General features: G+C 59.2%; 54 protein-coding genes and 1 tRNA gene (1 of these 55 only partly in view). 39 read left to right on the top strand and 16 right to left on the bottom strand.

What is annotated here, in order from left to right; translation table 11 throughout:
- The first annotated feature begins 25 nt into the window (after positions 1 to 25).
- From ACJ8J4_RS08725 to ACJ8J4_RS08715, 3 genes are all read left to right on the top strand, one after another.
- Positions 26 to 382 (top strand): ogr/Delta-like zinc finger family protein, encoded by a 357-nt coding sequence (locus tag ACJ8J4_RS08725; RefSeq protein ID WP_308333561.1) that lies wholly within the window; start codon positions 26 to 28, stop codon positions 380 to 382.
- Between the two features lie 520 nt (positions 383 to 902).
- The gene (locus tag ACJ8J4_RS08720) at positions 903 to 1457 is read left to right on the top strand and encodes an MltR family transcriptional regulator (protein ID WP_442516057.1); all 555 of its coding nucleotides are present in this window, start codon (positions 903 to 905) and stop codon (positions 1455 to 1457) included.
- Positions 1458 to 1469: 12 nt separating this feature from the next.
- On the top strand, positions 1470 to 3401 hold the full coding sequence (locus ACJ8J4_RS08715; protein WP_117287375.1) for an AAA family ATPase: 1932 nt from the start codon (positions 1470 to 1472) through the stop codon (positions 3399 to 3401).
- Here the strand turns inward: ACJ8J4_RS08715 and ACJ8J4_RS08710 are convergent.
- The 3 genes from ACJ8J4_RS08710 to ACJ8J4_RS08700 all read right to left on the bottom strand — a co-directional run bounded on the left by ACJ8J4_RS08710 (position 3398) and on the right by ACJ8J4_RS08700 (position 5884).
- Positions 3398 to 4588, bottom strand: coding sequence for a tyrosine-type recombinase/integrase (locus ACJ8J4_RS08710; protein WP_442516065.1), 1191 nt, complete (start codon positions 4586 to 4588; stop codon positions 3398 to 3400). The genes ACJ8J4_RS08715 and ACJ8J4_RS08710 overlap by 4 nt on opposite strands.
- Before the next feature lie 165 nt (positions 4589 to 4753).
- Positions 4754 to 4828: transfer RNA gene (locus ACJ8J4_RS08705), tRNA-Arg, on the bottom strand.
- Positions 4829 to 4957: 129 nt separating this feature from the next.
- The gene (locus ACJ8J4_RS08700) at positions 4958 to 5884 is read right to left on the bottom strand and encodes a formate/nitrite transporter family protein (protein WP_049294898.1); all 927 of its coding nucleotides are present in this window, start codon (positions 5882 to 5884) and stop codon (positions 4958 to 4960) included.
- 229 nt (positions 5885 to 6113) lie between these two features.
- On the opposite strand from ACJ8J4_RS08700, the gene ccmA reads away from it, so the two are divergent.
- The 10 genes from ccmA to mlaA all read left to right on the top strand — a co-directional run bounded on the left by ccmA (position 6114) and on the right by mlaA (position 13967).
- Positions 6114 to 6746, top strand: coding sequence for a cytochrome c biogenesis heme-transporting ATPase CcmA (ccmA, locus tag ACJ8J4_RS08695; RefSeq protein ID WP_015378626.1), 633 nt, complete (start codon positions 6114 to 6116; stop codon positions 6744 to 6746).
- Entirely contained in the window at positions 6746 to 7405 is a 660-nt protein-coding gene (gene ccmB, locus ACJ8J4_RS08690; RefSeq protein ID WP_025303731.1) for a heme exporter protein CcmB, read from the top strand. The genes ccmA and ccmB overlap by 1 nt, the downstream gene beginning before the upstream one ends.
- Positions 7406 to 7525: 120 nt before the next feature.
- The gene (locus tag ACJ8J4_RS08685; RefSeq protein ID WP_033653722.1) at positions 7526 to 8263 is read left to right on the top strand and encodes a heme ABC transporter permease; all 738 of its coding nucleotides are present in this window, start codon (positions 7526 to 7528) and stop codon (positions 8261 to 8263) included.
- A complete protein-coding gene (gene ccmD, locus ACJ8J4_RS08680; RefSeq protein WP_025303729.1) occupies positions 8260 to 8496 on the top strand; it encodes a heme exporter protein CcmD in 237 nt (78 codons plus the stop codon). Before ACJ8J4_RS08685 ends, ccmD begins: the two co-directional genes overlap by 4 nt.
- Positions 8493 to 8987 carry a cytochrome c maturation protein CcmE gene (gene ccmE, locus ACJ8J4_RS08675; RefSeq protein WP_004936264.1) on the top strand — a complete coding sequence of 165 codons (495 nt, stop codon included), beginning with the start codon at positions 8493 to 8495 and terminating at the stop codon, positions 8985 to 8987. The genes ccmD and ccmE overlap by 4 nt, the downstream gene beginning before the upstream one ends.
- Positions 8984 to 10954 carry a heme lyase CcmF/NrfE family subunit gene (locus ACJ8J4_RS08670; RefSeq protein WP_025303728.1) on the top strand — a complete coding sequence of 657 codons (1971 nt, stop codon included), beginning with the start codon at positions 8984 to 8986 and terminating at the stop codon, positions 10952 to 10954. Before ccmE ends, ACJ8J4_RS08670 begins: the two co-directional genes overlap by 4 nt.
- Positions 10951 to 11502, top strand: a complete 552-nt coding sequence (locus tag ACJ8J4_RS08665; protein ID WP_015378623.1) for a DsbE family thiol:disulfide interchange protein — start codon at positions 10951 to 10953, stop codon at positions 11500 to 11502. The genes ACJ8J4_RS08670 and ACJ8J4_RS08665 overlap by 4 nt, the downstream gene beginning before the upstream one ends.
- On the top strand, positions 11499 to 11966 hold the full coding sequence (locus ACJ8J4_RS08660) for a cytochrome c-type biogenesis protein (RefSeq protein WP_043140196.1): 468 nt from the start codon (positions 11499 to 11501) through the stop codon (positions 11964 to 11966). Before ACJ8J4_RS08665 ends, ACJ8J4_RS08660 begins: the two co-directional genes overlap by 4 nt.
- A complete protein-coding gene (gene ccmI, locus ACJ8J4_RS08655; protein WP_442516056.1) occupies positions 11966 to 13180 on the top strand; it encodes a c-type cytochrome biogenesis protein CcmI in 1215 nt (404 codons plus the stop codon). Before ACJ8J4_RS08660 ends, ccmI begins: the two co-directional genes overlap by 1 nt.
- 28 nt (positions 13181 to 13208) lie before the next feature.
- Positions 13209 to 13967 carry a phospholipid-binding lipoprotein MlaA gene (gene mlaA / locus ACJ8J4_RS08650; protein ID WP_025303725.1) on the top strand — a complete coding sequence of 253 codons (759 nt, stop codon included), beginning with the start codon at positions 13209 to 13211 and terminating at the stop codon, positions 13965 to 13967.
- A 116-nt stretch (positions 13968 to 14083) separates the two neighbouring features.
- Here mlaA and fadL read toward each other — a convergent pair whose 3' ends face one another.
- On the bottom strand, positions 14084 to 15424 hold the full coding sequence (gene fadL, locus ACJ8J4_RS08645; protein ID WP_038629776.1) for a long-chain fatty acid transporter FadL: 1341 nt from the start codon (positions 15422 to 15424) through the stop codon (positions 14084 to 14086).
- 405 nt (positions 15425 to 15829) lie between these two features.
- On the opposite strand from fadL, the gene ACJ8J4_RS08640 reads away from it, so the two are divergent.
- From ACJ8J4_RS08640 to sixA, 4 genes are all read left to right on the top strand, one after another.
- Positions 15830 to 16126, top strand: a complete 297-nt coding sequence (locus tag ACJ8J4_RS08640) for a YfcZ/YiiS family protein (RefSeq protein ID WP_072145088.1) — start codon at positions 15830 to 15832, stop codon at positions 16124 to 16126.
- Positions 16127 to 16321: 195 nt separating this feature from the next.
- A complete protein-coding gene (gene fadI / locus ACJ8J4_RS08635; RefSeq protein WP_025303722.1) occupies positions 16322 to 17632 on the top strand; it encodes an acetyl-CoA C-acyltransferase FadI in 1311 nt (436 codons plus the stop codon).
- Positions 17632 to 19797, top strand: coding sequence for a fatty acid oxidation complex subunit alpha FadJ (gene fadJ, locus ACJ8J4_RS08630; RefSeq protein WP_025303721.1), 2166 nt, complete (start codon positions 17632 to 17634; stop codon positions 19795 to 19797). Before fadI ends, fadJ begins: the two co-directional genes overlap by 1 nt.
- Before the next feature lie 388 nt (positions 19798 to 20185).
- The gene (gene sixA, locus ACJ8J4_RS08625; protein WP_004936230.1) at positions 20186 to 20668 is read left to right on the top strand and encodes a phosphohistidine phosphatase SixA; all 483 of its coding nucleotides are present in this window, start codon (positions 20186 to 20188) and stop codon (positions 20666 to 20668) included.
- A 69-nt stretch (positions 20669 to 20737) separates the two neighbouring features.
- Here sixA and smrB read toward each other — a convergent pair whose 3' ends face one another.
- Positions 20738 to 21268: an endonuclease SmrB gene (smrB, locus tag ACJ8J4_RS08620; RefSeq protein WP_025303720.1), complete on the bottom strand. Its 531-nt coding sequence runs from the start codon at positions 21266 to 21268 to the stop codon at positions 20738 to 20740.
- A gap of 170 nt (positions 21269 to 21438) precedes the next feature.
- Between smrB and prmB the strand changes: the two genes are divergently transcribed.
- From prmB to ACJ8J4_RS08590, 6 genes are all read left to right on the top strand, one after another.
- Positions 21439 to 22371, top strand: coding sequence for a 50S ribosomal protein L3 N(5)-glutamine methyltransferase (prmB, locus tag ACJ8J4_RS08615; RefSeq protein WP_025160157.1), 933 nt, complete (start codon positions 21439 to 21441; stop codon positions 22369 to 22371).
- A 65-nt stretch (positions 22372 to 22436) separates the two neighbouring features.
- Positions 22437 to 23522: a chorismate synthase gene (aroC, locus tag ACJ8J4_RS08610; protein ID WP_033643909.1), complete on the top strand. Its 1086-nt coding sequence runs from the start codon at positions 22437 to 22439 to the stop codon at positions 23520 to 23522.
- Positions 23523 to 23527: 5 nt separating this feature from the next.
- Positions 23528 to 24355 (top strand): penicillin-insensitive murein endopeptidase, encoded by an 828-nt coding sequence (gene mepA / locus ACJ8J4_RS08605; protein ID WP_049207359.1) that lies wholly within the window; start codon positions 23528 to 23530, stop codon positions 24353 to 24355.
- Positions 24356 to 24358: 3 nt separating this feature from the next.
- The gene (locus ACJ8J4_RS08600; protein WP_025303718.1) at positions 24359 to 25165 is read left to right on the top strand and encodes a sulfite exporter TauE/SafE family protein; all 807 of its coding nucleotides are present in this window, start codon (positions 24359 to 24361) and stop codon (positions 25163 to 25165) included.
- 80 nt (positions 25166 to 25245) lie between these two features.
- The gene (locus ACJ8J4_RS08595; protein WP_043140178.1) at positions 25246 to 25803 is read left to right on the top strand and encodes an elongation factor P hydroxylase; all 558 of its coding nucleotides are present in this window, start codon (positions 25246 to 25248) and stop codon (positions 25801 to 25803) included.
- Between the two features lie 32 nt (positions 25804 to 25835).
- Positions 25836 to 26117 carry a YfcL family protein gene (locus tag ACJ8J4_RS08590; RefSeq protein ID WP_016926855.1) on the top strand — a complete coding sequence of 94 codons (282 nt, stop codon included), beginning with the start codon at positions 25836 to 25838 and terminating at the stop codon, positions 26115 to 26117.
- A gap of 41 nt (positions 26118 to 26158) precedes the next feature.
- Here the strand turns inward: ACJ8J4_RS08590 and mnmC are convergent, their stop codons facing one another.
- Positions 26159 to 28180, bottom strand: a complete 2022-nt coding sequence (gene mnmC / locus ACJ8J4_RS08585; protein WP_164068443.1) for a bifunctional tRNA (5-methylaminomethyl-2-thiouridine)(34)-methyltransferase MnmD/FAD-dependent 5-carboxymethylaminomethyl-2-thiouridine(34) oxidoreductase MnmC — start codon at positions 28178 to 28180, stop codon at positions 26159 to 26161.
- Positions 28181 to 28350: 170 nt separating this feature from the next.
- Between mnmC and fabB the strand changes: the two genes are divergently transcribed.
- Positions 28351 to 29571: a beta-ketoacyl-ACP synthase I gene (gene fabB / locus ACJ8J4_RS08580; protein ID WP_016926857.1), complete on the top strand. Its 1221-nt coding sequence runs from the start codon at positions 28351 to 28353 to the stop codon at positions 29569 to 29571.
- 212 nt (positions 29572 to 29783) lie between these two features.
- Positions 29784 to 30005, top strand: coding sequence for a hypothetical protein (locus ACJ8J4_RS08575; protein ID WP_004936201.1), 222 nt, complete (start codon positions 29784 to 29786; stop codon positions 30003 to 30005).
- Positions 30006 to 30057: 52 nt separating this feature from the next.
- Here ACJ8J4_RS08575 and apbE read toward each other — a convergent pair whose 3' ends face one another.
- On the bottom strand, positions 30058 to 31089 hold the full coding sequence (apbE, locus tag ACJ8J4_RS08570) for an FAD:protein FMN transferase ApbE (protein ID WP_197824152.1): 1032 nt from the start codon (positions 31087 to 31089) through the stop codon (positions 30058 to 30060).
- Between the two features lie 154 nt (positions 31090 to 31243).
- Here apbE and ACJ8J4_RS08565 point away from each other — a divergent pair, with 154 nt between their 5' ends.
- Positions 31244 to 32356 carry an SLC13 family permease gene (locus tag ACJ8J4_RS08565; RefSeq protein WP_025303714.1) on the top strand — a complete coding sequence of 371 codons (1113 nt, stop codon included), beginning with the start codon at positions 31244 to 31246 and terminating at the stop codon, positions 32354 to 32356.
- On the opposite strand, the gene pepT is transcribed toward ACJ8J4_RS08565, so the two are convergent.
- Entirely contained in the window at positions 32353 to 33600 is a 1248-nt protein-coding gene (gene pepT, locus ACJ8J4_RS08560) for a peptidase T (protein ID WP_197837206.1), read from the bottom strand. The two genes, ACJ8J4_RS08565 and pepT, sit on opposite strands and share 4 nt — an antisense overlap.
- Before the next feature lie 217 nt (positions 33601 to 33817).
- Here pepT and ACJ8J4_RS08555 point away from each other — a divergent pair, with 217 nt between their 5' ends.
- The gene (locus ACJ8J4_RS08555; RefSeq protein ID WP_015378611.1) at positions 33818 to 34714 is read left to right on the top strand and encodes an endonuclease/exonuclease/phosphatase family protein; all 897 of its coding nucleotides are present in this window, start codon (positions 33818 to 33820) and stop codon (positions 34712 to 34714) included.
- Between the two features lie 27 nt (positions 34715 to 34741).
- On the opposite strand, the gene pdxR (ACJ8J4_RS08550) is transcribed toward ACJ8J4_RS08555, so the two are convergent.
- Positions 34742 to 36175 (bottom strand): MocR-like pyridoxine biosynthesis transcription factor PdxR, encoded by a 1434-nt coding sequence (gene pdxR, locus ACJ8J4_RS08550; RefSeq protein ID WP_442516055.1) that lies wholly within the window; start codon positions 36173 to 36175, stop codon positions 34742 to 34744.
- A 93-nt stretch (positions 36176 to 36268) separates the two neighbouring features.
- Between pdxR (ACJ8J4_RS08550) and ACJ8J4_RS08545 the strand changes: the two genes are divergently transcribed.
- Positions 36269 to 36724, top strand: a complete 456-nt coding sequence (locus ACJ8J4_RS08545) for a rhodanese-like domain-containing protein (RefSeq protein ID WP_043140156.1) — start codon at positions 36269 to 36271, stop codon at positions 36722 to 36724.
- Positions 36725 to 36728: 4 nt separating this feature from the next.
- Here the strand turns inward: ACJ8J4_RS08545 and flk are convergent, their stop codons facing one another.
- Positions 36729 to 37757 carry a flagella biosynthesis regulator Flk gene (flk, locus tag ACJ8J4_RS08540; RefSeq protein WP_049294895.1) on the bottom strand — a complete coding sequence of 343 codons (1029 nt, stop codon included), beginning with the start codon at positions 37755 to 37757 and terminating at the stop codon, positions 36729 to 36731.
- Positions 37758 to 37962: 205 nt separating this feature from the next.
- Between flk and ACJ8J4_RS08535 the strand changes: the two genes are divergently transcribed.
- The 4 genes from ACJ8J4_RS08535 to ACJ8J4_RS08520 are packed head-to-tail and all read left to right on the top strand — an operon-like array spanning position 37963 to position 41617.
- Entirely contained in the window at positions 37963 to 38325 is a 363-nt protein-coding gene (locus tag ACJ8J4_RS08535; RefSeq protein WP_033639760.1) for a hypothetical protein, read from the top strand.
- 49 nt (positions 38326 to 38374) lie between these two features.
- Positions 38375 to 40411, top strand: coding sequence for a protein-disulfide reductase DsbD family protein (locus ACJ8J4_RS08530; RefSeq protein WP_043140150.1), 2037 nt, complete (start codon positions 38375 to 38377; stop codon positions 40409 to 40411).
- Positions 40408 to 41124, top strand: coding sequence for a DsbA family protein (locus ACJ8J4_RS08525; protein ID WP_049294894.1), 717 nt, complete (start codon positions 40408 to 40410; stop codon positions 41122 to 41124). Before ACJ8J4_RS08530 ends, ACJ8J4_RS08525 begins: the two co-directional genes overlap by 4 nt.
- Positions 41117 to 41617 (top strand): protein disulfide oxidoreductase, encoded by a 501-nt coding sequence (locus ACJ8J4_RS08520; protein ID WP_089196121.1) that lies wholly within the window; start codon positions 41117 to 41119, stop codon positions 41615 to 41617. Before ACJ8J4_RS08525 ends, ACJ8J4_RS08520 begins: the two co-directional genes overlap by 8 nt.
- Here ACJ8J4_RS08520 and pdxR (ACJ8J4_RS08515) read toward each other — a convergent pair.
- The gene (gene pdxR, locus ACJ8J4_RS08515) at positions 41614 to 43080 is read right to left on the bottom strand and encodes a MocR-like pyridoxine biosynthesis transcription factor PdxR (RefSeq protein WP_049207342.1); all 1467 of its coding nucleotides are present in this window, start codon (positions 43078 to 43080) and stop codon (positions 41614 to 41616) included. The genes ACJ8J4_RS08520 and pdxR (ACJ8J4_RS08515) overlap by 4 nt on opposite strands.
- A gap of 172 nt (positions 43081 to 43252) precedes the next feature.
- Here pdxR (ACJ8J4_RS08515) and ACJ8J4_RS08510 point away from each other — a divergent pair, with 172 nt between their 5' ends.
- Positions 43253 to 44248: a DMT family transporter gene (locus tag ACJ8J4_RS08510; protein ID WP_089196120.1), complete on the top strand. Its 996-nt coding sequence runs from the start codon at positions 43253 to 43255 to the stop codon at positions 44246 to 44248.
- 156 nt (positions 44249 to 44404) lie between these two features.
- Positions 44405 to 45037: a CatB-related O-acetyltransferase gene (locus ACJ8J4_RS08505; protein ID WP_060447953.1), complete on the top strand. Its 633-nt coding sequence runs from the start codon at positions 44405 to 44407 to the stop codon at positions 45035 to 45037.
- A gap of 112 nt (positions 45038 to 45149) precedes the next feature.
- On the opposite strand, the gene ACJ8J4_RS08500 is transcribed toward ACJ8J4_RS08505, so the two are convergent.
- The 4 genes from ACJ8J4_RS08500 to ACJ8J4_RS08485 all read right to left on the bottom strand — a co-directional run bounded on the left by ACJ8J4_RS08500 (position 45150) and on the right by ACJ8J4_RS08485 (position 49422).
- On the bottom strand, positions 45150 to 45947 hold the full coding sequence (locus ACJ8J4_RS08500; RefSeq protein WP_197835698.1) for an MrpH family fimbial adhesin: 798 nt from the start codon (positions 45945 to 45947) through the stop codon (positions 45150 to 45152).
- A 518-nt stretch (positions 45948 to 46465) separates the two neighbouring features.
- Entirely contained in the window at positions 46466 to 47983 is a 1518-nt protein-coding gene (locus ACJ8J4_RS08495; RefSeq protein ID WP_016926872.1) for a tripartite tricarboxylate transporter permease, read from the bottom strand.
- A gap of 11 nt (positions 47984 to 47994) precedes the next feature.
- On the bottom strand, positions 47995 to 48426 hold the full coding sequence (locus tag ACJ8J4_RS08490; protein ID WP_025303701.1) for a tripartite tricarboxylate transporter TctB family protein: 432 nt from the start codon (positions 48424 to 48426) through the stop codon (positions 47995 to 47997).
- 15 nt (positions 48427 to 48441) lie between these two features.
- A complete protein-coding gene (locus ACJ8J4_RS08485; RefSeq protein WP_025303700.1) occupies positions 48442 to 49422 on the bottom strand; it encodes a Bug family tripartite tricarboxylate transporter substrate binding protein in 981 nt (326 codons plus the stop codon).
- A gap of 386 nt (positions 49423 to 49808) precedes the next feature.
- Here ACJ8J4_RS08485 and ACJ8J4_RS08480 point away from each other — a divergent pair, with 386 nt between their 5' ends.
- From ACJ8J4_RS08480 to ACJ8J4_RS08470, 3 genes are all read left to right on the top strand, one after another.
- Positions 49809 to 50027: a hypothetical protein gene (locus ACJ8J4_RS08480; RefSeq protein ID WP_230201402.1), complete on the top strand. Its 219-nt coding sequence runs from the start codon at positions 49809 to 49811 to the stop codon at positions 50025 to 50027.
- A 167-nt stretch (positions 50028 to 50194) separates the two neighbouring features.
- Positions 50195 to 50869, top strand: coding sequence for a transcriptional regulator TctD (gene tctD / locus ACJ8J4_RS08475; protein ID WP_025303698.1), 675 nt, complete (start codon positions 50195 to 50197; stop codon positions 50867 to 50869).
- Entirely contained in the window at positions 50856 to 52274 is a 1419-nt protein-coding gene (locus tag ACJ8J4_RS08470) for a sensor histidine kinase (protein ID WP_043140131.1), read from the top strand. Before tctD ends, ACJ8J4_RS08470 begins: the two co-directional genes overlap by 14 nt.
- Here ACJ8J4_RS08470 and ACJ8J4_RS08465 read toward each other — a convergent pair.
- Positions 52271 to 53203, bottom strand: coding sequence for a DMT family transporter (locus ACJ8J4_RS08465; protein ID WP_025303696.1), 933 nt, complete (start codon positions 53201 to 53203; stop codon positions 52271 to 52273). The genes ACJ8J4_RS08470 and ACJ8J4_RS08465 overlap by 4 nt on opposite strands.
- Before the next feature lie 117 nt (positions 53204 to 53320).
- On the opposite strand from ACJ8J4_RS08465, the gene ACJ8J4_RS08460 reads away from it, so the two are divergent.
- The gene (locus ACJ8J4_RS08460) at positions 53321 to 54094 is read left to right on the top strand and encodes an AraC family transcriptional regulator (RefSeq protein WP_025303695.1); all 774 of its coding nucleotides are present in this window, start codon (positions 53321 to 53323) and stop codon (positions 54092 to 54094) included.
- Positions 54095 to 54147: 53 nt separating this feature from the next.
- Positions 54148 to 55116: the 5' portion of a 4-phosphoerythronate dehydrogenase PdxB gene (pdxB, locus tag ACJ8J4_RS08455; protein ID WP_043140127.1), read on the top strand. The gene runs 153 nt beyond the window's last position; 969 of the gene's 1122 nt are visible here — the first part of the coding sequence; it begins with the start codon at positions 54148 to 54150; its stop codon lies beyond the right edge, outside the window.

Raw genomic sequence — 55116 nt, 5'->3', positions numbered from 1 at the left:
TGAAAGATTGAAGGAGTAAAAAGGAATGCGAACATTTACGGTGGTTTGCCCCGATTGCGAGTCGAAAGCCATTATTAGTAAGACGAATCGCAAGCATAAGATGCTTGCGGATGTGTATTGCACCTGTAGTAATCCGGAATGTGGTCACCGGTTTGTGGCTAATGTGACGTTTTCCCATACCCTGTGTCCTAGTGCATTGACGCACGGTCAGATGATCCAGAGTTTGCTTAAGGGGATTACTCCAGAACAACGAGCAGACACCATTGGGTGGCTCAAGGCGGCTCAGGATAAAGAAACACAAGAGGCAAAGGCCAGAGTACCCGATCCCATCAAACCTGTCGTTACGCGGCGCAAACACGCCGATTACGTCGCGAAGCAGTAATGTCATCATATGCCACGGCATAGGGGTTATATCGGCAGTTTAGATTACAGCTTTTTCAGTTGAATGGTTTACATCCACACCTCGCGAAGCCGCGCCCTGCGCGGCTTTTGCGTTTTTTGTCATTGTGCTGCGGGAGGTGATTTTAAAGACTTTATCTCACGTAAAACAAAAAAATCTAATTTAATCATATTGTTGTGATAGTGCGGGGGAGGTTAAATTGAGCGGTCTACTGAAAAATACTGAAATTCTTTTCAATCTTTTCAGTTGGCTATTGCTTACAAAAGCCCAGCAGCGGCGAGGGCTGGCGGGGGAATTTGAAGAAAAATAAAACTGAAAAATTTTTATGATCCAAAATGTGCAGGCGGGTGCGGTGTAGTGCCGTTTTCGCAAAAAAAAACAACCATGGTTTAATTATTAGCGTTATAACTAAATTGTCATGTGTTGACTTATAATTTCGATGGACTTATCAACACAATTATCATGTAATAAATCCAATTATAAAGCACATGAGATATCCAAATTGGCATATGAAATTGATTTGATGGATGAATCTGATCGTGGTGCCGTCATTGTTGGTGCCGACATGATTTCTAATGAGTTGACGGATTTATTATTGTTTATTTTTAAAAGGAATGGGGTTTCTAAGAAAATAATAAATGAGATTTTTTCTTTAAATGGCCCTCTTGCCAATTTATCTTCAAAGATTTCCATTTGTTATTCCTTTGGTGTGATTGATAGGGGTTTATATGACGATTTGAATAAAGTTAGAAGGTTTAGGAATAATCTCTCGCACTCTTCTGGAGTATTTGATTTTACATCAAATGATGTGACTGAATTATTGATGGAGATTGATGTTTTTTCTAAAACAGCAAAGTCATGCAATCACATTAAGCGTTACTCCTTTAATTCCAATGACAAGGATGATTCTCATGGTATTAGCCAGGGTGAAGCTTTGAAGTTCTGGGAGTCAAGATCTATGGGGTATGTAAGTTACAATAAAATGGTATTCGTTCTCGGTGTGCATAAGTTACTGCATGAAATTATAATGGCTAAGAAAAATGTAATTGATAATTAAATAGGGGGCTGTATGCTGATTGATGAAGTTATTTCTTTAAACTATAAAAGTTGCAATGTATGTGATTTAAGTGTGAGAAACGAAAGGCCAAATATCCTCATAGGTGAGAATGATTGTGGTAAAACCTCGATGCTTTTTAGTATGCGTTTTTTACTGGATAGCTCATCAACTATAAATTTCCCCAATTCTAAGTCAGAAAAAAATGATGTGTCGCATACAGTAAAAGATACTGCTTTTATTAATTCATTCTTGAATTCAAAGGGTATTCCTAACCTATTTGATGTGGGCGATGAGGGTAGCTATGTCGTTTTTGCAGGGAAGTTTATTGTAGAGGATTTCGATATAGATAATGAAAGAGATATATCCCCTCATTTGAAGTGGGTTATTGAATCGTCTAGACGTAGAGGTGGTTACTTCTGGAAAGTTAGAGTGTTCAACTCTAATACTGGTGAGTCTAACGTTTATTATGCAAGTGATTTTCCAGTTGATAGTGAGTTGGATAATATCTTTGGTATGACGCAAAATCAAATAAATGCTGCCATGTCCCGATTTAATAGTGGCAACGAAAATTTGATAAATGATAACGGGGAAGGGAGCTACTCAATATATGAAAAGGCGCGCTCAATAGTATCTACAGTTGAATCTAGTTATAGATGTGTGTGCTTTAAAGATGATTCTAACAGGAAAAAATGGAAATCTGATTTAAAAGTATTTCCTGAATATTCCTATCTGAGCTGGAATGAATCATTAGAGTTAATTACTAAGATAGCTTCAACTATACTTGATGAGTCGATAGATGTAGAAATAAATAGAGCGGAAAAATTCTCTAGATTATTAAAGAGTCGGGCTCAAAGTAAAATAGATGCACAACTACAATCATTAGGTATTCAAAATGAGGTTTCAAGTATAACTTCTATCAGTGCAGGTGTTTCTTTCGAGCTTCAGAAAAAACTTACTGATCTTTTTGTTCAGAAAGTGAACTCTCAAAGTGAAGTTCATATTGAAAACCAAGGAGAAGGAATCAAGCGACAAATATGGTTTGGTCTCCTAAAGCTTCAGGCTCAACTGTCAGTTAATAACCATAGCAATAAAAGATATATTTGGTGCTTTGATGAGCCGGAAACGCATTTACATCCAAAAGCTCAAAGGGAGTTTTTTGAAACAATAAAGACGCTTGCATCTGAAAACTTTCAAGTTTTAATAAGTACTCATAGCACAATATTTGTTGATTCTAGTAAGGTTGATGAAATAAATACATTCAAGCTATTATCTAGTTACACTCAAATTGGTCGTGCAAGTAATGTACAGAGTATATATGATGTTTTAGGTTTGAAAAATAGTGATTTCCTTTTCTTTAATAAATTCCTCATAGTTGAAGGAAATACTGAGGAGACTCTAATTCCTGAACTTTATAGAATGTATAAGATGCGGACACTTAAGGAAGATAATATTCAGTTGATAAATCTGAAAGGTTGCACAAATGCTAATTTGGCTGAGGAAATGCTAAATCAATTAATTAGTGGTTTCTCAAAAACAGATGATTTGGCTATTTATCTTTTTGATTCTGACACGAAAAGAGCTCCTACAGAAAAGGTTCATATCGTTGGAAAGCAAGACTTAGAAGATGAAATTCCGGTAGATGTATGGTTGTCGATAATTGAGGATGTATATCAAGATTCTATACAAGTGACAGAGAATGACATCCTAGCTATTATCGATGCAATACCAGATGTTATGGATGGTCAGGATTGCCCTGAAAACCAAAAAATGGCATCAAAGTTAAGGAGTCTAATATACAATAAGTTATCTGATGTTGGTCAGGCTGAAAAAATAAATGATTGGCCTAATAAGAGTCATGATTGGGGCAAGAAAATATCTGAATATATGACGATTGAAAGAATTCCGGCGCCGATTCTTAGGGCCTTTGATTCTCTACATATTTAAATTTTTGTTGGGGGGGAGCATCCCTCGCTAACGAAATTAGAATACCATTGAAGCATACCACGTCGGTTTTTGAAATATTGCGCATGGTTATAGGTTCCACGAATAGAGTTCTTATCAACATGCGCAAGCTGCATTTCAATCCAAACGCTTTCAAAGCCATGTTCGTGCAAAATGGTGCTCATCGTATGGCGGAAACCGTGCCCAGTAGCTCGGCCATGATAACCGAGCATCTTGATCACTTTGTTGATGCTGGCTTCACTCATTGGCTTACGTACATCGTTTCGGCCAGGGAACAGCAACGAATAGCGCCCTGTGAGTACTTTTAGTTTTTCCAGGATCTCTATAGCTTGGGTTGAAAGCGGCACCAGGTGGGGACGACGCTTCTTCATCCGTTCTTTTGGCACTTCCCACAATGCATTATCAAAATCGAATTCCGACCATTCGGCAGCGCGTAGTTCTATAGTGCGAACGCCGGTTAGAATTAGCAGTTGTGTAGCATATTTCGTTAGTTTACTACCCCGGTAGTTATTGAGTGCGCGCATAAACTCTGGCAATTCGCTTTCAGTTAAGAAAGGGTAATGACCGTTCTTGGGCTTATTCAGCGCGCTAGCTAGATCTGGTGCCGGATTATAGGTAGCTCGACCGGTTACTACAGCGTAACGGAAAACTTCACCACAGCGCCTTCTGATCTTACTTGTTAGCTCCAGTGCGCCACGCTTTTCTATCTTTTGCAAAACGGTAAGCAACTCCAAGGGGGCGACTTGATCGATTGGTCGGTTACCGATGTAAGGGAATACGTTGTTTTCAAAGCCGCGCATTACATAATCGGCGTAATCTGTTGACCAAGTTGGAAGTTTGGAAGTGTGCCATTCGCGCGCGATAGCTTCGAAAGTATTGCTGTTGGAGTGGGCGAGGGCAATTTTATTTGCTCTACGCGCATCGCTAGGGTTTATGCCATTGGCTAATTGATTTCGGGCCTCATCTCGCTTTTTTCGAGCTTCAGCAAGTGAAACGTCACCGTAGACACCAAAAGAGATCATCTTTGCCTTGCCGGCAAAACGGTAGCGGAAACGCCAACCCTTGCCGCCATTGGTATCAACGAGAAGTGACAGGCCGCTTCCATCATTCAATGTATAGGGTTTGTCCTGGGCTTTTGCACGGCGTATCTGTACATCTGTGAGTAGCATAATGTGTATAACCAAAACTTCGAACCTGGAGTTATACGCAGTATTATACACATTGATGCTTGGATTTCACTAAACAGTATTGGACGTTGTTAGACAATGTGTTGGGTGAACTGATTGTTATAAAAGGATTTTATAGAACTCTTTGGATATATTGAGACATATTAATGGTGTCCCCGACTGGAATCGAACCAGTAACTAGCCCTTAGGAGGGGCTTGTTATATCCGTTTAACTACGGGGACGCTGCGGACCGGCAACCGAAGCTGCCGGGGCATTATACCTTTTTTTACCCGCAGAATAAGCGCTTAGCGGCGCGTTTGCTCAATACCTCGCCAGTTCGCGCCGAAATTTCCTCGGCTAACCGACGGCGATCACGGTTTTTCCCCGTCGTGGCGCCGTTTTTCCTCTTGCAGGCGCGCCGCCTTATTTTTGGCGCTCAAATCGTTGCGGATTTGCGCGTGGCTGATCAGCGCAAAGATAAAGGTGCCGCCGATGATGTTGCCCGCCAGCGTCGGCAGGGCGAACGGATAAACGAATGCTTGCCAGCCAATCGCGCCGTTGAACACCAGATACAGGATCTCCACCGAGCCGACCACGATATGCGTCAAATCGCAAATCGCCACCAGGTAGGTCATCAACACGATCACCCAGATTTTCGCCGCGCCGGCGGCCGGGAACATCCATACCATGGTGGCGATGATCCAGCCGGCCAGGATGCCGTTGGCGAACATTTCTCCCGGCGTATGGCGCATCACCTCTTCGCCCAGGCTGATGAAGGCGCGGCGCGTTTCGGCGTCGAACAGCGGCATATGGGTAAACGCCAGCGCCGCCAGCGCGGTGCCGATCAGATTGCCGAGCAGCACCACGCCCCACAGGCGCAGCAGGATAAGCAGGTTGCGCGGCGTGGGTTTATGCATAATGGGCAGCACCGCCGTGACGGTGTTTTCGGTAAACAGCTGCTGGCGCGCCATGATGACAATGATAAAACCGAAGGTGTAGCCGAGGTTCTCAATGAAAAAGCGGCTGGGATCGTCCGGCAAGCGGGCGTGGAAAATGCCTTTCGCCGCCAGCGAGGCGCCCATCGACAGCCCGGCGGCGATCGCCGACCACAGCAGCGCCAGCCCGTCGCGCTCCAGCTCTTTTTCGCCTTCCATTCGGATCTGTTCATGCACCGCCGCCGCGCGTGACGGCAGATTCTCTTCCCTGACTTCGATTTCGCGTTTGCCCTGTTCCTGCTCTTCGCTCTCTACCTGCATTGTCTCATCCGGCTCGTGCTGCTGGCGTTGCTGGTCGTTCATGCTGTCGCTCCTGCTCAATAAGGGTGAGGTCACGTCATTAAGCGTAGTTGCCCGGCCAAAATGCGGCGAAATACATAAAAAGGTAACAAGAGTTAAAATCCGCCGATTTTTTCCACGCATTCTTGATCCTGCTCGCCATATTGGCCCCTCGGCGCGCCCGCCGCAGGCTGCGTGTGGGGAAAGGCTTATGCTATGATTCGCTATCCCAAAGAAAAATATGAGTTCCCTGATGCTGGAAGCCAAAAGTCTGAGTTGCGTGCGCGATGAGCGCATCCTGTTTAGCGAGCTAAGCTTTTCAGTTCAGCCGGGCGATATCATTCAGGTAGAAGGGCCGAACGGCGCGGGCAAGACCAGTTTGCTGCGCATCCTCGCCGGTTTGGCGCGGCCGGACGGCGGTGAGGTGTGCTGGCGCGGGCGCAACACGCTGCGCGATCGCGCGGCGTATCAGCAAGATTTGCTGTTTATCGGCCATCAACCTGGCATCAAAGCCGTATTGACACCCTTCGAAAATCTGCAGTTTTATCAGGCGGTGCGCGGCGCGGCCGAGCATCAGGCCATCTGGCGCGCGCTGGAGCAGGTCGGGTTGGTGGGGTACGAGGATCTGCCGGTGGCGCAGCTTTCGGCCGGGCAGCAGCGGCGGGTGGCGCTGGCGCGATTGTGGCTCAGCGCGGCGCCGCTGTGGATCCTCGATGAACCCTTGACGGCGATCGATAAACAGGGCGTGGCCGAGTTGATTAGCCTTTTTGAACAACATGCGCAGCGGGGCGGCATGGTATTGTTGACCACGCATCAGGATTTGGCCGGCGTCAGCCAAACGGTGGGCAAAATTCGTTTGGCGGAACACGACGCGGGGAGTTTGTGATGTTTTTGACTCTGGTGCGTCGCGAATTGAAGATCGCCTGCCGTAAAGGGTCGGAGATCGTCAACCCGCTGTGGTTTTTCCTGATTGTGATCACGCTGTTCCCGCTGGGGATTGGCCCTGAACCGCAGCTGCTGGCGCGCATTGCGCCGGGCATCGTGTGGGTGGCGGCGCTGCTGGCCTCGCTGCTGTCGCTGGAGCGGCTGTTTCGCGACGACTTTCTCGACGGATCGCTGGAGCAGCTGTTGCTGCTGCCGACGCCGCTGCCGATGACGGTGCTGGGCAAAGTGTGTGCTCACTGGGTCGTGACGGGATTGCCGCTGCTGATCCTGTCGCCGCTGGTGGCGCTGCTGTTGTCGCTCGATATGCAAACCTGGCTGGCGGTGGCGGGTACGCTGCTGCTCGGCACGCCGACGCTGAGCCTGATCGGCGCTATCGGCGTGGGGTTGACCGTCGGCTTGCGCAAAGGGGGCGTGCTGCTCAGCCTGCTGGTGCTGCCGCTGTATATCCCGGTGCTGATCTTCGCCACCGGCGCGATCGACGCCGCCTCGATGGGCATGCCGATCGACGGTTACCTGGCGATACTCGGTGCGATGCTGGCGGGCAGCGTGACATTGGCACCGTTTGCCACCGCAGCGGCGCTGCGAGTGAGCGTGCACTAGCTAACGTATTGAATGAACAGACGGGGCAAGGCCGACAAGAGCGTACCCTGCAGAAGATTTTCGCCGTTTCGATCGCTCGGGGCGGCCGACGCATAAAAATTACCGTGAGCACTGACGACAATGTGGAAATGGTTACATCAACTGGCGCGGCCTGAACGGCTGTATCACGTCTGCGGCCGCTTTGTCCCCTGGCTGGGGCTGGCGGCGGCGGCCTGCCTGCTGCTTGGCTGGGCATGGGGCTTTGGTTTCGCGCCGAAGGATTATCAGCAGGGCGACAGCTTCCGCATCATTTATATTCACGTGCCGGCGGCCATGTGGTCGATGGGCATCTATGCCTCGATGGCGGTGGCGGCGTTTATCGGCCTGGTGTGGCAGATGAAAATGTCCGATACCGTGGTGGCGGCGATGGCGCCGATCGGCGCGGTGTTCACCTTTATCGCGCTGGTGACCGGCTCCGCCTGGGGCAAGCCGATGTGGGGCACCTGGTGGGTGTGGGACGCGCGGCTGACCTCCGAGCTGGTGCTGCTGTTCCTTTATATGGGCGTCATCGCGCTGTATAACGCTTTCGAAGACCGCCGCCTGGCGGGCCGGGCCGCCGGCATTCTGGTGCTGGTGGGCGTGGTGAACATTCCGATCATCCATTTCTCCGTCGAATGGTGGAATACGCTGCATCAGGGCTCGACCAACATGCAGCAATCCATCGCGCCAAGTATGCGCACCCCGCTGCGTTGGGCGATCCTCGGCTACCTGCTGTTGTTCGTTACGTTGACGCTGATGCGTCTGCGCAATTTGATTCTGTTCCAGGAGCGCCAGCGCCCGTGGGTTGCCGGGCTGGTGAATAAGGAGCGTCAGTCATGAATGCCGCATTCGATTCCTGGCCGGCGTTTTTCGCCATGGGCGGTTATGCCTTCTATGTCTGGCTGGCGGTCGCCGTCACGCTGATTTCGCTGTTGGGGCTGGTGGCACACACCGTCTGGCAGCGGCGGCAGTTGCTCGCCGAGATCGGCCGCCGTCAGGCGCGCGAGCGGCGCATTCGCCATGCGCAACAATCAAAACAAAAATCCGCCGCACCGCGGGAGAAATCATTGTGAATCCACGTCGTAAAAGCCGCCTTTATCTGGCGATCGTTGTGCTGATCGGCATTGCGCTGACCGCAACCCTGATGCTGTACGCGCTGCGCTCCAACATCGATCTGTTCTATACCCCGGGTGAAATCCTGCAGGGCAAGGGCGAAAATCATGAGAAGCCCGAGGTCGGCCAGCGGCTGCGTATCGGCGGCATGGTGATGCCCGGCTCGGTGAAACGCGATCCCAATACGCTGCAGGTCAGCTTCAAGATTTACGACGCGCGCGGCGCGATCGGCGTGACCTACACTGGCATTCTGCCGGACCTGTTCCGCGAAGGGCAGGGCGTGGTGGCGCAGGGCGTGCTGGGCGAGGGCAACGTGGTCAATGCGCGCGAAGTGCTGGCCAAGCACGACGAGAAATACACGCCGCCAGAAGTGGCCGACGCGATGAAAGAGAATCACAAAGGGCCGGCGGAAGCGTATAACGCGCCGCAGGCGGAGGGTGCCAAGTCATGATGCCGGAACTGGGCAGTTTTCTGCTGTGCCTGGCGCTGGCGATCGCGCTGTTGCTGAGCATCTACCCGCAGTGGGGCGCGGCGCGGCAGGACAGCCGCATGATGGCGGTGGCCCGGCCGCTGACCTATGGCATGTTCGCGGCGATTGCGCTGGCGTTCCTGTGCCTGGTGCATGCCTTCGTGGTCAACGACTTTACCGTCGCCTACGTGGCCACCAACTCCAATACCCAACTGCCGGTGTATTACCGCATCGCCGCCACCTGGGGGGCGCACGAAGGTTCGCTGCTGCTGTGGGTACTGCTGCTGAGTTGCTGGTCGCTGGCGGTGGCGTTGTGCAGCCGGGCGATGCCGCAGGACGCGGTGGCGCGGGTGCTGTCGGTGATGGGCATGATCACCGCCGGTTTCCTGCTGTTCATCATCATGACCTCCAACCCGTTCACCCGCACGCTGCCGAACTTCCCGATCGACGGCAGCGATCTCAACCCGCTGCTGCAGGATATCGGCCTGATTTTCCACCCGCCGCTGCTGTACATGGGCTATGTCGGCTTCTCGGTCGCCTTCGCGTTCGCCATCGCCTCGTTGATGGCCGGCCGGCTCGACACCGCCTGGGCGCGCTGGTCACGCCCGTGGACTACCGCCGCCTGGGTGTTCCTCACGCTGGGCATCGTGCTCGGATCGGCCTGGGCCTACTATGAGTTGGGCTGGGGCGGTTGGTGGTTCTGGGATCCGGTGGAGAACGCCTCCTTTATGCCGTGGCTGGCCGGCACCGCGCTGATGCATTCGCTGGCGGTGACCGAGAAACGCGGCACGTTCAAAGCCTGGACGGTGCTGCTGGCGATCACCGCCTTCTCGCTGTGCCTGCTGGGCACCTTCCTGGTGCGCTCCGGCGTGCTGGTCTCGGTGCACTCCTTCGCCTCCGACCCGGCGCGCGGCATGTTTATTCTCGCCTATCTGGTGATCGTCATCGGCGGTTCGCTGCTGCTGTACGCGGTCAAGGGCGGCCAGGTGCGTAGCCGTGTACAGCACGAGACCTTCTCGCGCGAGACCTTCCTGCTGGGCAATAACGTGCTGCTGATCGCCGCCATGCTGGTGGTGCTGTTGGGCACGCTGCTGCCGCTGGTGCACAAACAGCTGGGGCTGGGCAGCATTTCGATCGGCGAGCCGTTCTTCAATACCATGTTCACCTGGCTGATGGCGCCGCTGGCGCTGCTGTTGGGCATTGGGCCGCTGGTGCGCTGGCGCCGCGATGAGCCGCGCAAGCTGTGGCGGCGCCTCGGCGTAGCGCTGCTGGCGACGTTGGTGCTGTCGATTCTGCTGCCGTGGTTGCTGCAGGACAGCATCGCCGGCATGACGGTGGTGGGCCTGATCATGGCACTGTGGGTGATCATCCTGACGCTGATGGAGCTGCATGAGCGCGCCACCCATCGTCACGGTTTCTGGCGCGGCCTGCGGCAGCTGTCCCGCAGCCACTGGGGCATGGTGCTCGGCCACCTCGGCGTGGCGGTGACGGTGATCGGCATCGCCTTCAGCCAGAACTACAGCGTGGAGCGTGACGTGCGGATGAAGGCCGGCGACAGCGTGGATATCCACAATTATCATTTCGTGTTCCGCGACGTGCACGACATCCGCGGCCCGAACTACAGCGGCGGCGTCGGTATCATCGACGTGACGCGCAACGGCAAGCCGGAGGCGACGCTGCATGCGGAGAAACGCTACTACAGCGTGGCGCGCAGCATGATGACCGAGGCGGCGATCGACGGCGGGTTCAGCCGCGATCTGTACGCGGCGCTGGGCGAGGAGCTGGAAGACGGCTCCTGGGCGGTGCGCCTGTATTACAAACCCTTCGTGCGCTGGATCTGGTTCGGCGGCGTCTTTATGGCGATCGGCGGCCTGCTGTGCATTCTCGACCCGCGTTATCGCATGAGCAAAAAGCTCAAGCGCGAAGGCAAGCTGGAGGCGCAATCATGAAGCGTAAGCTGCTGTTTATCCCGTTGGTGCTCTTCCTGCTGCTGGTGGCGGCCCTGATGGTGCAACTGACGCGCAACGCCGGCGGCGAAGATCCGACCATGCTGGAGTCGGCGCTGATCGGCAAACCGGTGCCGACCTTCAGGCTGGAATCGCTGGATCAGCCCGGCAAAACCTACGATCAGGCGGTGCTGCGCGACGGCAAGCCGATATTGCTCAACGTCTGGGCCACCTGGTGCCCGACCTGCCGCGCGGAGCACCAGTATCTCAATACGCTGGCGGCGCGCGGCGTGCGGGTGGTCGGCCTGAACTATAAAGACGATCGTGCCAAGGCGGTGACCTGGCTGAATTCCCTCGGCAATCCCTATGCGCTCAGCCTGTACGACGGCGACGGCATGCTGGGGTTGGATCTCGGGGTGTACGGCGCGCCTGAGACCTTCCTTATCGACGGCCAGGGGATCATTCGCTATCGCCACGCCGGCGACATGAACGAGCGCGTCTGGCAGCAGGAAGTGCTGCCGCTGTATAAAAAGTACGGGGGTGAGGCATGAGGCTGATTGTTCTGCTGTGTGCCGCACTGCTGAGCTGGAGCGCCGCCGCGGCGATCGATACCTATCGCTTCAACTCCGTCGAGCAAGAGCAGCAGTATCGCGAGTTGACCGAACAGCTGCGCTGCCCGAAATGTCAAAACAACAGCATTGCCGATTCCAACGCCATCATCGCCGCCGACATGCGCACCAAGGTGTACGAACTGATGATGCAGGGGCAAAACAAGCAGCAGATTATCGATTACATGGTGGCGCGTTATGGCAACTTCGTCACCTACGAGCCGCCGGTAACGCCGGCGACGCTGATCTTGTGGATCGGCCCGCTGCTGTTCGTATTGATCGGCGGGGCGGTGGTGATCCTGCGCACCCGTCGGCGGCCCGATGCGGCGGCGGATGATGAATTCTCCGAACGGGAACGGCAGCGCCTGGCGGCGCTGTTGCAAGAGACTGACAGGAAGAAACCCTAATGGCTTTTTGGCTGATTATTTGCGTGTTGTTGGCCGGCGCCGCCGCGTTGCTGGTGGTGCCGGCGATGCGCCACGGCAAGCAGAGCGCCGCCACGCACGATGCGTTGAACAAGGCGTTTTATCAGGATCGCCTCAGCGAGCTGGAGCAGGATGAGCAGCAGGGCGTGGTGGCCGAGCGCCCGGAGCTGGTCAAAGAGCTGCAACAGAACCTGTTGAACGACATCCCGGCCGAGCAGATGGTGCAGGCGAAGCCGATCAACCGCTGGGCGCTGGTGCCGGGCGTGGTGTTACTGCTGGCGGTGACCGTTGGCTTTTATCTGAAAACCGGCGGGTTGGCGCAGGTGCTGGACTGGCGTCTGGTGCAGGCGCAAATGCCGGAATTGCGCGAGCGCGTCGCCAACGAGCGCGCCAAACCGCTGAGCATGGAAGAGATTGCCCGTCTCGGACTGGGGCTGCGCACCGCGCTGCAGCAGGACGATCGCAATATCAACGACTGGATGATGCTGGGGCGCGTCGGCATGGCGTTGAACAATGCCACTACCGCCACGCAGGCCTTTGCTCATGCTTATCAATTGGATCCGAATAGTCTGGAAGTGCGGCTCGGCTATGCCGAGGTCTTGACGCGCTCCAACGATCCGGAGGATAACAAGCAGGCGACGCAGCTGTTGCGGCGCATGATCGCGGAAAACCACAGCGATCCGCGGGTGCTCAGCCTGCTGGCGTTCAATGCCTTCGAACAGGGCGATTTCAAACAGGCGATTGGCGCCTGGCAAGTGATGCTGCAGCTGCTGCCGGCCAACGATCCGCGCGCGGAAGTGATAAAGCGCAGTATTGCACAAGCAAAAGCCCAGGCCGGCGGAGAAACTGTTAAACTGAATGTGACCGTTGCGCTGTCACCGCAGGCGGCGAAAGCCATGCCGCCGCAGGGGACGCTGGTTATCTCGGTGACCGACGGCGTCAGCCCGGTGCCGGTCGCAGTAAAACAATTGCCGTTGAGCCGTTTTCCGCTGTCTTTCTCACTGGATGACAGCAACGCCATGATGCCCGAGCGTCTGCTCTCGGCGCAGCATCAGGTGCAGGTGCGTGTGCGCCTCTCACAGGACGGATTGGCCACGCCGCAACCGGGGGACTGGTTCGGCGAAAGCTCGCTGCAGACATTCAGCGGTAAAGAGCAGGTTAGCGTTCAGATAAACAAGCAGGTCCCTGAAAAATAAGACCGAACGTGTTTTTATGGAGAAAAATATGAACTTTCGCCTGACTGGGGTGGCATTCGCAGCGGCATTACTGGTGGGCTGTGCCAGCGCGCCAGACAATGAGCCGCAAGGGCGTTCTGATCCTCTGGAAGGATTTAACCGGACGATGTTCGACTTCAACTACAACGTCCTGGATCCTTATATCTTGCGTCCGGTCGCGGTGGCCTGGCGTGACTACGTGCCGATGCCGGCGCGTAACGGCATCAGCAACTTCACCTCCAACCTGGAAGAGCCGGCCAGCATGGTCAACGCCTTCCTGAAGGGCGATCCTTACCGCGGGATGATCCACTTCAACCGTTTCTTCCTGAACACCCTACTCGGGATGGGCGGCCTGATCGACGTGGCCGGCATGGCCAACCCGAAACTGGCGCGCGAAGAGCCGAATCGCTTCGGCAGCACGTTGGGGCATTACGATGTGGGTTACGGCCCGTACGTGATGTTGCCGGGCTATGGCAGCTTTACCCTGCGTGACGAAGGTGGCGACTTTGCGGATACGCTGTATCCGATGCTGAGCTACCTGACCTTCTGGATGTCGGCGGGCAAATGGGTGGTCGAGGGTATCGAAACCCGCGCTCAACTGCTGGATTCCGACGGTCTGCTGCGCAATTCCTCCGATCCTTACATCATGGTGCGCGAAGCTTACTTCCAGCGCCACGATTTCATCGCCAACGGCGGTTCGCTCAAGCCGGAAGAGAACCCGAACGCCAAGGCGATTCAGGGCGAACTGGACGAGATCGACTCGCAGTAATCCCGGGCATTATGCCAATGAAAACCCGCCGTCAGGCGGGTTTTTTTATGCCCGCGCGAGCGACAGGCAAAGAAAAAGCGCCCCAGGGGGCGCTTTGGCATCCATCTCAAGTGAGATTAGAAGCGGTAGTTGAAGTTGGCGCCGTACAGCCAGGCTTTACCCACCGAATTGAAGGTGTAAGGGCCTTCGTTGATGGTGACTTTCTGGCCGTGCATGTAGGACACGCCGACGTCGACCGAGGCGTCTTTGTTGAACGCATAGGTAGTACCGGCACTCAGCCAGAAACGGTCCTGATCGGGAATGGAGATCGAACGGTTTTGGGCGGGCACCGGGCTGTCATCGAAGGCGATACCGGTCCGGAAGGTCCAGTTGTCGTCGTAGAAGTAGGTGGTGCCCAGCGCGATACGGTAAGCGTCTTTGAAGCCTTCATGCTTCTCGAACAGCGTCTGACCGTTGTTGCCGGTGGCTCTCAGCTCCTGGAACTGGCTCCAGCTGGTATAGGCCAGGCTGTAGTGAATGGCCCACTGCGGCGCCACTTTGTTGTAGCCGGACAGCTCCCACATTTCCGGCAGATTCAGATCCAGAGAACCCGGGATGGTGCTGCCGCTGGTGCCCCAAGGCAAGCCTAAGCCCAGAGATTGAGTCAGAGGGTTGAATTGTGCTGGCAGGCTGCTCTTGTAATCGCCATCGAACTTGATTTTGACTTCAGAGCGATAGGTGAAGCCGTAACGGTTGTTTTCATCCACTTCGTACAGGATGCCGGCGTTCCAGCCGTAACCCCATTTATCGCCTTTCAGGTGAGAAATCTGGGTATCGCCAGGGATTTGAGCGATCATTCCGGCTTGCTGAGGCGTTAATCTACCGGTTTGCAGGCCTTGACCTGCAAGCAGTTTCGGCAATTCACCGGCGTAGCGTTCCAGTTTGGCTTTGGCGTACACCGCATCGAAGCCCAGGCCGAAGCTGAAGTGTTGATTCAGACGGTAGGCGCCGCTCAGGTTGAGGTTAACGGTAGTCAAATCGGTCTTACCGCCGTAGGCGCCGGCGGTATAACCGTCGTTGAATTCGGTCGCCAAACCGAAGTTGCTGGTGACCGAGCCGCCTACGGCGAACTGATCGTTAATCGGGTGAACATAATGCAGGTTCGGCACCCAGGCGACAGGGGCGATATTTTTGGAGTCCAGGCTGGCACCGGAAGGCGATTTGCCGGTGATGTCAACGTCCGGGTCGATGAAGACTGCGCCGATGGACAGCTCGGGACGGGTATACATCATCAGCAATGCCGGGTTGCGGCTTGCGGAGGCCGCCGTATCCGCCATGGCGCCTTCGCCAGAATACGAACGTCCTAAACCAGCTGATGAGAACTCATTCAGCTGGAATCCTGCGGCAGACACGTTTGAAGAAATAATTGCCACTGCAGCTGCGAGAGCTGATTTAGTCAATAGGTTTTTCTGGCTCATGACCAAAACCTCATTATGTGTTTATTATTTAAACTATTGTTACACGAAGTAACAAGGAGCGCGGGATTGTAGGGTCCGTTATCGTTCAGACAAATCAGACCAGTGGCTGAAGTATAGGTCTGACCTGTGAAAATGTTGCAAGTTTGTTTTTGAAATATTTCCAACCTGATATCAAAAAAGAGATCTGCTTAACAAAAAGCCAGCGGTAAATAACAAAATTCTTACCATTCCTTAGCAGACGCTCATTTTTATTTGTGATTTCCATCACTTAAAACACCCAGTAAAAGTAAGTGCTAGTGATTGCCGGCGTGGAAGCGTAAAATACCCGCAGAATTTTGTGGCTTTGTGCCGGTGAGTGAAACGGCAATTTGGGCTGATAACCGAGGCCCTTGAGGAGAACCAATCATGTCAGATGCAATTAATAAATGCAGCGCCCAGGAAACCGCCGCGTGTTGCTGCGTGGATGTCGGCACCGTGATGGATAACACCGATTGCACCGCGTCCTACAGCCAGGTGTTCAGTAATCAACAAGATGCGGAAGCGATGCTGGCCGCCCTGAGCGAAAAGGCGCGCGCGGTCGAATCCGATCCTTGTGACATCAGCAGTAGCATTAAACCGGTTGACGGTGGCGTGCAGTTGGAGGCCGATTTCACCTTCGCCTGCCAGGCGGAAACCCTGATCTTCCAGCTCGGCCTGCGTTAATCCCCGCTTTACCCCCGGCGCCGCCTGCTGCGCGCCGGGGATTTCCTTCCCCGTGCCGCCCCGATAGAAAGTGCGCCTGCTCGCAGTTTTGATCTCTGCCGGTTTGCCAAATGTAACCGTTTGGTTAACAATGACCTCATCAGGTCAGACCTCTTTCTGCCCATTGCGCTGACGTTATTTTCTTCAGGAGCATTTATGAGTAAGGCACTGCCGTTGGTGACCCGTCATGGTGACCGCATTGCGATTGTGAATGGACTGCGTACCCCCTTTGCCAAACAGGCAACTGCCTATCACGGCATTCCGGCGGTGGATTTAGGGAAAACGGCGGTGAGCGAGCTGTTGGCGCGTAGCGGCATCGATCCGCAGCTGATCGAACAGCTGGTGTTCGGCCAGGTGGTGCAAATGCCCGAGGCGCCGAACATCGCGCGTGAAATCGTGCTCGGTACCGGTATGAGCGTTCATACCGACGCTTACAGCGTGTCGCGTGCCTGCGCCACCAGCTTCCAGGCGATCGCCAACGTGGCGGAGAGCATCATGGCCGGCAGCATCAGCGTCGGTATCGCCGGCGGGGCGGACTCTTCTTCCGTCTTGCCGATCGGCGTCAGCAAGGCGTTGGCGCGCACGCTGGTGGACGTCAACAAGGCGCGCACGCTGTCGCAGCGTCTCAAACTGTTCAGCCGGCTGAAATTCCGCGATCTGATGCCGGTGCCGCCGGCGGTGGCGGAGTATTCCACCGGTCTGCGCATGGGCGATACCGCTGAGCAAATGGCGAAAAGCCACGGCATCACCCGCGAAGCGCAGGATGCGCTGGCGCACCGTTCCCACGAACTGGCGGCCAGGGCCTGGCGTGAGGGGTGGCTGCGCGATGAGGTGATGACGGCCTACGTGCCGCCTTACCGCGCGCAGCTTTCTGAAGACAACAATATCCGCAAAGACTCCAGCCTGGCTTCCTACGCCAAGCTGAAACCGGCGTTCGATCGCAAACACGGCAGCGTCACTGCGGCCAACAGCACGCCGTTGACCGACGGCGCGGCGGCGGTACTGATGATGAGCGAATCGCGCGCCAAAGAGCTGGGGCTGCAGCCGCTCGGCTATCTACGCAGTTTCGCCTTCGCCGCCATCGACGTGTGGGAAGACATGCTGCTGGGGCCTTCCTACGCTACGCCGCTGGCGCTGGATCGCGCCGGCATCGGTCTGGCCGATCTGACGCTCATCGACATGCATGAAGCCTTCGCTGCGCAAACGCTGGCCAACCTGAAGATGTTTGCCAGCGAAGCGTTCGCCCGCGAGAAGCTTGGCCGCAGCCAGGCGATCGGTGAGGTGGACATGGACAAATTCAACGTCTTGGGTGGTTCCATCGCCTATGGCCACCCATTCGCCGCCACCGGCGCGCGCATGATCACCCAGACGTTGCGCGAGCTGAAACGCCGCGGCGGCGGGCTGGGCCTGACCACCGCCTGCGCCGCCGGCGGGTTAGGGGCCGCGATGATCGTGGAGGTGGAATGATGAGTGCCGAAAACGCATTGCACGAACAGCGTGCCAAACCGTCGGCCTTTCAGCTGACGATTCGCCCCGACAACATCGGCGTGATCACCATCGACGTGCCGGGCGATAAGGTCAATACGCTCAAGGCTGAGTTCGTCGAACAGGTGAACGACGTGCTGATCCGGGCGCAGCAGCATACCGCGCTGGAAGGATTGGTGATCGTTTCCGGCAAGCCGGACTCGTTTATCGCCGGCGCCGACATCACCATGATTGCCGCCTGCACCAGCGCCAAAGAGGCGGAAACGCTGGCCAAGAAAGGGCAGAGCACGCTAGCGCAGATCGCCGCCTTCCCGGTGCCGGTGGTGGCCGCCATTCATGGCGCCTGCCTGGGCGGCGGCCTGGAATTGGCGCTGGCCTGCCACGGCCGCGTCTGTTCGTTGGATGACAAAACCGCGCTCGGTCTGCCGGAAGTGCAGCTGGGCCTGCTGCCGGGCTCCGGCGGCACTCAGCGCCTGCCGCGCTTGGTTGGCGCCGCCAAGGCGCTGGACATGATCCTGACCGGCAAGCACATTCGCGCCCGCCAGGCGCTGCGCATGGGGCTGGTGGACGACGCCGTGCCGCAGTCGATCCTGTTGCAGACCGCCATCGAGCGGGTGAAACAGGGCTGGAAGCATCAGCGCGAGCTGCCGTGGCAGGATCGCCTGCTCAATGGCCCGCTGGGCAGAAATCTGCTGTTCAGCATTGTGCGCAAAAAAACGTTGGCGAAAACCCACGGCAACTACCCGGCGGCGGAACGCATCATTCAGGTAGTGCGCACCGGGCTGGATCACGGCAGCGCCAGCGGCTATGAAGCCGAAGCGCGCGCCTTTGGCGAACTGGCGATGACGCCGCAGTCGGCGGCGCTGCGCAGCCTGTTCTTCGCCTCCACTGCGCTGAAAAAAGAGCGGGGCGGCAATGCCAAGCCGCATGCCCTGCATCGCGTCGGCATTCTCGGCGGCGGCCTGATGGGCGGCGGCATCGCCTGCGTCACCGCCACGCGCGGCGGTTTGCCGGTTCGTATCAAAGACATTAATGAAACCGGCATCAATCACGCGCTGAAATACAGCTGGGACGTGCTTGGCAAACGGGTACGCAGCAAGCGCATGCGCCCGGCGGAACGGCAAAAACAGATGATGCTGATCTCCGGCTCTACCGATTACACCGGCTTTGAGCAGGTGGATATCGTGGTCGAGGCGGTGTTTGAGGATCTGGCGCTAAAGCAGAAGATGGTGGCCGAGGTCGAAGCGAACTGTGCGCCGCATACCGTGTTTGCCTCCAATACTTCCTCGTTGCCTATCGGCCACATCGCCGAAAAAGCCCAGCGGCCGCAGCAGGTGATCGGTCTGCACTACTTTAGCCCGGTGGACAAAATGCCGCTGGTGGAAGTGATCCCGCACGCCGGCACCAGCGAAGAGACTATCGCGACCACCGTGGCGCTGGCGCACAAGCAGGGCAAGACCGCTATCGTGGTGGGCGACAGCGCGGGTTTTTATGTCAACCGCATCCTGGCGCCGTACATCAACGAAGCGGCCCGTTGCCTGCTGGAAGGCGAGCCGATGGAGTCGCTGGACAAGGCGCTGGTGGACTTCGGTTTCCCGGTCGGCCCGATCACCCTGTTGGACGAAGTGGGCATCGACGTCGGCACCAAGATCATTCCGGTGCTGGTCGAGGCGCTGGGGCCGCGCTTCGCCGCGCCGGCTGCGTTCGATGCGGTGCTGAAGGACGGGCGTAAAGGGCGCAAGAACGGCCGCGGCTTCTATCTTTACCCGAGCGAAGGGCAGCAGCGGCAGCGGCGTAAACGTGCGGATACCTCATTGTATACGTTGCTCGGCGTCACGCCGAAGGCGCACATGCTGCCGGCGACCGTCGCCCAGCGCTGCGTGATGATGATGCTGAACGAAGCGGCGCGCTGCCTGGATGAAGGCGTGATCCGCAGCGCGCGCGACGGCGACATCGGCGCGGTGTTCGGCATCGGCTTCCCGCCGTTCCTCGGCGGCCCGTTCCGCTATATGGACGAGCTCGGCGCCGAAAAAGTGGTGAAAACGTTGGAATACCTGCGCCAGCAGCACGGCGAGCACTTCGCGCCGTGCGAACGCTTGCAGCGCATGGCGCAGCAGGGCGAGCGTTTTTACCCGCTGGGGAGCTGAACGCAGGGCGGCCCGATTTGCACTATAGTTGCAACAGGGCCGCGTTGTGATCGCCATCACTCCTTGTAACAGCGTCAGCCGGTGAGGCTGTACAGCAAGGCGTAGGCAGCGGTAAGTTAGCTTGACCGTCATCAATAAATTTCATGGCGGTAAGGTTAAAATTTAACCCGTTGAATTGATTGTTCTGTGAGCAATCGAGGTTTGCCAGGGGAGGGTTGCTGTAAAAAACAGCATTTTCTTTAGGCAAACTTTCAGGCAAAATGCCCGGCCGCCATAAAGAGACGGCGCGTTATCGTTTTAAAGCTTTGGCTTTGGGTTGTAAAACTCGGCGGTACAGCACGCACGGCGTTTCTGTATAGCGTTACTTTGTCAACAACAGCGGTGCAATATGCAAGTTTTGATTATGCGTCACGGAGAGGCGGCGCTCGAGGCAGCCAGCGATGCGGTAAGGCCCCTTACCCTGTGCGGCCGCGACGAGTCCCGTCAGATGGCGGCCTGGTTGAACACCAAGTCTGTGGATATTGAACGCGTGCTGGTCAGCCCCTATCTGCGGGCCGAACAGACGCTGGCGACGGTGCGTGAAGCCTTGACGCTGCCGGAGGGCGAAGAAGTGCTGCCCGAGCTGACGCCGGGCGGCAACGCCGAACAGGTCGGCAGCTATCTGCAGGCGCTGGCGATGCAAGGGGTGAGCTCGGTGCTGATCGTGTCGCACCTGCCGCTGGTGGGCTACCTGGTGGCTGAACTGTGCCCGGGCGAGTGCCCGCCGATGTTCGCGACCTCGGCGATCGCTAACGTCGATCTGCCGGCGGACGGCAGCTACGGCAAATTTGAATGGCAGGTCAGCCCGTCGCAGGTGATGGCCAAAGTGTGAGCCGCGGATGCGGTGCGGAATAAACTCAGGGCGATGTCTGACATCGCCCTGAGTCGTTTCTGCGGGGGGCTATTCTGCCAGCTCCACCAACAGCAGGACGGCGGCGTTGCCGCCCCATTCCTTCGGCGCCTGATGGAACGCCAGCACGTCGGGATGCTGCGCAAGCCACAGCGGCGTTTGCTGTTTGAGAATGTGTTTGCCGTGCCCGTGCATCACGCAGGCGCAGTGCACGTGCTCGCGTTTGCAGGCGGCGATCAACGCCCCCAGCTCCTGCTTGGCCTGCAGCTGGGTCAGGCCGTGCAAATCGAGAAACAGCTCCGGCGAATAATCGCCGCGTCGCAGCTTCTTCAGCTCATACGGGCTGCTGCCGGGGCGCACGTAGCGCGTCGGGCCTTCCTCTTCCAGCTGCGGCTGATATTCATCTGAAAAATAATAGCTGGCATCGACCTGCTCCTGCAGCAGCCGCTGCGGCGCAACCTGTTTGACCTTGAGCTTCGGCGGGCGGTGGACGATAGTGTCCTGGCGCAGCTTTTTTGCGCCCGCCACCGACTCTCTGAAGAGCTGTTGTTCGTCTTTGCTCAGAGGGGGCTTGTTCTTCATGCTTCATTCACCGGAAATCGTTTATTTCGCTAGTTTACCTTGTGAATGAGCGCTGTCGACGCAAAACTCGGGCCAGAGTGAAAAGCGCGAGGGGCGCGCGTGATTTGTCGCGGGCTTCATGGCAAACTATGCGGCTAAATCATGAAACACAGCGCCTGCCGGAGGGCAAATTGGACAAAATTTTCGTCGACGAAGCAGTGAACGAACTGCACACCATTCAAGATATGCTGCGCTGGACGGTAAGCCGCTTCAACGCCGCCAATATCTATTATGGTCACGGAACCGACAATCCGTGGGACGAAGCGGTGCAATTGGTGCTGCCAAGCCTGTTCCTGCCGTTGGACATTCCTGAGGACATGCACACCGCCCGTCTGACCTCCAGCGAGCGCCATCGCATCGTTGAGCGCGTGATCCGCCGCGTCAACGAACGCATCCCGGTCGCTTACCTGACCAACAAGGCCTGGTTCTGCGGCATGGAATTCTACGTCGACGAACGCGTGTTGGTGCCGCGCTCGCCGATCGGTGAGCTGATCAACGATCGTTTCAGCGCGCTGATCCCGCACCCGCCACGCCATATTCTCGACATGTGCACCGGCAGCGGCTGCATCGCCATCGCCTGTGGCTACGCTTTCCCGGAAGCGGAAGTGGACGCGGTGGACATCTCCAGCGAAGTGCTGGCGGTGACCGAGCGCAATATTCAGGCGCACGGCGTCGAACATCAGGTGATCCCGATCCGTTCCGATCTGTTCCGCGACGTTCCCGCGATCCAGTACGATCTGATCGTCACCAACCCGCCGTACGTCGATGCGGAAGACATGTCCGATCTGCCGCAGGAGTTCCGCTTTGAGCCGGAACTGGGCCTGGCGGCGGGCAGCGACGGCCTGAAGCTGGTGCGCCGCATCCTGGCCTGCGCGCCGGACTACCTGACCGACGACGGCGTGCTGATTTGTGAAGTGGGCAACAGCATGGTACATCTGATGGAACAATATCCGGACATCCCGTTCACCTGGCTGGAATTCGAAAACGGCGGCGACGGCGTGTTCATGCTGACCAAACAGCAGCTGGTGGATTGCAAGGATCACTTCAGCCTCTATCGCAGCTAAACCGCATTTCCAGGGCCCGCATGGCGGGCCTCATAACGATAAAAGACTAACGGTAAGGAGCCGTGATGGCAGGAAACAGTATTGGGCAGATTTTCCGCGTCACCACCTTCGGTGAATCTCACGGGGTGGCGCTGGGTTGTATCGTCGATGGCGTACCGCCCGGCATTCCGCTCACCGAAGCCGATTTGCAACACGATCTGGATCGTCGTCGTCCGGGCACCTCGCGTTACACCACCCAGCGTCGCGAACCGGATCAGGTGCGCATTCTCTCCGGCGTATTCGAAGGCGTGACCACCGGTACCAGCATCGGTCTGATCATTGAAAACACCGATCAGCGCTCGCAAGACTACAGCGCCATCAAAGACGTGTTCCGTCCGGGGCATGCCGACTACACCTACGAACAGAAATACGGTCTGCGCGACTATCGCGGCGGTGGCCGCTCTTCGGCGCGCGAAACCGCCATGCGCGTTGCGGCGGGCGCCATCGCCAAGAAATACCTGCAGCAGAAGTTCGGCGTGCAGGTGCGCGGCTATCTGGCGCAGATCGGCGATGTGACCTGTGAGCTGAAAGACTGGGATCAGGTCGAACAGAACCCGTTCTTCTGCCCGGATCCGGACAAGCTGGAAGCGCTGGACGAACTGATGCGCGCGCTGAAAAAAGAGGGCGACTCCATCGGCGCCAAGGTCAGCGTGATTGCGGAGAACGTGCCGGTTGGCCTGGGCGAGCCGGTGTTTGATCGCCTCGACGCCGATCTGGCGCACGCGCTGATGAGCATCAACGCGGTGAAAGGCGTGGAGATCGGTGACGGATTTGCTGTCGTGACCAAACGCGGCAGCGAAAACCGCGATGAAATCACCCCGGAAGGCTTCCAGAGCAACCATGCCGGCGGCATTCTCGGCGGCATCAGCAGCGGCCAACCGGTGATCGCGCATCTGGCGCTGAAGCCGACCTCCAGCATAATGGTACCGGGCCGCACCATCAATCGCCACGGGGAAGCGGTGGAAATGGTGACCCGCGGTCGCCACGATCCGTGCGTGGGCATCCGCGCCGTACCGATCGCCGAAGCGATGATGGCGATCGTGTTGATGGATCACCTGCTGCGCCAGCGTGCGCAAAACGGTGATGTGGTTTCCGACGTGCCTCGCTGGTAATCGCCATGAAAAACTGGATGTTGGGCCTGGTGGCCCTGACGGCCTCCGCTTCCGCCATGGCGCTGACGCCGTGGCAGAAAATCGACCATCCGGTGGCCGGCGCGCCGCAGGCGGTGGGCGGTTTCGCCAACGGCTGCATCATCGGCGCGCAGCCGTTGCCGCTGAATTCACCGGACTATCAGGTGATGCGTACCGACCAGCGCCGCTATTTCGGCCATCCGGATCTGCTGGCGTTCATACAGCGCCTCAGCAGCCAAGCGAACCAGAAAGCGCTGGGCACGGTGCTGATCGGCGACATGGCGATGCCGGCCGGCGGGCGCTTCAGCAGCGGCCACGCCAGCCACCAGTCTGGGCTCGACGTCGACATCTGGCTGCAGCTGCCGCGCCAACGCTGGAGCGCGCAGCAATTGCTCAAGCCGCAACCGATCGACCTGGTGTCAGGGGATGGCAAGCAGGTGGTGGCGAGCCAATGGCAGCCGCAAATTGAGTCGCTGATCAAACTGGCGGCGCAGGACGCGGACGTGACGCGCATCTTCGTCAACCCGGCGATCAAGCAGCGTCTGTGCCTGGACGCCGGCGCCGATCGCGCCTGGCTGCACAAGGTGCGGCCGTGGTTCGGCCACCGTGCGCACATGCACGTGCGTCTGCGTTGTCCGGCCGGCAGCCTGGAGTGCCAGGAGCAGGATACGCCGCCGCCGGGCGATGGCTGCGGCGCCGAACTGGCGAGCTGGTTCGTGCCGCATCAGCCGAACGCGAAGCCGGGCAAACCCGTGCCGCCGCCGTTACCGCCTACCTGTCAGGCATTGCTGGATCACCATTTCTCAGCGGAATAACACATGGACTGGTTCGTCATTGGCCCCGAAATGCTCGGGGTGTTGTTTGCGGTAGCGCTGCTGGCGGGGTTTATCGACTCCATCGCCGGCGGCGGCGGATTACTGACGGTGCCGGCCTTGCTGGCGGTGGGGGTTCCTCCGGCGCAGGCGCTGGCGACCAATAAGTTGCAGTCGGTCGGCGGCTCCTTCTCCGCCAGTCTGTACTTCATTCGTCGGCGAGCGGTGAATCTCAACGACCAGAAGCTGACGATTTTTCTGACGCTGATCGGCTCGATCGCCGGCGCCATTTTGGTGCAGCATATGCGCGCCGATTTGCTGCGGCAGATGTTGCCGCTGCTGGTGATCGGCATCGGTCTCTATTTCTTGTTGATGCCGCGACTGGGTGAGGAAGATCGTCAACGCCGTCTCGGGGCCTTGCCGTTCGGGCTGGTGGCCGGCGGTTGCGTCGGGTTTTACGACGGTTTCTTCGGCCCCGGCGCCGGGTCATTCTACGCGCTGGCCTACGTGACGCTGTGCGGTTTCAACCTCGCCAAGTCCACGGCGCACGCTAAGGTGCTGAACTTTACCTCCAACGTCGGCGGGCTGGCGCTGTTCATCATCGGCGGCAAGGTGGTGTGGAGCATTGGTCTGGTGATGTTGGTGGGGCAGGTGCTGGGGGCGCGTTTGGGCGCGCACATGGTGCTGACCCGCGGCCAGAAATTGATTCGGCCGATGATCGTGATCGTCTCGCTGGTGATGAGCCTCAAGCTGCTGTACGACAATCACGGCGCGGAAATTCAGCAGTGGTTGACCGCCTTGGTGCACGGTTAAAGATGAAGAGGGGGCGTTGCTTACGCGCCCTGTCTTATCGGGTATAATGGCCTCTTTATTTTTGTGGTTATAGAGTTTTTATGTCAGACATGCAGACCCGCCATCACTATGAGCAGTTGATCGAGATCTTCAATCGGTGCTTCAGCGATGACTACAACACCCGCCTGGTGAAGGGCGACGACGAACCTATCTACCTGCCGGCCGACGACGAATTGCCGTATCACCGCATCGTGTTCGCCCACGGCTTCTACGCCAGCGGCCTGCATGAAATCTCGCACTGGTGCATCGCCGGTGAAGCGCGCCGCCAACTGGTGGACTTCGGTTACTGGTATTGCCCGGACGGGCGCGACGCGCAAACCCAGAGTGAATTCGAAGCGGTGGAGATCAAACCGCAGGCGCTGGAATGGATGTTCTGCGTGGCGGCCGGTTTCCCGTTCAACGTCAGCTGCGACAACCTGAACGGCGACTGCGAGCCGGATCGCATCGCGTTCCAGCGCAAGGTGCGCGCCCGGGTATTGATGCTACTGGAGCAGGGAATACCCACACGGCCTGCGCGCTTTATTCAGGCGTTGCAATCGTTCTACAATACGCCACCGCTGGCGGCCGAGCATTTTCCGTATCCGGAAGATCTCAACTGACGCCACAGCCCGTTATTTAATGAGGAAATTTGATGATCGCAGAATTTGAAGCGCGCATTTTGGCGCTGATTGATGACATGGTAGAGCACGCCAGCGATGATGAACTGTTTGCCGGTGGCTACCTGCGCGGTCATCTGACGCTGGCGGTGGCCGAAGCGGAAGAGCAGGGCGAGCATACTGCCGAAGCGCTGAAAGCGCGGGTGGAAGAGAGCCTGCACAAGGCGATCGCCGCTGGGGAACTCTCGCCGCCGGATCAGATTTTGGTGCGCGGCATGTGGGAAAACCTCTATCAGGCTGCCACCCCAGCCGCCTGACCGCCATGCCGGGGCGCGTCGCCGCGCCCCTCATCCATGAATTAAACCGCACGTCCTTTCAGTAACTTTCGCACCCACATTCGATTCGGATTCAACGCCGCCAGCAGGCGCGCGTCGCCCGGTAACGGTTCACCGAACAGCTGCGCCGCCAGAATTTCCGCCGCCAGCGGCGCCGAACACAGCCCGCGCGATCCCAACCCACCGATAGCGAACAGGCCGGGATGGACCGGCGCATCGGCGACGGTTTCGCCGCGCTGGTTCTGCCGCTGCAAATCCTGATACTGCGTCAACGTGGCCTGATAGTCCGGCAGCGCGCCGACCATCGGCAAATGATCGCGGGTGGCGCTGCGCACGCCGCAGCGCGCCTGATGAGCGCTGACGTCCACCTGCTGCGGCCAGGCCTGCTCCGGCAGGCAGCGCAGCAGGCGTTCACGGTTTTCCTGTTGCTCCTGCTCGCGGTAGTCGGTGGTGATGTCGCCGCGCTGGTAGCTGGCGCCAATGCAGTGGTGACCGTTGTTGGCATTAACCGGCGTCAGGTAGCCGTCGTAACACAAGACCTGTTTCAATTGACCGAGGGCCGGCGAGCTTGGGATATGCGACACCTGTCCGCGTACCGAATACAGCGGCAGGGCTTCCGTCGGCGCCAGTTCGGCCAGCCGATGGCCATTGGCCAGGATCACCGTCGCATGGCTGCGGCTTTCGCCGTGGGCGAAGTCGATGCGCCAGCCGTTTTCTTCCTGCGTCAGCCTCTGTGCATCGTGCCGGTAGTGGCAGACCAAGCCCTGGCGCTGCGCCAGCGCGAGAGCGCCGCGCGTCAGCTCGGCCGGACAGAGCCAACCGCCTTGGGGGTAGGTGATGCCGCCGAAGCCGGTATCGACGCCGCACAGTCCGCTGAGCGTCTCGCGGTCGGCCGCCATCGCCAAGGCCTGCGGCCAGTCGGTTTTCAGCATATTGGCGATCTTAGCGCCGCTCTTGTCGTCATAGGCCAACTGGCTGACGCCGCACCACTGATGATCAAAGGCGACGCCTTGTTGCAACAGCGCGTCGTACTGGCGGCGGGCGAAGGGAAACGCGGCGCTGAAGAAGCTCTCCAGCGCGTCGCCGCTGCCGTTCAGCAACGGATAAATCGCCCCCTGGCGATTGCCGGATGCCCCCTCCGCCGCCTGCTCATCGGCGCAGTACAGCGTGACGGTGGCACCGCGCCGCAGCAAGGCCAGCGCGGTGAGCGCGCTGGCGACGCCGCCGCCGATCAGGGCGATGTCGGCGGTGTTGTCCGCCGCCGGGCGCCGATACCAGGGCGCCGGATGTGCGGCGGGCTGCGCATCGGCCGGGAGCTCGCCGGCGAGCATCTCACGCTTTTGGCCGAAGCCTTTGCAGCGGTTGACCTGAAAACCGGCCTGTTGCAAGCCACGGCGCACAAAGCCGGCGGCGGTAAAGGTGGCGAAGCTGCCTCCCGGCCGGGCGAAACGCGCCATGGCGGCGAACAGTTGCTCGGTCCACATGTCGGGATTTTTTGCCGGCGCGAAACCGTCGAGGAACCAGGCATCCACCTGGTTATTCATGCTGGCGTCAAACTGCGGCAGCAGGTCGTTGACGTCGCCGAACCACAGATCGAGCGTAATGCGGCCTTCGGCCAGCAACAGACGATGGCAGCCCGGTAGCGGCAGCGGCCATTGGGCGCGCAGCTCGTCGGCATAAGGCGTCAGCTCCGGCCAGCGCGCATGCGCCGCCGCCAGGTCAGCCTGCTGCAGGGGGAATTTTTCGAAGCTGATAAAGTGCAGGCGTTGCAGCGCGGCGTCCGGCTCGGCCTGGCGGAAGCCGGCGAAGGCCTGCCACAGCGTGAGGAAATTGAGCCCGGTGCCGAACCCGGTTTCCGCCACCACCAACAACGGACGCGGGTGGGTGGCGAAACGTTGCGGCAGCCGATTGCCGTGCAGGAAGACGTAGCGAGTTTCTTCCAGCCCATCCTGATTGGAAAAATAGACGTCATCAAACTGTTTCGAAACAGGTGTACCCTGTTCGTTCCAGGTTAGCGTTGCGGTTTGGATGGGGGCGTGGTTCACGGTCAATGGCTCGAAATTCAAGGGATGCCGCGAATTCTAACGGCGCTGGCGCCCCGGCGCAAACTGGACAACAATAAAGCTGAAAAACGCTGATCGGACTTGTTCGGCTTACATCTGTACGCTAAAGTGCGATGCAAAATCCCGTAGGTAAATAGTGGAAGAGGTATTGAATGAAACGTGCAGTGATTACTGGCCTGGGAGTTGTCTCCAGCATTGGTAATAACCAGCAGGAGGTCCTGGCAAGCCTGCAGGAAGGACGTTCTGGGATCACTTTCTCCCAGGAGCTGAAAGATTCCGGCATGCGTAGTCACGTATGGGGGCAAGTTAAGCTCGACACGACCGGCCTGATCGACCGCAAGGCAGTGCGTTTCATGAGCGATGCTTCCATTTATGCCTTCCTGGCGATGCAAGAAGCGATCGCGTCTTCCGGCCTGAAGGAAGAAGAGTATCAAAACAATCCGCGCGTAGGCCTGATTGCCGGTTCCGGCGGCGGTTCTCCGCGCTTCCAGGTGTTCGGCGCCGATGCGATGCGCAGCCCGCGCGGCCTGAAAGCGGTTGGCCCGTACGTGGTGACCAAAGCCATGGCTTCCGGCGTTTCCGCTTGCCTGGCAACGCCGTTCAAAATCCATGGCGTAAACTACTCCATCAGCTCCGCTTGCGCGACCTCCGCGCACTGCATCGGCAACGCGGTTGAGCAAATTCAGTTGGGCAAACAGGACATCGTGTTCGCCGGCGGCGGTGAAGAGCTGTGCTGGGAAATGGCCTGCGAGTTCGACGCGATGGGCGCGCTGTCCACCAAGTACAACGACACGCCGGAAAAAGCCTCCCGCACCTACGACGCCGATCGTGACGGTTTCGTCATCGCCGGCGGCGGCGGCATGGTGGTGGTTGAAGAACTGGAGCACGCGCTGGCGCGCGGTGCGCACATCTATGCAGAAATCGTTGGCTACGGCGCGACTTCCGACGGTGCCGACATGGTTGCCCCTTCGGGCGAAGGCGCAGTGCGCTGCATGAAGATGGCGATGCAGGATCTGGATGCGCCGATCGACTACATCAACGTGCACGGCACCTCTACGCCGGTAGGCGACGTGAAAGAGCTGGGCGCTATTCGTGAAGTGTTCGGTGACAATACCCCGGCCATCTCCTCCACCAAGGCGATGACCGGTCACTCGCTGGGCGCCGCGGGCGTGCAGGAAGCGATTTACAGCCTGCTGATGCTGGAGCACGGCTTTATCGCGCCGAGCATTAACATCGAAACGCTGGATGAGCAGGCGGCCGGCATGAACATCGTGACCCAGCCGACTCAGCGCGAGCTGACCACCGTGATGTCCAACAGCTTCGGTTTCGGCGGCACCAACGCCACCCTGGTGATGCGCAAACTGGCGAAATAATTCCGCCGGCGCGTCACTTCGCTATCAAGCCCGCGTTTTCGCGGGCTTTTTACTGCTCAAAGCCCGCCGGGCGAGCGCTCGGAGTTTTCCCAAATCACATCCCCTGACACATCATTACCTCGCCATTACACGCGTTGAGCATACAATAGCCAGGTAGCGTGATTATCGCTCGGCGTAGCTTTCTAAAGTGATCGAACATTGAGGCAAGAAGTATGAAAAAGTTAATTGCGGTTGGGTTACTGTCGGCCGTGTTGGCCGGATGCGCCACCGATTCTCCCTGCGTGCCGGTCTACGATGACCAGGGGCGTCTGGTGCACACCAACACCTGTATGAAGGGCACCACTCAGGATAACTGGGAAACCGCGGGCGCGATCGCCGGCGGCGCGGCGGCGGTTGCCGGTCTGACCCTCGGTATCATCGCGCTGACCAAGTGATCGGCGCGGAACAGGAATAAGCCCGGCCATGGCGCGCCGGGCTTTTTTTATCTCACTGCACTAAAAACGCCTTGAACTGCGGCGTCATCACGGCGCTAAAGCTCTCGTCGGTTTTGCTGATCAGGTAGACCGCCAGCCCTTTCTCTTCGGCGAGCTGCAACGCTTTCTCCGGGCCCAGCACCATCAGGCCGGTGTCCCAGCCGTCGGCCTCGAGCGCAGTGGGGGCGATCACCGTGGCGGAAACCAGCCGGTGGTTGATCGGCCTGCCGGTGGCCGGATCGATGACATGGGAGTAGCGTTGGCCGTTTTGTTCAAAGTAGTTGCGGTAGCTGCCGGCGGTGCTGATGCCGTAACCGTGCAGATCCACCAGCGCCTGCACCGCATTTTCACGATCGGTCGGCTTTTGGATCGCTACCCGCCAGGGTTTGCCCTGGCCGTTGACGCCGCGCGAAGAGACCGCGCCACCGACCGATACCAGGTAGTTGGTAATGCCGTTACGGTTCATCAGGCGCACCAACTCATCGGCGCCATAGCCTTCGCCCAGCGTCGAGAGATCGACATACATGCCCGGCAGATCTTTTTGCAGCCACTCCCCGCGACTGTCGCTGATCAGCTTCAGGTGCTGCAGGCCGGTGCGCTGCTTCGCCGCGTCGATCTGCGCCTGTTCCGGCACCTTGACCGGATGCTTGTCTGGGCCGAATCCCCACAGGTTTACCAGCGGGCCGACGGTGATGTCCATGGCGCCGCCGGTATCACGGCCGATGCGCTGGGCCATCAACACGATGTCCGCCATGCCACGCGGGATAGGCTGCGGTTCGAGGCTGGCGCTGTGGTTAAACCGCGACAGCACCGAATCGGCGCGGTAGGTCGAGATGTCGTCGTTGGCCCGTTCGAGCACCGTGTCGATCTGCCGCTGCAGCTCTTGTTTGCCGATCGCGACGTCACCGCTGACCTTAACGCTGTAGAAGGTGCCCATGGTCTTGCCGTCGATATCGATTTGCGGGCGGGAGGCGGCATCGTCGCAGGCGGCGAGCAGGGCGCATAAGGCGCTGAGCAACGCCCCTTTGGCGAACAGGGAAGCCATAACATGTCCTTTGAAACCGTGAAAGCCGCTACAAATAAAGTAAAGCGCGGCAAATGAAAAGCGGATAAAGGTAAAATAGCATTTTGCTGGCGCTGAAGCCGCGCCTGAGCTAACGTCTCGCTCATGCTTTTCGCTGAGGTTTCAAGCTGCCACCATGAGTGCAACCGCCATTTCCCGGATAATCCATCCCTTTGTCAAAGATCGCTTCTTGCATGTATTGCTGCTGGCCGGCGTGGCGATGTTCGTCTTTCATCCGCAGCCATTGGCGGCGTTGGGCGGCTTTATCGACGGCCGCACCCTCATCACCCTGCTGGGGCTGATGCTGCTGACCAAAGGCGTTGAGGTCAGCGGCTACTTCGACTTCGTTGGCCGTAAGATTATCAACCGGTTGCACAGCGAACGACGGCTAGCGCTGTTCCTGGTGTTTTCAGCCGCGCTGCTGTCGTCGTTTCTGACCAACGACGTGGCGCTGTTTATCGTCATTCCGCTCACCATCACGCTAAAAAAGCTGTCGGCGCTGCCGGTTGGCCGCTTGATCATCTTCCAGGCGCTGGCGGTGAACGCCGGTTCGTTGCTGACGCCGATCGGCAACCCGCAAAATATCCTGCTGTGGAGCCGATCCGGCCTCTCTTTCCTCGATTTTATCGGCCAGATGGCGCCGTTTGGCGCCGCAATGATGTTGAGCCTGCTGGCGCTGACCTGGTTCAGCTTCCCGGCGCGCGACATCGTGAAAACGCCGAATACCGAGGGGTATCCGTACCAGCGGCCGCTGTTGCTGAGCTGCGTAGGGCTGTATGCAGTTTTCCTGCTGTGTCTTGATTTCGATCTGCCGTTGTACGGGCTGCTGGCGGTGTTCGCCGGTTTCTTGCTGCTGGCGCGCCGGGTACTGTTGCAGATCGACTGGAGTCTGATTTTCGTGTTCGCCGCCATGTTCATCGATGTCGGCCTGTTTACCCGCTTGCCGCCGCTTCAGCCGGCATTTGCCGCCATCGCCGGGCTGAGCGAGGGGAGCGTGTATGCGTTGGGGGTTGGGTTGTCGCAGATCGTCAGTAACGTGCCGGCCACCATTTTGTTGCTCAACTATGTGCCTTCCAGCCCGCAGCTGGCCTATGCGGTCAACGCCGGGGGCTTCGGGTTGGCGGTCGGATCGCTCGCCAACCTGATTGCGCTGCGTATGGCAGGGGAGCGCAAGATCTGGTTGCGCTTCCACTATTACTCGCTGCCGCTGTTGGTGTGGGCCGCGCTGCTCGGTTGGGTGATGAGCTAGCCCGGATTGCCACTCTGCCGCGCGGCCAGCAGGCAAATGCTGCGGGTCACCTGATAAGATTTCACGAAGGCGTTGACGGGCAAAAACTCGAAGCGCGAGTGGAAGTTATGCGCGCCGGTGAAGTAATTGGGCGTCAGGATACCGCGGCTGGAGAGCGCTGCGCCGTCGGTGCCGCCGCGCATTGGGATCACCTTCGGCGGGATGCCGTGGGCGGCAAGGGCGCCGAAGATCAGATCGATAGCGCGTCGATCTTCGCCGATGGCATTGCTGATGTTGCTGTAGATGTCGCTGACGTTGCAGCTAACGTTGGCGCGCGGATAGTTGGCCGCCACCTGGCGCACCGTCTCCTCAAGGCGGGCTTTGCGCGCCTCGAAGGTTGCGCGATCGAAGTCGCGAATCGAGACCTTCAGCGTCGCCTGATTGGCGTTGGCGGCCAGATCGGTGAACCAGAAATACCCCTCGCGCCCTTCGGTGTGTTCCGGGGTATCCTGCACGTCGAATCGGTTAATGATGTCGTTGGCGATGCGTATCGGGTTGATTAACACGTTTTTCGCCGACATCGGGTGGGCGGTCACCCCCTCGATGCGGATCTCCGCCGATGCCGCGTTGAAATTCTCGTACACCACTTCACCCAGTTCGCAGCAGTCGATGGTGTAGGCGAAATCGACAGGGAAACGCTGCAGATCCAGCGCTTTGGCGCCGCGCAGGCCGATCTCTTCATCCGGCACGAATGCCACCACGATATCGCCGTGGCGATCGGTGGCGCTCAGGTTGGCCAGCAGCGTCATCACCACGGTGACCGCCGCCTTATTGTCGGCGCCCAGCACGCTGGTGCCGTCGCTGAACAGGATCTCTTCGTTCCGGTAGGGCAGGATCTCCGGATGCTCGGCGACCCGCAGCCAGATGTCTTGCTCGGCGTTCAGGCATAAATCCTCGCCGGTGAAGCGCAGGCGCTGCGGGCGAATCTCGGGCGACAGGCCGACGTCCACGGTGTCGATATGCGTGATGAAGCCGATGCGCGGCGCGCCGGGCTGGGTGCCGGGCTTGCGGGCGGTGACGGTAGCGTGCTCGTCGATCTGCACGTCGGCCAGGCCGAGCCGGTGCAGCTCGTCCGCCAACAGTTGCGCCATCTCATGCTGCCCCGGCGTGCTGGGCAGGGCGGTTGCGGCGGCGTTGCTCTGGCTGGTGACCGCCAGGTAGCGGAAGAAACGTTCGGTAAGCTGTTCGGCAATCGAGCTGGTCATCGGAATTCCTCGCGGTTGGCAATCTACCGGTTTTAAAACGAAATCAGCCGTTTGTCCAACGGCGCAATGCGTAAACCGCCAGAATGCGAAGCATCGCGCAGAAACGAAAAATAGCGGTGCAACTAGGAAATAGTCGCAGGTTTCTGCGGCAAAATCGGTGTTAGCTGTGGGCCGGGAAGCGCCCACATAACACTTATCTGTCCCTCAAGGAGAATTCATGCATACCGGTCACGCTCTGCTTATCACTTTACTGTCCCTGGGCATCTCTCACAGCGCCTGGTCGTCTGCCGATACCGGGCACGCCAACAGCAACGCCAACAGCCGCGAAGTGGCCAGCGCGTTGGGCGGCCTGAAGAACAAAACCTACGAGCTGGAGCAGGCGCCGAAGATCCGCGTCGCCAGCTTCAATATCGCCGCCGGCAAGGTCAGCGACATGACCGCCATCGCCAAGGCGATTCGCGCGATGAACGTCGACGTGGTGGCGCTGCAGGAGGTGGATAAACTCACCGCCCGCAGCGGGCGGGTCGATCAGGCGGCGGAACTGGCGAAGCTGACCGGCATGCAGGCGGTGTTCGGCCGGGCGATCGATTTCGACGGCGGTGAATACGGCCTGGCGTTTCTCTCGAAGTATCCGCTGCACGATGCCGTAATCTATCCGTTGCCGTCCGGCCAGCGCGAGCAGCGCATCGCCTTCAGCGCCAAAGTTGACGTGCCGGAGTTCCCGACGCCGATCACCCTGTTCAACACCCATCTCGATACCAAGGAAGATCCGACGATGCGTCTGGATCAGGTGCGGGAGCTGAACGATCGCACTATCGAAGTGCGCGGCATCAAACTGCTGTTCGGCGACATGAACGACGTGCCGGGCAGCGTCACCTGGCTGGAGCTGAGCCGCTATTGGAACGACATCATGCCCAACGGGCAGGACGGTCGCAGCTGGCCGGCGGAAAACGCCGAGATCAAGGTGGATTATATCTTCACCGGCAATGCGCAGCGTTGGCATCTGGACAGCCTGACGGTGCCGAACGCCAGCGGCGATTGGAATGGCGTGCACTGGCCGGCGGTGAGCGATCACCTGCCGCTGGTGGCGGAGATGCGCCTGACCGAGCAATAAGCCGGCCGGCGTCTTTCCAGGGCAGGGCTAAGCCACAACGATCCGCGCCAGCCGCTCGACGGCGCTGCGGATCTCGCCCGGGGTCAGGGCCGAAAAGCCCAGCAGCCATCCGTCGCGCTGGGCCTGAACCGTTTGGTATTGCGCAGTTAACCCGGGCGTAAGGACGCCGAGCCGCCGCGCCTGTTGGCTGAGTGCCGCCTCCCGGCCGGGCTGCAGCCAAACGCTGAGCTGCAGACCGCCGGCGGCAGGGGCGGGTGTGGCGAAGTGGCCGAGTTTTTCGCGTACTTCCGTCAGCAGCACATCGCGCCGGCTGTGGTAGAGCTGGCGCATATAGCGAATATGCGCGGCGAAGTGCCCCTGACGGATGAATTCGGCGGTGATCGCCTGCATCAGCTGCGCGCTATGGCCGTCATAGACCGTGCGCGCGGTGACGAACGGTTCGACCAGCGCGGGTGGCACGATCAGGTACGCCAGCCGCAGCGAAGGGAACAGCGATTTGGAGAAGGTGCCGAGATAGAGCACACGGCCATGGCGATCCAAGCCTTGCATCGACGGAATCGGCAGCCCGTCGTAGTGAAATTCGCTGTCGTAATCGTCCTCAATGATCCAGGCCTGTTGCCGCTCCGCCAGCGCCAGCAACGCCAAGCGGCGCGCCAGGCTGAGCGCCGCGCCGGTCGGGTATTGGTGCGAGGGCGTCAGATAAATCAAACGCGGATCGGGCAAGGAAGGTTCTGCTTGCAGGCCGTCGCCGTCTACGGCCACCGGCGTCAGCGCGGCGCCGGCGCTGATAAAGGCGTTTCTCGCCCCGGCGTAACCCGGCTCTTCCATCCAGACGCTGTCGCCGCTGTCCAGCAGTAACGTGGCAATCAGTTGCAGCGCCTGCTGCGAACTGGTCAGCACGATAACCTGGTTTGCATCGCAGATTACGCCGCGCGTTTGGTTGACGTGGGCGGCAATCGCTTCACGCAGCGGCAAATAGCCCTGCGGGTCGCCGTAGCGCAGCAGGCTTTCTCCCTGTAGCCGCAGGCGCTGCGCGGTCAGCTGCTTCCATAAGGCCAGCGGAAACGCGCGCAGGTCCGGCGAGCCGGCAGCGAAGGCCTGAGGATACTGCGGATCGCGGCAGCCGCCGGTTTGCACGATCTGTTGGCCGCGCAGCGAAAGACGTGGCATGCCGGAGCCGGTCGCCGGTGGTGGCGACTTGGCGATACGGATCGCCACAAATGTGCCCTGGCCGACGCGGCGCTGCAAATACCCCTCTGCCTCCAACTGGCCGTACGCCGCTTCTACGGTCACCCGCGAGAGGCTCAGATCGCGGGCCAACACCCTGCTGGAAGGCAGGCGTTGCCCAACGTTTAATGCGCCGTGGTGGATGGCCTGCCGCAATGCCGCACACAGACGATCGCGCAGCGTGCCGGCGGCGTGAGGCGATTGCTGAAACAGCGTGATCAGCGTGTGCCGCATAATGGGTCTTATCATGAGTAAAAAATGGGTATCAATCATAAGACCAAAATCGGGCACTATTGTCATCTGTCTTGATCAACGGGAGTGAGTGATATGCCGAAAGAATCCTTGGTGCTGGCTTTTCCGCCAGCGGCGCCGGAAGAGAGCCTGGCCTATCTGGCGGCCAAACTGAGCCGCTATGCGGATGCCTGGGACGTGGCGGAAGATTTGCGCAATGGCGTGGACGGGATGGTGGTGATCGATACCCGTGCGGAGGCGCTGTACGCCGCCGGGCATATCCCCGGCGCGTTCAGCTTGCCGCATCGCCTGATGGATGAAGCCGGCACGGCGCACCTGGATCGCCAAAAGGTGTATGTGACCTACTGCGACGGCATTGGCTGCAACGGTTCCACCAAAGGCGCCTACAAGCTGGCGACGTTGGGGTTCAGGGTGAAGGAGTTGATTGGCGGGCTGGATTTCTGGCTGCGCGACGGCCATCCGTTGGCCATCGGCGAACAGCCGGGATCGCTGCGCGATCGGGCGGCTGTTGCGGACTGCGGCTGCGCCTGAGGCGTTAAAATACCAGCGCCAGCACCACGGCCAGCACCAACAGCAGCAGGATCAGCGCCACGGCCGGCTTGCTGAGCGCTTTTTGCAGTGGCAGAGGCAGGGCGGCGATCAGCGGGTTGAGCAGCGGCTGTGGCTCGACAGGGTGGCTGGCGATCGGCTGCGCCTGGCCGGCCTTCTCCAGACGGCGGGCAAACAGTTGATGAATGGCGTCGCTCATTTGCGGGTGCGTCAGCGGCGCATTGGCGCCGCAGTTGAAGCGCGCCTGGCAATAGTCGTTCATCTGCTGCAGTTCTTGCTCGTCCGCCGGCTGTTTGAGCGCCGCCAGCAGGTTGTTCAGCGTCGGTGCGCTCTGCGGGCTGAGCGCCACTTTCACCTGTAAAAACTGGTTCAGCAGCTGGAAGTGGCGCGCCGGCAGCGGATCGTTGGTTTTCACACCCGCCAGATCGAACAGCGTTTGCCAGATTTTAGCCGGCGCTTCGCCGGTGGCGGCACTGAGTTTGGTGATCTGCTGCTGCAGGCTTTGATGCTCTGCGGGCAGCAGCGGGCGATCGCTGGTGGCGGTTTGCTGCGGCTGGGGAATGGTCAGGCCGCCGGTCTGCAACAGATTCAGCACTTGCTGCAGCTGCGGCGGGCTCAACTGGCTCAGCACCGTATGGCCGAACTGCTGGCGAATAAAGTCGCTGACCGCCTGGCGGTTGTTGCCCAGGGGCAGTAATTCGGCCAGCTGTTGCAACAGCTGGCGCCCGGCGTGGTTTTGCTGCGCCTGCGTCAGGCGCGTTTGCAGCAGCTGTTCCGCCGGTTGAAAATGGCGCGCCAGCAGTTCGCCGCCGTTGTCGGCGCCAAGATCGTGACGCAGAGACGCCCAGATCTCCGCCGACTTTGCCGGGCTGAGCGTCATGATTTTCACGATCAGTTTTTCCAGCGTCGTGCGCTGCGCCGGAGAGAGGGGTTGATCGTCAGTGGCCGCCGCTTTGCCCGGGGAAGGGGGGCGCTCGCCGGCGATTGGGGTGCCCGGCCCACTCAAAGGTTGCATATCACCAGTCCTTCGCTGTGTATCCCCGCAGTGTGCCTGGAGGAGAGAATCGTCATCGTACCCGGCGAAAAGCGCAGGCTTACCCTCTATGATACCTGTAATTCGCCGCCATCAATACCGCCGCTCAGACATTTCTTTACCGACAAAACGTTGCTAATCGCGTCTGCGCCGCTAAGATAACCCCAGATCTGAACATGAGGATGGCATGGTTAAACGGCAGCGGATTGCAAAATGGTTTTTATGCCTGGCTTGCCTGGTGGTGCTGACGTGCATGACCCAGCGCATGGCGGGCCTGCATGCGCTGCAGCAAACGCTGGGGATCCCGGCCGCTACCGCCGTTCAGTCCAGCGATGCCGCCGCCGAAGCGCAGCCGACGCCCTGTGAACTGAGCGCCAAATCATTGCTGGCTGCGCCGCCGGTAATGTTCGAAACCGTGCTGTTCGGGCTGGGTCTGCTGCTGGCTCTGTTGGCGCCGACCATTGCCGCGCGTCTGCGCATTCCTCCTCCTCGCGCCATTTCTCCGCCCACCCTCAGGGTGCACCTTCGATTATGCGTCTTCCGTGAATGAGTTAATCGCCCGTTTTTCGCGGTGAATTAATCATTTATGGAGAATTAACATGTTGAAAATTATCAGGCTGGCCTGCGCTTGCCTGTTTATGCTGTGGCTGCCCGCCTTGCAGGCGGCGGACAGCGGCTGGCTGCAAAATCCGGCCAACGATCATGCCAAGGTGCGACTGCGCGCCGACACGTCACAGCCGGGAGAGACCCGTCTGCTGCTGTCGGTCGAGCTGCAAAAAGGCTGGAAAACCTACTGGCGCTCTCCAGGCGAAGGCGGCATCGCGCCGGCTATCGTCTGGCAGGGCAACCCGCCGCCCGCAACCTGGCACTGGCCGACGCCGCAGCGTTTCGAGGTGGCCGGCATTTCCACCCAGGGCTATCACGATCGGGTCACGCTGCCGATCGTGATGCCAGGCCAGGTGTCCGGCCCGCTGGCGGGCACCCTGACGCTGTCCACTTGCAGCAATGTCTGCATTCTGACCGACTACCCGTTCAGCCTGGATCTGACTACGCCGAACGATCCGCTGTTTAACCACGATTTCGCGCAGGCGATGGGGCAGGTGCCGATCGCCGCTGGGTTGGCGGAAAGCGTCAAGGCCGGTTACCGCAGCGGCGAGCTGCAGATTTCCGCCGAACGTGCCGCCGGTTGGCAGCAACCCGCGCTGTTCTTCGATACGCTAGCGGATGCCGATCTCGGCAAGCCGCAGGTCGAGACCGACGGTGCTCAGCTGTTGGCGCGAGTGCCGGTCAGCGACGGTTGGGGCGATGCGGCGCCGGATCTGCGCGGCAAAACGCTGACGTTGGTGATTGACGACGGCGGCATGGCGCAGCAGATTACGCTGCCGATTGGCGATCCGCTGGCCGCGCCTGCCGGTGCGGCGTTCCCGTTATGGCAAGCGGTATTGATGGCGCTGGCGGGTGGGTTAATCCTCAACCTGATGCCGTGCGTGCTGCCAGTGCTGGGCATCAAGCTCGGTTCTATCCTGCAGGTGGAGCATCGCGATCGGCGCAGCGTTCGTTTGCAGTTCCTGGCGTCGTCGCTGGGTATCGTCGCCTCGTTTATGGCGTTGGCCTTGCTGATGACGCTGCTGAGACTCGGCAACCACGCGCTTGGCTGGGGCATTCAGTTCCAGAATCCGTGGTTTATCGGCTTTATGGTGCTGGTGACGCTGCTGTTCAGCGCCAACCTGTTTGGCCTGTTCCATCTGCGCCTCTCATCCGATCTGAATACCTCACTGGCCACCCATAACGGGCACGGTCTGAGCGGCCATTTCTGGCAGGGCGCGTTCGCTACGCTACTGGCGACGCCGTGCTCGGCGCCGTTTCTCGGCACGGCGGTGGCCTTCGCGCTGGCGGCGTCGCTGCCGGTGCTGTGGGGCATGTTCATCGCACTCGGCATCGGCATGAGCCTGCCGTGGCTGCTGATTGCCGCCTGGCCTTCGCTGGCGCTGCGCTTGCCGCGCCCCGGCCACTGGATGAATACCGTCAAGCTGGCGATGGGGTTGTTGATGCTGGCGTCGTCGCTGTGGCTGCTGAGCCTGCTGAGCAATCATATCGGCGTGCAGGCCACGCTGTGGCTGGGGGCGCTGGCGCTGCTGGCGTTGCTGCTGGCAGTATGGCGTCAGCAGGGAGCACGGTTAGCGGCCAAGCTGGCGGCGGGCACGTTGGTGCTGGCTGGCGTGGCCTTGTTGGCCGGCTCGCTGACCGCCGGCCTGTGGCGCCAACCGTTGCAGGATCGGGTGCAGTGGCAACCGCTGAGCGAACAGGCGATTGCCGAGGCGCTGGCCCAGCATAAGCGGGTGTTCGTCGACGTGACCGCCGACTGGTGCGTGACCTGTAAAGCCAACAAATTCAATGTGCTGCTGCGCGATGACGTACAGCGCGCGCTGAGCGCCGACGATGTGGTCGCGCTGCGCGGCGACTGGAGCCGCCCGTCGGCCGACATCAGCGCCTTCCTGCAAAAGCGCGGCAGCGTCGCCGTGCCTTTCAACCAAATCTATGGCCCCGGCAGCCCGGACGGCGAGGTGTTATCCCCGCTGTTGACCCGTGACGCCGTGCTGCAAACGCTCTCCCATGCCAAAGGAACCGAACAATGAAAAAGCTACTGATTTTACTGATGATCATCGCCGCCCCGGCGTGGGCCGCCGAGCCTTTCACCCCGGCGCAAGAGGCGCGCATTAAAGAGATGATCCGCGAAACGCTGGTGTCCAACCCGGACATTCTGGCGCAGGCGGTGGACGCCTGGCAGCAGCAGACCGCAGGCCAGCAAATCAGCCAGGCTATCAAGCAGAATGCCAAAACGCTGTATCAGGATCCGGCCAGCCCGCGCCTGGGCGCCGCCAACGCCAAACTGACGCTGGTGACCTTTACCGACTATAACTGCCCGTACTGCAAGCGGTTTGATCCGATGCTGGAGAAGATCGTCAAGCAATACCCGGATGTGGCGCTGGTGGTGAAGCTATTGCCGTTCAAGGGCGAAAGCTCGGTCAGCTCGGCGCGCGTGGCGCTCACCACCTGGCAGCAGCATCCGGATCAATTCTGGGCTTTGCACCAGCGGCTGATGGCGAAAAAGGGCTTCCACGACAAGGCCAGCATCGCCGCCGCGCAGGAGAAAACCGGCGTCAAGGCGGTGGCTCCGAGCGAACAAAGCATGACCACGCTGCGCACCAATATGGAATTGGCGGAACAATTGGGCGTACAAGGGACGCCGGCGACGCTGATCGGCGATCGGATGCTGCCGGGGGCGGTGTCCTATGAAGAGCTGGAAACGATGGTGAAGCAGCAGCTGGCGAAGGCCAACCATGGCTAAGCTCAAGCGCTGGGGGCGCGAGTTGCTGCTGCTGGCGCTGATCGTACTGGCGGTGGTCACGGTAATGGATTGGCTGAACGCGCCGCAGGCGCCGCCGGCCTTCGATGCCCAGACGCTGACCACGTTGGACGGTGATCGCGTATCGTTGGCGCAGCTCAGCCATGAACGGCCGCTGCTGGTTTACTTCTGGGCCAGTTGGTGCGGCGTCTGCCGTTTCACCACGCCGGACGTCGCCCGTTTGCAGGCGACGGGCGGCAACGTGCTGACCGTCGCGCTGCGCTCGGGCGACGATACCCAGGTGAAACAGTGGCTGGCACGCAAACGGCTGGCGCTGCCGGTGGTCAACGATCCGGCCGGTACGCTCTCGGCGCAGTGGCAGATTGGCGTGACGCCGACCTTCGTGGTGATCTCGCAGGGCAAAGTGGTGCAGAGTACCACCGGCTGGACCAGTTACTGGGGGATGAAGCTGCGGCTGTGGTGGGCCGCCGTCTAACCGGCGTTTTTCTCTGTTATCACTTCCTCAATCGCCCGGCCTAGCCGGGCGATACCTTCTTCAATCTGCGGCGGCGAGTTGGCGGCAAAGTTTAGCCGCAGACTGTGCGCGCCCAGCTGTTCCTGGGCATAAAAGCATTCGCCGCGCGCGAAAGTGACGCCGTGTCGCCAGGCCACCGGCATCAGTTCGGTGGTGGTTACCGTCGCGGGCAGCGTCAGCCAGATAAACAAGCCGCCTTGCGGCGTTTCGAAACGGCACCCCGGCGGCAACCGCCGTTGCAACGCGTCGATCATCACTTCCAGATGGCGGCGGTAGACGCGCCCGGCGCGCCGCAGCTGCTTGTCGTAACGGCCGACGGTGACGAACGCGTCCAGTGCCCGCTGGATCAGACTGGAGCTGGTGAAGCTGTCGACGTGTTTCAGCCTGGCAAAACGCTGATAGTGTTCGCTGTCCGCCACCAGATAGCCGATGCGCATGCTGGGCAGCAGCATCTTGGAGAAAGTGCTGACGTAGATCACCGCGCCCGGCTGCGCCAGCGCGCGCAGCGACGGCAGCTGCTTGCCCTGGTAACGCAGATCGCCGACGAAATCGTCCTCCAGGATCACCACGCCGGCCTGTTGGGCGATCGCCAGTAGGCGTCGCCGACGCACCTCGCTCAGGCAGCGGCCGGTCGGGTTGTGGAAATTGGGGATGGTGTAGATCAGTTTAGGGCGGTGGCGTTCCAGCAACTCGGGCAATCGTTCGACCAGCATGCCGTGGCGATCGCCGGGCACGGTGACGATATTGATGCGGTGCTGGCGCAGCAGGCCCAGCGCTTCGGCGTAGGTCGGCTCTTCGACGATCACCGTATCGCCCGGTGTCAGCAGGCTTTGCACCACCAGGCTGATGGCATGCTGCGAGCCGTTGGTGATCAGCACCTGTTCCGCCTGCGTGGGGATACCCTGTGCGCTGAGGATGCGGCTCAGCGTATCGCGCAGCGGGTAGTAGCCGCAGTATTCGCCGTAGCTGAAGGCCTCTTCCGCGTGGCGGCTGAGCACCGACAGCAGCACTTTGCGAAACGCCTCCAGCGGAAACACCTTAGGGCTGCCGACGCCGGCGGCGAAGTTGATCAGCCCCTCGGGCAGCGGGGCGTCGGCATAGCCGTCCAGCCGCGAGGTGAGGGTGGTGAAGCTTTCCAGCGGGAAGGGGGTATCGCTGCTCGGCCGGGCTGGGCGCGCCTGCGTCTGCGGGTGCGCAACATAGGCGCCGCTGCCGCGCCGCTGATGCAAAAAGCCCTTGGCCGCCAGCTCGGCGTAGGCGTTATCCACCGTTAAACGGCTGACCGCCAGCTCGGCCGCCAGCGTGCGCGTCGAGGGCAGCTTGTCGCCATCGACGAACACGCCGGTGAGGATGGCGCGCCGCAGCGCTTCTTCGATCTGTAAATAGAGCGGAACGTCCTGCTCGCGATCTAACGGAATGTGCATGCGAAATTGGCCCGGTTAGGGAGAGAGCTTTTTACTATAACCCATGTCAACGGGGCTTCAAGCGCAGAAAAGTGGCCTGCATGACAACGCCGTAAAGTGGCTATAGTGAGAAAAAATGGCCGAGTTACACTCTGTGCCTGAGTATTTATGTCGCCATTTCTCCGAGGATCTCATGTCATTACCGTCAGGCGTTTCCGCCCGGCCTTTGCTGCCCAGCGCGCGTCTCTTTCAGGGCAGCCGCCAGGGTTACGTCATCGCCATTATCAGCGCCATGCTGCTGGCCTTTACCGCCATCATCATTCGCGCGCTGACCGAGTACTATCACCTGCCGACTTTCGTGCTGGCGTTCTGGCGCGCGGCGCTGGTGGCGCTGGTGCTGTTGCCGCTGCTGTTGGTGGTGAAACCGCAGTGGGCGCGCCTGCGCCGTGAACAGGTATTGTTCTACGCGCTTTACGGGCTGCTGCTGGCGCTGTTCAACAGCCTGTGGACGCTGTCGGTGGCGCTGAACGGCGCATCGGTGGCGACCATTCTGACCTACTGCTCGGTGGGCTTTACCGTGTTCCTCGGCTGGGTGATGTACAGCGAACGCCTGACGCTGCGCCAACTGCTGGTGATCGCCATCAGCCTGGGCGGTTGTTTCCTGGTCAGCAACGGCGACAGCATGGGCAACCAGCACTTCGACTTGTTGGGGCTGCTGGTGGGGATGCTGTCGGGCATCGGCTATACCCTGTATACCCTCGGCGGGCGGGTGGCCAGCGAACGGGGCTATCCGGTGTGGAACACCATTTTGTACGTTTTCGGTTTTTCGGCACTGTATCAGCTGGTGTTCAACGCGGCGCTGACGGCGTTCCCGCTGGCGGCGTTCCACGGCATGGCCGGCTCTCTGTGGTTCCTGTCGCACGGCGCGCAGGGCATTCAGTGGAGCGGCTGGCTGTTGCTGCTGGCGCTGGCCGCCGGGCCGACGCTGTTGGGCTTCGGGTTGTATAACATCAGCCTGAAAACGCTGCCGCTGGCCGTAGCCAACCTGATCCTGTCGTTGGAGCTGGTTTTCACCGCGGTGATCGCCTATTTCCTGCTGGGGGAAAACATGAATCAGCTGCAGCTGCTGGGCAGCTCGCTGGTGATGGGCGGAGTGCTGCTGTTGAAAAGCAAGACCGCCGAGGCGTGATCGGCTACCATTACGCCTCGCAAGAGAGGCGGTAATGATGAATAACCCGAGATTGAAACGAGCGCTTATCGCTTGAATGGCCGTGTTGAGTGAACGACAACACGGCCACAGACATTCCGTTCCGTGGCTTTTATTCCCGTAACAAGAGAATACGCCATGTCCAAAAAACATTGGTCCAACACCGAACTGCTGCATCAGACGGTGACCAACCCGAATATCATCGTCAAAGGCACCCACAGCTACTACAGCGACTGTTGGGATAACGGCTTCGAACGCTCGGTAGTGCGCTATCTGCACGGCGACGCGGTCAGCCGGCAATGGCAGCCGCTGGGTGACATAGATCGCTTGCTGATCGGCGATTATGTGTGCATCGCGGCCGAAGCGGTGATCCTGATGGGGGGCAATCACACCCACCGTATCGACTGGTTGAGCCTGTACCCCTTTATGGAAACCATCAAACGGGCGTACCGCCCCAAAGGCGACACCCGGCTGGGGGACGGTTGCTGGATTGGCATGCGGGCGATGTTGATGCCAGGGGTATCGATAGGCGAAGGGGCGATCGTCGCCGCCGGCAGCGTGGTGGTCGGCGATGTTGAGCCTTATGCCATCGTCGGCGGTAACCCGGCGAGGTTTATCCGTTGGCGATTCGCGCCGGAAGTTATCGCGCGGTTGCTTGCGTTACGCCTCTATGACTTGTCCGAGGCGGACTTTGCGGTGGTACAGCCTTTGCTGGTCGACAATGATATTGCGGCCGTAGAGCGGGCGATATGCAACATTAAGCGTTATTAAATGAAAAGGACGGGGTAATGACCCCGTCCGAGTGTGACTGAGATAATCGGGCCAAGTGTACCAGAAACTCTCCGACTGTTAATCCTCGCTCCACGGCAGCCGTATAGCTGCATTATAGAAATGCAATGTATATAATAGCATTGCCTGAGAAAGGTCCTGGATCTACGGTATTATTGGCTGTCAGTTTTGCTTTTAGATTGATATTTTTCTGTTGGCCGCTAGTCAAAGAATAATCCACGCCTGTCCATGCGGAATTTCCATCTAAAAAAAGCGTCGAATAAAAATTTTTGGTGTTTCTGAAATAAATATTTCCATCGCCTAATGTAGATTGGGCATATATTTTTACCGTGCCTGACTGAGTGCATCCGATTGTTCCATAAATCGTTCTCTCCATCCCGGAAATCTCGTCCTGCGAAAGCGTACCAAAATCTATCACAGGAGGGAGATTCACATCACAAGATTGGTTTTGGGGAGGCAATTTGCCGCAAACAGAATTAGGCCATAAAAACGCCCCCCCGGCTAGTGATGGCGTATGTACATAAAAAAGCCCAACGCAACTGGCATCCCTACCGTTCACCAGGTAGGGTCGCGAGGTCCATGGAATGCCAAAGGAGTTTTTCCAGGCGATCTCTATTTCTTTTGCGGTTCTATATTTTTCAATTCGAAGACAATTTTTAGAGTCTATACATGAGCCATGTAGCCCAGGATTTCGGGTACTGTATTTGACATCAGGGCCAATAAAACAAGACGACCATCCATAACAAGGATTGAGATCAGAAGGGTTCTCATCCCACGCAACCAACGATTGAACAACCGTTAGGTTAACAAAAGATACGGGAAGCATATATGCGCCAGCTATAGCTTGTTGAGATAATAAAAATGTGCAGCAAAAAATAAATATTCTAAACATTATAACTCCTGATTTTATATTTATCTTCCCTATTGATTGTCATCTATAATGCCGCCCATGTTTTGGTGGATTTATAGAGAATATCGGCATCACATTATCATGTGTCTGAGTGAACAGCAATAATTTGGGTTCTCGAATTAGCTGGTTGATTTAGTCTGGGTTTTTATTTTTATGATTAAATAAAAAGTATAATTAATGACAATGTAATAGCTCAGGTTACTTTCTTCACTCTCTCCGTCAATAACGATATAAAAGGGTCACGTAGAGTGTGTGTGGGGGGAGGAGGAGGAGGGGCCAAATGTAGTGGCAAAAATTGATAGCCGTTATCAGGTTAAAAAACGGTATCAAAAAGGTAACGGACATCTGTAATGGATCAATCGCGGACAACAAAAGTTTTTGCGTGTTTAGACATGAAAAATCCAGAGTCAAAAGTCTGGCTCTGGATTTTTTCTCTGGTCGGCTTATTCAAGCTCTCTCAAACGATCGGCATCAGAGATCATAACACCGCCCGTTTCGCATTACTCGGCCTTGGCCTCGGCCGCCGGTTGGCGGCGTTTACGCATCAGGCGCAGCAGCGGCGGCAGCGCCAGTACCGCGACCGCCAGCACCAGCAGCGTTTGCGCGATGCTGCTGCTCCACAGGATGCCGAATTCGCCGTTGCTGATCGACAGCGCGCGGCGCAGGTTCTGCTCCAGCATCTCACCCAGCACGAAGCCCAGAATCAGCGGCGACATCGGGAAGTGCATTTTCCGCAGGATATAGCCGAACACGCCCAACCCCACCATCAACAGCAGGTCGAAGGTGGTGCTGTGCACCGCATAAACCCCCACCGCGGAAACTGCGGCGATCGCCGGCACCAGGAACCACAGCGGAATGGTCAGCATGCGGGTGAACAGGCCGACCAGCGGCAGGTTCATGATCAGCAGAATGACGTTAGCGATCAGCAGTGCGGCGATCAGCCCCCAGACGATATCCGGCTGTTCGGTGAACATCGCCGGGCCGGGGGTGATGTTGTACAGCGTCAGCGCCCCCATCATCACCGCCGTGGTGCCGGAACCCGGCACCCCCAGCGTCAGCATCGGAATGAATGAGCCGCAGGCCGAGGCGTTGTTGGCCGCTTCCGGCGCCGCTACGCCGCGGATGTCGCCCTTGCCGAAGGTGTCGCTGTTACCGCTGATTTTCTTCTCGGTCATGTAGGTCAACGCGCTGGCGATGGTGGCGCCGGCGCCCGGCAGAATGCCGACGAAGAAACCGATCACCGACGAGCGCAGGGTCGGGCCTGCGCACTGCGCCGCCTCTTTGCGGTTGAACAGCAACCGGCCGGTTTTACGCACCAGCTTTTGCCCGGCGCTGGTGCTTTCCAGCATCAGCAGGATTTCGCTGACCGAGAACAGGCCGATCACCACCACGATAAACTGCACGCCGTCGGAGAGGTGCACACTGTCGAAGGTAAAGCGGTAAACGCCGGTGTTGGCGTCGACGCCCACCGTCGCCAGCCCCAGGCCGATCAGCGCCGCCAGCAGCGATTTCAGCGGGTTCTGGCTCATCATGCTGCCGAGGCAGGCGATGGCGAACACCATCAGGGCGAAATACTCCGCCGGGCCGAAGGCCAGCGACCAGCGGGCCAGCAGCGGCGCGAACAGGATGATGCCGCCGATGGCGATCATCGATCCGACGAACGAGCTGACCGCCGAGATGGACAGCGCCACGCCGGCGCGCCCCTGCTGCGCCATCGGGTAGCCGTCCAGCGCGGTCATGATCGCCGCCGCATCGCCCGGCACGTTGAGCAGAATCGACGAGATGCGTCCGCCGTACTCGCAGCCGATATACACCGTCGCCAGCAGGATTAGCGCCGATTCGGCCGGCAGCTTGAGGGCAAATGCCAGCGGCAGCAGGATCGCCACGCCGTTGATCGGCCCGAGGCCCGGCAGCAGGCCGACGATGGTGCCGACGAAGCAGCCGATCAGGGCGATAATCAGGTTCTGCGGCACCAGCGCCACTTCGAACCCTTGGGTCAAATACATCCAGGTATCCATCATCGCTCCCGTTAGCTCAGCCAGATGCCGAGCGGCAGTGTGACATCGAGAAGTTGGTCAAAGGCGTAGTACAGCGCTGCGCCCATGACGACGCCGGAGAGGGCCGCCGCCGGCAGGCTGGCCTGAAACAGCAGGCCGATGCTGAACGTCAGCAGCGCGGTCGCCAGCGGAAAGCCCAGCCATTCAAAGCCCCAGGCATACAGCACCAGGGTGATCACCAGCACCAGCAGCCGCTGCAGCACCTTGTGGTGCGGCCAGTCCACCGCCTGTGGGCGGCGCAGCAGCAACAGGGCCGCGCACAGCGCCATCAGGCTGAGGATCGCCAGCGGGAAAGGGCGCGGCCCCAGCGGTTCATAGCTGTATTCGCTTTGAATGCCCCAGCCGATGAACAGCCCGCCGATACACAGCAGCAGCCAAAAGCCGGCAAAAATACGATCGCTCATGGTTTTCCCCTGCGGTTATTTGGCCAGGCCGAACACTTTCGCCTGCTCACGGTATTGGGCAACCTGATTCTTCACGTAGGCGTCCAGCTCTTTGCCGGTCATGTTGAATTCGAACAGGCCGCGCAGATCGCGTTGCTGCTTGAATTCATCGGTCGCCATCATTTTCTGGAAGGTGTCGATCCACCACTGATACTCTTCATCGCTGACTTTCGGCCCGACGTAGAAGCCGCGAATGATCGGCCACACCAGGCTGTACCCCTGTTCTTTGGCGGTTGGAATGTCGGCCAACTGGCCAGGCAAACGTTGTTCGGCATACACCGCCAGCACGCGGATTTTGTCGCCCTGCAGGTAAGGCACCATCTCGCTCAGATCACCGGAAACTGCCTGAATATGATTGCCCAACAGCGCGGTGACCGGCTCGCCGCCGCCTTCGAACGCCACGTAGCGCATCTTGCGCGGATCCACGCCGACTTCGCGCGCCAGCAGCGCAGTTTTCATCCAGTCCTGGCTGCCGATGGAGGCGCCGGCGCCGAACACCACGCTGTTGGGATCTTTTTGGAAGGCGTCCATCAGGTCTTTCAGGGTCTTGTAAGGCGAGTCGGCGCGCACCGCGATCATGCCGTAGTCGGTTCCGACCGCCGCCAGCCATTTCACGTCGTCCACGTTATAGCGGCCGAACTTGCCCTGGGCCAGATTGAGCAGCGAGCCGCCGGAGAAGGCCACCACGGTGCCGAACTCCGCCGGGCGCTGCGCGACGATGGCGTTGTAGGCCACCGCGCCGACGCCGCCGGGCATATAGGTGACGCGCATCGGTTTATCGATGGCCTTGGTGTCCTGCAACGACACCTGAATCAGCTTGCAGGTCAGATCGAAGCCGCCGCCAGGCTTGGCCGGCGCAATACATTCGGTGCGTTTGGGCGCTTCCACGGCAAAGGCCTGAGAGGCTGCCAGCAACAGTGCGGCGGCGGTAAAGGTACGGGTCATTATTTTTTTCATTGTGGCTTGCCCTCGGTATTGTTCTGGTTGTGAATCCCGCAGAGCGCGGTTGCAGGATTGTTAAAACAACAACCTTTCATTTACCTTTCAGTGGCCGGAAAAGTTTCCAGTCTGTGATTAGGGTCTCTTGTCGCCAGTGAATCACGGGTGCGCTACCATAGAAATGCGGGCAGGAACAGGGCGCAAAACCGGCCAAAATCCTGCGTAATATCAGGTTTGCCGTTCTGCTTTCGCGATAAAATCATGATCAGTGAAATGAATAGAGACGCAGTGATATGTTTTCGTTAGGGAAATTATTTGGTGGTAGGGACAGCGCCAAAGTATGCGCGATTAAACGGTTGCCTGAGGTCTACGCGGAGATGGTCGGTGAAACCGGGCAGTGCCGTTTGAAGCGACTGCGTGCCGACGTTGGCGTGTTTGAACTGCATTTCGTCAACGCCGACGGTGAAAAGTATGCCTGCCAGATGACCGCCTGCGTGACCGGCATCGATCTGGTATTTGCCGCCAACAACCGCTCCGTGCTGGTTTCTTCGCCGTTTACCGCCGACAAGCTGCGCCCGGTACTGGACATTGCCGTGGCCGATAGCCCCATTCCGCTGATCTGACATCGTCCTGCGATCGCGCTCTATACGCATAATTGTGTGCCAGCTCCCAAAACTGGCGGCGCGGCGCTCTTTTATCCCCTTATTTTCCATGCCATTCTCTGTTATCGACCTGTTAACAATCGCGATATTGGCGCCAGGTTGATCAGATAAATCAATGGAATGGGAACATGCGACTGTTATTGGTTGAAGATCACCCCGAGCTGTCTCACTGGTTGCAAAAGGCGCTGACCGGCGCCGGCTTTGCCGTCGACGTCGCCCCGGACGGCGTGGCAGCGGATCACCTGCTGCTCAACGAACGCTATGCGCTCGCGGTGCTGGATGTGGCGCTGCCGCGTATGAACGGTCTGGATTTGTTGGCGCGCCTGCGCAAGCGCGGGCAGGATCTGCCGGTGCTGCTGCTGACGGCGCGCACCGACGTGGCCGACCGGGTAAAAGGCCTGAATCTGGGGGCGGACGATTACCTCACCAAGCCGTTCGAACTGGACGAGCTGGAAGCGCGTATTCGGGCGCTGCTGCGCCGCAGCGTCGGCGCCCCGCAGCCGGCGTTGCAGTACGGCGCGTTGACCTATCACGACGAAGGCTATTTTCTGCTGGAGAGCAAACCGCTGGCGCTGACGCCGCGTGAGCTGGCGGTGTTGACCGCGTTGATGCACCGGCGCGGCCGCCCGGTGGCCAAGCAACAGCTGTTCGAGCAGGTATTTACGTTGTCCGACGAGGCCAATCCGGAGAGCATCGAGCTTTACGTACACCGCCTGCGGAAAAAGCTGCAGGGCAGCGACGTGGCGATCGTCACGCTGCGTGGCCTGGGTTACAGCCTGGAGCTGTGCGATGCGGTGGTTTAACGCGCCGCGTTCGCTGTTCTATCAACTGCTATTGTTTTTTGGCCTGCCGCTGCTGGCGTTGGGCGGCATCTCTATCTACACCCACTATTTCAGCGCCATGAGCGCCGCCACCCTGGCTTACGATCGCACGCTGCTGGCGTCGGCGCGCACCGTAGCGGAGCGACTGGTGGTGCGCGAAGGCAAGCTGGCGGTTGATGTGCCCTATGTGGTGCTCGACAGCTTCGAGCGCAACATGAACGATCAGCTGTATTACGAGGTGATCTCGCCGCAGGGGAAAAGCATCTCGGGCTATGACGATTTGCCGCCTTTGCCGCCCCATATCCCGCGTTCCACGCTCTACCCGGCGCTGGTGCATTTTTACGATGCGGAATACCTCGGCAGGCCGATCCGCGTGGCGGCGCTGTTTCAACCGGTCAACGAGTCGGGCGTGAGCGGCATGGCGACCATTCTGGTGGCGGAAACCCTGGAGTCGCGCCGTTACCTGGCGCGGCAGATGATGATCGCGGCGCTGCTGAGCCAGGGCACGGTGGTGGCGTTAACCCTGATCCTGGCGTTCGCATTGCTCAAGCGGGTGTTGAAGCCGATGCGTAAGCTCTCCGGTATCATGCTGCGGCGCGATCCGGGCGAGCTGACGCCCTTGCCGCGGGTATTACCATGGTCGGAGATGCAGCCGCTGCTGGTGGCGTTTAATCGTTACATCGAACGGCTGCGGCTGATGGTGGCACGTCAGGAGCGCTTCAGCGCCGACGCTTCGCACCAACTGCGCACGCCGCTGGCGGTGTTGAAGACTCAGGTAGGGGTCGCGCTGGCCAGTGACCGGCCGCAGCAGTGGCGCGAAAGCCTACAGGCGATGAGCGCGACGCTGGATAATACCGTGTCGCTGACCGACCGCCTGCTGCATCTTTCACGCCTGAAAGCCAGCGAGCACCAGGCCGATCGTAAGTTGCAACCGGTCAACCTGGCGCAGGTGCTGCGCGACGCCTGCTTTTCCCGCTTGCCGCAGGCGCGCAGTAAACAGATCGATCTCGGGTTCGAAGGCGAGGCGGCGTGTCAAGTGGCGGGGGAGCCGCTGCTGTTGGCCGAGCTGTGCGCCAACCTGCTGGACAACGCGCTGAAATATACGCCGCGTCAGGGCGTGGTGACCGCTCGCCTCACGCAGGATAAGGCGGCAGGGGAAGGCGTGCTGGAGATAGAAGACAGCGGCCCCGGCATCGCCTTGCAGGACAAGGCGCTGGCGCTGCAGCCGTTTCACCGGCTGGACAACGTGGGCGATCAGCCGGGCGCCGGATTGGGACTGGCGTTGGTGAAAGACATCACCGCGTATCACGGCACCCGCCCGGAGCTGTTGAGCTCTGCCGCGCTGGGCGGCCTGTTGGTGCGGGTGCGTTTCAGGCTGCTGCCTTAAGCCTGTTCTTTGCAGGACTCTGCGTTGGCCGCCGGGGCTTTGGCTTTGGCTTTGGCTTTACGCGTCAGCGGCGTGCGCAGCCGCTGCGACAGGATAACGCCCAGCAGGGTAATGCCGCCGCCGATCAGGTGGTAACCGTGCAACTGCTCATGCAGGAACAGCACGGCGATAGCGGCGGTAAACACCGGTGCCAGGTTCATGAAGATCGAGGCGGTGTTGGCGCCCAGGCGCATCACGCCCTGGATCCACAGGAACGGGGCGATGATCGAAGCCGGAATGCCGGCGAACAGCACCAGCGGCAGGTTATGGCCGTTCAATCCGACATCCTGCGCCATCAGGAAATTAGGCAGCAGCAACAGCACGCCGAACAGGATCTGCACATACAGCGATTGCCAGTTCGGCAGCGCGATGGCCCAGCGTTTGGTCAACACGCCATACAGCGCGTACGAGGCGGTGGCGAGCAGCATCATCAATTCCCCTTTGCCGATACCGTGCTGCAACAGCACGCCGGGCTGACCGCCGCTGACCAGCCAGATCAGGCCGCAGAAGGAGAGTATGCTGCCGAGCAGCACGCCGACGGTTGGCGCAATGCGCAGCAGAACGATGCTGATCAGGATGGTCAGCAGCGGGATCAGCGACACGATGATGCCCATAAACAGCGCGCTGACGCTGTGCGCGGCGTAATAGGCCAGGCTTTGGTACAGCACCATGCCCAGCAGGCCGAGGATCATCAGCTTCCACCAGTTGGCGCGCACCTGCGCCCAGTTGCGCAGCACGCCCGGCAGCACGAACGGCGTGAGGGCAATCAGCGCCAGCAGCCAGCGGTAGAGCGAGATGGCCGCCGGATCGATGGCGGTGGCGGAGAGTTTGCTGACGACGGCATTAATCGACCAAATCAGCACGGCCAACAGCGGGAAGAGCATATTCATGATAATTATTCTCAATAACGTCCAACATGCTGGCTAGTCTACGCGTGTCCGGTTTATCATATATAGTGATATTCAGACAAAAATCGGCGTAAACAAGACAAATCACGGGACGAAACCATGCCAGAAATCCGCCATTTCCCCGAGTCGTTGATCCCGGCGCCCAACCCGGTACAGTTCCGCTGCGAGGAGTTCAACGCGCGCACCGAATTCCAGCCGCACAGCCACACCTGGGGTCAGTTGATGTGGGTTAAAGCCGGGGTGATGGTGCTGCGCATCGGCGGGCAGCGCTTTCTGGCGCCGCCGGAATTCGTGCTGTGGGCGCCGGCCGGCATCGAACACTCCTGCTATAACCAGCGGCTGGCGCAGTGCCGCATGGTGGACATCACGCCGGCGCTGTGCACCGGCATGCCGGCCGACCCCTGTCTGGTGAGCGTAACGCCGATATTCCGCGCCATCGCCGAGGATTTCTATGCGCGCAAGCAGTACATTCCGCAGGCGGAGGCGGATTTGCGTCTCTGCCAGGTGCTGATCGATCAGCTGCGCCTGTCGCCGCGCCAGCAAACCTATCTGCCGTCGTCGGACGACAAGTTCTTGGCGCCGGTGCTGGAAGCATTGGAGCATTGTCCGGCGGACAACACCTCGCTGGCGGCGTGGGCGGCTCGGGTCTACACCACCGAGCGCACGCTGTCGCGACGCTGCCAACAGGATCTGGGCATGTCGTTCAGCGAATGGCGCCAGCGCCTGCGGTTCCTGCATGCCGTCTCCCTGCTCGAGCAGGGCAAGACCGTGCAGGACGTGGCGTTAGACGTCGGCTACAGCTCCGCGTCGGCCTTTATCGTCATGTTCCAGCAGATCGCCGGCACTACCCCTGAGCGCTTTCGCCGTGCCTGATTCAGTGGCACACTATTTCGCAGACAAATAGCCGTAAACCGTCGGAGAACGCAGTGAAAATTCTGGTTGATGAAAATATGCCGTACGCGGCCGAGCTGTTCAGCCGCCTGGGCGAGGTGCAGGCGGTACCGGGCCGCCCGATCCCGCTCGAGGCGCTGGCGGATGCCGATGCGCTGATGGTGCGTTCGGTCACCAAGGTCAATGAAGCCTTGTTGGCCGGCAGCCATATCGACTTTGTCGGCACCGCCACCGCCGGCACCGATCACGTCGATGAAGCCTGGCTGCAACGTCAGGGCATCGGCTTTTCCGCCGCGCCGGGCTGCAATGCTATCGCGGTGGTCGAGTATGTGTTCTCTGCCTTGATGCTGCTGGCCGAACGCGACGGCTTCCACCTGCGGGATAAAACCGTCGGCATCGTCGGCGTGGGCAACGTTGGTTCCCGTCTGGATGCTCGCCTCAAAGCGCTGGGCGTGCGCACGCTGCTGTGCGATCCGCCGCGTGCCGATCGCGGCGACGCCGGGGAATTCTGGCCGTTGGAGAAGCTGGTGGCCGAGGCCGACGTGCTGACCTTCCATACGCCGTTGAATAAATCCGGCCCATACCATTCGCTGCATCTGGCGGACGCCGAGCTGTTGGCGGCCCTGCCGGACAACCGCATTCTGATCAACGCCTGCCGCGGGCCGGTGGTGGATAACGCCGCCTTGCTGCAGGCGCTAGAAAAGGGCAAAAAGCTGAGTACGGTGCTGGACGTGTGGGAACCGGAGCCGGATCTCGCCTTACCGCTGCTGGCGCGGGTGGATATTGGCACCGCGCACATCGCTGGGTATACGCTGGAAGGCAAGGCGCGCGGCACCACCCAGGTGTTCGAGGCGTTCAGCCGCCATCTGGGGCAGCCGCAACAGGTGGCGCTGGCCTCGCTGTTGCCGGTGCCGGAGTTCAGCCAGATCCGCCTCAATGGGCCGCTGGATGAAGCGCGGTTAAAACGATTGATGCACTTGGTGTATGATGTGCGCCGCGATGAT

The sequence above is a fragment of the Serratia sp. CY47280 genome (assembly GCF_052168655.1).
Taxonomy (GTDB): Bacteria; Pseudomonadota; Gammaproteobacteria; order Enterobacterales; family Enterobacteriaceae; genus Serratia; species Serratia bockelmannii.
This window is presented reverse-complemented; position numbering and strand designations above follow the sequence as displayed.

Excerpts from the sequence above, each read along its gene's own strand:
- ACJ8J4_RS08725 (WP_308333561.1), top strand. The coding sequence starts at position 26 with ATGCGAACATTTACGGTGGTTTGCCCCGATTGCGAGTCGAAAGCCATT.
- ACJ8J4_RS08715 (WP_117287375.1), top strand. The coding sequence starts at position 1,470 with ATGCTGATTGATGAAGTTATTTCTTTAAACTATAAAAGTTGCAATGTA.
- ACJ8J4_RS08710 (WP_442516065.1), bottom strand. The coding sequence starts at position 4,588 with ATGCTACTCACAGATGTACAGATACGCCGTGCAAAAGCCCAGGACAAA.
- ACJ8J4_RS08700 (WP_049294898.1), bottom strand. The coding sequence starts at position 5,884 with ATGAACGACCAGCAACGCCAGCAGCACGAGCCGGATGAGACAATGCAG.
- ccmA (WP_015378626.1), top strand. The coding sequence starts at position 6,114 with ATGCTGGAAGCCAAAAGTCTGAGTTGCGTGCGCGATGAGCGCATCCTG.
- ccmB (WP_025303731.1), top strand. The coding sequence starts at position 6,746 with ATGTTTTTGACTCTGGTGCGTCGCGAATTGAAGATCGCCTGCCGTAAA.
- ACJ8J4_RS08685 (WP_033653722.1), top strand. The coding sequence starts at position 7,526 with ATGTGGAAATGGTTACATCAACTGGCGCGGCCTGAACGGCTGTATCAC.
- ccmD (WP_025303729.1), top strand. The coding sequence starts at position 8,260 with ATGAATGCCGCATTCGATTCCTGGCCGGCGTTTTTCGCCATGGGCGGT.
- ACJ8J4_RS08670 (WP_025303728.1), top strand. The coding sequence starts at position 8,984 with ATGATGCCGGAACTGGGCAGTTTTCTGCTGTGCCTGGCGCTGGCGATC.
- ACJ8J4_RS08665 (WP_015378623.1), top strand. The coding sequence starts at position 10,951 with ATGAAGCGTAAGCTGCTGTTTATCCCGTTGGTGCTCTTCCTGCTGCTG.
- ACJ8J4_RS08660 (WP_043140196.1), top strand. The coding sequence starts at position 11,499 with ATGAGGCTGATTGTTCTGCTGTGTGCCGCACTGCTGAGCTGGAGCGCC.
- ccmI (WP_442516056.1), top strand. The coding sequence starts at position 11,966 with ATGGCTTTTTGGCTGATTATTTGCGTGTTGTTGGCCGGCGCCGCCGCG.
- mlaA (WP_025303725.1), top strand. The coding sequence starts at position 13,209 with ATGAACTTTCGCCTGACTGGGGTGGCATTCGCAGCGGCATTACTGGTG.
- fadL (WP_038629776.1), bottom strand. The coding sequence starts at position 15,424 with ATGAGCCAGAAAAACCTATTGACTAAATCAGCTCTCGCAGCTGCAGTG.
- ACJ8J4_RS08640 (WP_072145088.1), top strand. The coding sequence starts at position 15,830 with ATGTCAGATGCAATTAATAAATGCAGCGCCCAGGAAACCGCCGCGTGT.
- fadI (WP_025303722.1), top strand. The coding sequence starts at position 16,322 with ATGAGTAAGGCACTGCCGTTGGTGACCCGTCATGGTGACCGCATTGCG.
- fadJ (WP_025303721.1), top strand. The coding sequence starts at position 17,632 with ATGAGTGCCGAAAACGCATTGCACGAACAGCGTGCCAAACCGTCGGCC.
- sixA (WP_004936230.1), top strand. The coding sequence starts at position 20,186 with ATGCAAGTTTTGATTATGCGTCACGGAGAGGCGGCGCTCGAGGCAGCC.
- smrB (WP_025303720.1), bottom strand. The coding sequence starts at position 21,268 with ATGAAGAACAAGCCCCCTCTGAGCAAAGACGAACAACAGCTCTTCAGA.
- aroC (WP_033643909.1), top strand. The coding sequence starts at position 22,437 with ATGGCAGGAAACAGTATTGGGCAGATTTTCCGCGTCACCACCTTCGGT.
- mepA (WP_049207359.1), top strand. The coding sequence starts at position 23,528 with ATGAAAAACTGGATGTTGGGCCTGGTGGCCCTGACGGCCTCCGCTTCC.
- ACJ8J4_RS08600 (WP_025303718.1), top strand. The coding sequence starts at position 24,359 with ATGGACTGGTTCGTCATTGGCCCCGAAATGCTCGGGGTGTTGTTTGCG.
- ACJ8J4_RS08595 (WP_043140178.1), top strand. The coding sequence starts at position 25,246 with ATGTCAGACATGCAGACCCGCCATCACTATGAGCAGTTGATCGAGATC.
- ACJ8J4_RS08590 (WP_016926855.1), top strand. The coding sequence starts at position 25,836 with ATGATCGCAGAATTTGAAGCGCGCATTTTGGCGCTGATTGATGACATG.
- fabB (WP_016926857.1), top strand. The coding sequence starts at position 28,351 with ATGAAACGTGCAGTGATTACTGGCCTGGGAGTTGTCTCCAGCATTGGT.
- ACJ8J4_RS08575 (WP_004936201.1), top strand. The coding sequence starts at position 29,784 with ATGAAAAAGTTAATTGCGGTTGGGTTACTGTCGGCCGTGTTGGCCGGA.
- apbE (WP_197824152.1), bottom strand. The coding sequence starts at position 31,089 with ATGGCTTCCCTGTTCGCCAAAGGGGCGTTGCTCAGCGCCTTATGCGCC.
- ACJ8J4_RS08565 (WP_025303714.1), top strand. The coding sequence starts at position 31,244 with ATGAGTGCAACCGCCATTTCCCGGATAATCCATCCCTTTGTCAAAGAT.
- pepT (WP_197837206.1), bottom strand. The coding sequence starts at position 33,600 with ATGACCAGCTCGATTGCCGAACAGCTTACCGAACGTTTCTTCCGCTAC.
- ACJ8J4_RS08555 (WP_015378611.1), top strand. The coding sequence starts at position 33,818 with ATGCATACCGGTCACGCTCTGCTTATCACTTTACTGTCCCTGGGCATC.
- pdxR (WP_442516055.1), bottom strand. The coding sequence starts at position 36,175 with ATGCGGCACACGCTGATCACGCTGTTTCAGCAATCGCCTCACGCCGCC.
- ACJ8J4_RS08545 (WP_043140156.1), top strand. The coding sequence starts at position 36,269 with ATGCCGAAAGAATCCTTGGTGCTGGCTTTTCCGCCAGCGGCGCCGGAA.
- flk (WP_049294895.1), bottom strand. The coding sequence starts at position 37,757 with ATGCAACCTTTGAGTGGGCCGGGCACCCCAATCGCCGGCGAGCGCCCC.
- ACJ8J4_RS08535 (WP_033639760.1), top strand. The coding sequence starts at position 37,963 with ATGGTTAAACGGCAGCGGATTGCAAAATGGTTTTTATGCCTGGCTTGC.
- ACJ8J4_RS08530 (WP_043140150.1), top strand. The coding sequence starts at position 38,375 with ATGTTGAAAATTATCAGGCTGGCCTGCGCTTGCCTGTTTATGCTGTGG.
- ACJ8J4_RS08525 (WP_049294894.1), top strand. The coding sequence starts at position 40,408 with ATGAAAAAGCTACTGATTTTACTGATGATCATCGCCGCCCCGGCGTGG.
- ACJ8J4_RS08520 (WP_089196121.1), top strand. The coding sequence starts at position 41,117 with ATGGCTAAGCTCAAGCGCTGGGGGCGCGAGTTGCTGCTGCTGGCGCTG.
- pdxR (WP_049207342.1), bottom strand. The coding sequence starts at position 43,080 with ATGCACATTCCGTTAGATCGCGAGCAGGACGTTCCGCTCTATTTACAG.
- ACJ8J4_RS08510 (WP_089196120.1), top strand. The coding sequence starts at position 43,253 with ATGTCATTACCGTCAGGCGTTTCCGCCCGGCCTTTGCTGCCCAGCGCG.
- ACJ8J4_RS08505 (WP_060447953.1), top strand. The coding sequence starts at position 44,405 with ATGTCCAAAAAACATTGGTCCAACACCGAACTGCTGCATCAGACGGTG.
- ACJ8J4_RS08500 (WP_197835698.1), bottom strand. The coding sequence starts at position 45,947 with ATGTTTAGAATATTTATTTTTTGCTGCACATTTTTATTATCTCAACAA.
- ACJ8J4_RS08495 (WP_016926872.1), bottom strand. The coding sequence starts at position 47,983 with ATGGATACCTGGATGTATTTGACCCAAGGGTTCGAAGTGGCGCTGGTG.
- ACJ8J4_RS08490 (WP_025303701.1), bottom strand. The coding sequence starts at position 48,426 with ATGAGCGATCGTATTTTTGCCGGCTTTTGGCTGCTGCTGTGTATCGGC.
- ACJ8J4_RS08485 (WP_025303700.1), bottom strand. The coding sequence starts at position 49,422 with ATGAAAAAAATAATGACCCGTACCTTTACCGCCGCCGCACTGTTGCTG.
- tctD (WP_025303698.1), top strand. The coding sequence starts at position 50,195 with ATGCGACTGTTATTGGTTGAAGATCACCCCGAGCTGTCTCACTGGTTG.
- ACJ8J4_RS08470 (WP_043140131.1), top strand. The coding sequence starts at position 50,856 with ATGCGGTGGTTTAACGCGCCGCGTTCGCTGTTCTATCAACTGCTATTG.
- ACJ8J4_RS08465 (WP_025303696.1), bottom strand. The coding sequence starts at position 53,203 with ATGAATATGCTCTTCCCGCTGTTGGCCGTGCTGATTTGGTCGATTAAT.
- ACJ8J4_RS08460 (WP_025303695.1), top strand. The coding sequence starts at position 53,321 with ATGCCAGAAATCCGCCATTTCCCCGAGTCGTTGATCCCGGCGCCCAAC.